Origin of the sequence: Bacteroides sp. DH3716P (assembly GCF_025914115.1) — a bacterium.
In the GTDB taxonomy this organism is placed as follows: domain Bacteria; phylum Bacteroidota; class Bacteroidia; order Bacteroidales; family Bacteroidaceae; genus Bacteroides; species Bacteroides ovatus.
The window spans coordinates 5965724-6008518 of sequence record NZ_CP083673.1; the positions used below are offsets into that span (position 1 = coordinate 5965724).

Annotated in this window: 28 protein-coding genes; 18 read left to right on the forward strand and 10 right to left on the reverse strand. The window is 39.1% G+C overall.

The genetic code is table 11. From position 1 onward, the window contains the following. From KQP79_RS22890 to KQP79_RS22975, 18 genes are all read left to right on the forward strand, one after another. Positions 1–138, forward strand: a 138-nt coding sequence (locus KQP79_RS22890) for an MFS transporter (RefSeq protein ID WP_264386647.1), incomplete at its 5' end; no start/stop codon positions are given. A 131-nt stretch (positions 139–269) separates the two neighbouring features. Next, a complete protein-coding gene (locus tag KQP79_RS22895; protein WP_138343921.1) occupies positions 270–1445 on the forward strand; it encodes an AGE family epimerase/isomerase in 1176 nt (391 codons plus the stop codon). Between the two features lie 31 nt (positions 1446–1476). After that, positions 1477–4599: a SusC/RagA family TonB-linked outer membrane protein gene (locus tag KQP79_RS22900; protein WP_138343919.1), complete on the forward strand. Its 3123-nt coding sequence runs from the start codon at positions 1477–1479 to the stop codon at positions 4597–4599. Positions 4600–4613: 14 nt separating this feature from the next. Continuing rightward, the gene (locus tag KQP79_RS22905; RefSeq protein ID WP_074559357.1) at positions 4614–6254 is read left to right on the forward strand and encodes a RagB/SusD family nutrient uptake outer membrane protein; all 1641 of its coding nucleotides are present in this window, start codon (positions 4614–4616) and stop codon (positions 6252–6254) included. 21 nt (positions 6255–6275) lie between these two features. Further along, the gene (locus KQP79_RS22910; protein WP_004308411.1) at positions 6276–6653 is read left to right on the forward strand and encodes a hypothetical protein; all 378 of its coding nucleotides are present in this window, start codon (positions 6276–6278) and stop codon (positions 6651–6653) included. A gap of 13 nt (positions 6654–6666) precedes the next feature. After that, positions 6667–7965, forward strand: coding sequence for a DUF5018 domain-containing protein (locus KQP79_RS22915; protein WP_004308410.1), 1299 nt, complete (start codon positions 6667–6669; stop codon positions 7963–7965). Positions 7966–7994: 29 nt separating this feature from the next. Continuing rightward, entirely contained in the window at positions 7995–9239 is a 1245-nt protein-coding gene (locus KQP79_RS22920) for an alpha amylase family protein (protein WP_004308409.1), read from the forward strand. 36 nt (positions 9240–9275) lie between these two features. Beyond that, the gene (locus KQP79_RS22925; RefSeq protein WP_171036041.1) at positions 9276–10259 is read left to right on the forward strand and encodes a phosphodiester glycosidase family protein; all 984 of its coding nucleotides are present in this window, start codon (positions 9276–9278) and stop codon (positions 10257–10259) included. Positions 10260–10378: 119 nt separating this feature from the next. After that, entirely contained in the window at positions 10379–11677 is a 1299-nt protein-coding gene (locus KQP79_RS22930; RefSeq protein WP_022199525.1) for a family 10 glycosylhydrolase, read from the forward strand. Between the two features lie 33 nt (positions 11678–11710). Then, on the forward strand, positions 11711–13684 hold the full coding sequence (locus KQP79_RS22935) for a glycoside hydrolase family 97 protein (protein WP_138343916.1): 1974 nt from the start codon (positions 11711–11713) through the stop codon (positions 13682–13684). A 12-nt stretch (positions 13685–13696) separates the two neighbouring features. Then, positions 13697–15085 (forward strand): SGNH/GDSL hydrolase family protein, encoded by a 1389-nt coding sequence (locus KQP79_RS22940; RefSeq protein ID WP_004307213.1) that lies wholly within the window; start codon positions 13697–13699, stop codon positions 15083–15085. Next, entirely contained in the window at positions 15082–16554 is a 1473-nt protein-coding gene (locus tag KQP79_RS22945; protein ID WP_004307214.1) for a calcineurin-like phosphoesterase C-terminal domain-containing protein, read from the forward strand. The genes KQP79_RS22940 and KQP79_RS22945 overlap by 4 nt, the downstream gene beginning before the upstream one ends. Before the next feature lie 26 nt (positions 16555–16580). After that, positions 16581–18584, forward strand: coding sequence for a glycoside hydrolase family 97 protein (locus KQP79_RS22950; RefSeq protein WP_004307215.1), 2004 nt, complete (start codon positions 16581–16583; stop codon positions 18582–18584). A 7-nt stretch (positions 18585–18591) separates the two neighbouring features. Continuing rightward, complete coding sequence (locus KQP79_RS22955; protein WP_004307216.1) at positions 18592–20775, forward strand: alpha-N-acetylglucosaminidase; 2184 nt, start codon at positions 18592–18594, stop codon at positions 20773–20775. Positions 20776–20796: 21 nt separating this feature from the next. Further along, on the forward strand, positions 20797–22248 hold the full coding sequence (locus tag KQP79_RS22960; RefSeq protein ID WP_004307217.1) for a calcineurin-like phosphoesterase C-terminal domain-containing protein: 1452 nt from the start codon (positions 20797–20799) through the stop codon (positions 22246–22248). Between the two features lie 5 nt (positions 22249–22253). Further along, positions 22254–23654: a DUF5009 domain-containing protein gene (locus KQP79_RS22965; protein WP_004307218.1), complete on the forward strand. Its 1401-nt coding sequence runs from the start codon at positions 22254–22256 to the stop codon at positions 23652–23654. Positions 23655–23672: 18 nt separating this feature from the next. Further along, complete coding sequence (locus KQP79_RS22970; RefSeq protein ID WP_004326838.1) at positions 23673–24743, forward strand: SGNH/GDSL hydrolase family protein; 1071 nt, start codon at positions 23673–23675, stop codon at positions 24741–24743. A 106-nt stretch (positions 24744–24849) separates the two neighbouring features. Continuing rightward, positions 24850–26034 carry a glycoside hydrolase family 27 protein gene (locus tag KQP79_RS22975; RefSeq protein ID WP_004307220.1) on the forward strand — a complete coding sequence of 395 codons (1185 nt, stop codon included), beginning with the start codon at positions 24850–24852 and terminating at the stop codon, positions 26032–26034. Positions 26035–26703: 669 nt separating this feature from the next. On the opposite strand, the gene KQP79_RS22980 is transcribed toward KQP79_RS22975, so the two are convergent. The 10 genes from KQP79_RS22980 to KQP79_RS23025 form a co-directional block, all read right to left on the reverse strand. After that, positions 26704–28116 carry a DUF5009 domain-containing protein gene (locus KQP79_RS22980; RefSeq protein WP_004307221.1) on the reverse strand — a complete coding sequence of 471 codons (1413 nt, stop codon included), beginning with the start codon at positions 28114–28116 and terminating at the stop codon, positions 26704–26706. Beyond that, entirely contained in the window at positions 28113–30767 is a 2655-nt protein-coding gene (locus KQP79_RS22985; protein ID WP_004308396.1) for an alpha amylase family protein, read from the reverse strand. Before KQP79_RS22985 ends, KQP79_RS22980 begins: the two co-directional genes overlap by 4 nt. Positions 30768–30774: 7 nt before the next feature. Beyond that, positions 30775–32208, reverse strand: coding sequence for a calcineurin-like phosphoesterase C-terminal domain-containing protein (locus tag KQP79_RS22990; RefSeq protein ID WP_138343914.1), 1434 nt, complete (start codon positions 32206–32208; stop codon positions 30775–30777). Positions 32209–32230: 22 nt separating this feature from the next. Then, positions 32231–33634 (reverse strand): alpha amylase family protein, encoded by a 1404-nt coding sequence (locus KQP79_RS22995; protein WP_004297568.1) that lies wholly within the window; start codon positions 33632–33634, stop codon positions 32231–32233. A 53-nt stretch (positions 33635–33687) separates the two neighbouring features. Beyond that, positions 33688–34686 (reverse strand): phosphodiester glycosidase family protein, encoded by a 999-nt coding sequence (locus tag KQP79_RS23000; RefSeq protein WP_004307225.1) that lies wholly within the window; start codon positions 34684–34686, stop codon positions 33688–33690. Positions 34687–34780: 94 nt separating this feature from the next. Further along, on the reverse strand, positions 34781–36478 hold the full coding sequence (locus tag KQP79_RS23005; protein WP_004308394.1) for a DUF5018 domain-containing protein: 1698 nt from the start codon (positions 36476–36478) through the stop codon (positions 34781–34783). A gap of 18 nt (positions 36479–36496) precedes the next feature. Continuing rightward, positions 36497–38158 (reverse strand): RagB/SusD family nutrient uptake outer membrane protein, encoded by a 1662-nt coding sequence (locus tag KQP79_RS23010; protein WP_004307227.1) that lies wholly within the window; start codon positions 38156–38158, stop codon positions 36497–36499. An 18-nt stretch (positions 38159–38176) separates the two neighbouring features. Next, positions 38177–41401 (reverse strand): SusC/RagA family TonB-linked outer membrane protein, encoded by a 3225-nt coding sequence (locus tag KQP79_RS23015; RefSeq protein WP_004326837.1) that lies wholly within the window; start codon positions 41399–41401, stop codon positions 38177–38179. Between the two features lie 52 nt (positions 41402–41453). Next, a complete protein-coding gene (locus tag KQP79_RS23020) occupies positions 41454–42617 on the reverse strand; it encodes an AGE family epimerase/isomerase (protein ID WP_004307229.1) in 1164 nt (387 codons plus the stop codon). A gap of 40 nt (positions 42618–42657) precedes the next feature. Next, positions 42658–42795, reverse strand: a 138-nt coding sequence (locus tag KQP79_RS23025) for an MFS transporter (RefSeq protein ID WP_264386647.1), incomplete at its 5' end; no start/stop codon positions are given.

Here is a 42795-nt window from a genome sequence, read left to right on the forward strand (position 1 = left end):
AACCTTACCCCCGCCGGAACATTCTTCCTGTTCGCCCTCATGTGCGTGCCGTATATGCTGATTGTCTGGAAACTCGTGCCGGAGACTACAGGGAAGTCGCTGGAAGAGATTGAAAGATATTGGACCCGTTCGGAATAAATATAAAACAGACCTTAATAACAATAAACTAACATCTTATAAATATGGATAGTAAGAACAACATTGGTCATTCAGCAGACATCTCTTTCACTGCTGAATTGCCCATACCAATCTATAATGGAAATAATAGTATGGATTTCGAGAAACTGGCAAGTCTGTACAAGGATGAACTTCTGGACAGTGTCCTCCCTTTCTGGCTTGAACACTCCCAAGACCACGAGTATGGTGGTTATTTCACCTGTCTGGACCGTGAAGGAAAAGTGTTCGATACGGATAAGTTCATCTGGCTGCAATGTCGTGAGGTGTGGATGTTCTCCATGCTTTACAATAAAGTGGAAAAACGCAAGGAATGGCTGGATTGTGCCGTTCAAGGTGGTGAATTTCTAAAAAAATACGGACATGATAGTTACTATAACTGGTATTTTTCCCTTGATCGTTCGGGTAGACCATTGGTAGAACCGTATAATATATTCTCGTATACATTCGCCACCATGGCTTTCGGACAGTTGAGCCTTGCAACCGGTAATCAGGAATATGCGGACATTGCCAAGAAAACTTTCGACATAATCCTTTCCAAAGTGGATAATCCGAAAGGGAGATGGAATAAGCTTCATCCGGGTACCCGTAATCTGAAGAACTTTGCCTTGCCAATGATCCTCTGTAACCTGGCACTGGAGATAGAGCATTTATTGGATGAAATGTATCTGCGGGAAACAATGGATACTTGTATCCATGAAGTGATGGAAGTTTTCTATCGTCCTGAACTCGGAGGTATCATTGTTGAAAACGTGGACATAGACGGTAATTTGGTCGATTGTTTTGAAGGCCGTCAGGTGACCCCGGGACATGCCATTGAAGCGATGTGGTTTATCATGGATCTAGGCAAGCGTCTGAATCGTCCGGAATTGATAGAGAAAGCCAAAGAGACTACTCTCACGATGCTTAATTATGGCTGGGACAAGCAATATGGAGGTATCTACTATTTTATGGATCGTAACGGTTGTCCTCCCCAACAATTGGAGTGGGACCAGAAACTCTGGTGGGTCCATATCGAAACGCTTATTTCCCTGCTGAAAGGCTATCAATTGACGGGAGACAAAAAATGCTTGGAATGGTTTGAAAAGGTACATGACTACACTTGGGAGCATTTCAAGGATAAAGAATATCCTGAATGGTATGGCTACTTGAACCGAAGAGGCGAAGTATTGCTACCACTCAAAGGAGGAAAATGGAAAGGATGCTTCCATGTGCCAAGAGGACTGTATCAGTGCTGGAAAACATTAGAAGATTTGATGAATTATAAATAACTATCTTGTTTTATTAACATTAATATTTAATATGGAGAAACAAATCACATGGAGTATAAGGTTTATAGCCTTATTCATCTGTTCGCTTTCTTTCTTAAACGTTCATGCTCAAAAAAACACGAACGTGAAAGGGACAGTGTATGACTCAAACAATGAGCCGCTTGTCGGTGCTACTGTTAGTGTAAAAGGGAATTCGTCCAACGGTACTATTACCAATATTGACGGACAGTTTAGCCTAAATGTACAGGATTTAAAATCGACTTTAGTAGTTTCCTTTGTCGGGTATCAGACTCAAGAGGTTGCTTTACATGGTCGTTCAGAAATTACTATTAGACTTCAAGAAGATGCACAAGCATTGGATGAAGTTGTAGTGGTGGGGTATGGAACTCAAAAAAAGAAATTCTTAATAGGTTCCGTTTCTCAAGTAGGCTCTAAAGAGTTGATGATGGCTCCTCAAGCTAATCTTTCTAATATGATGACAGGTAAGTTACCGGGGGTAACGAGTGTTCAACGTTCCGGTCTTCCCGGAAACGACCAGACATCTATCAACATCCGTGGTTTAGGTACTTTTTTAGATTCTAGTCCTCTGATATTAGTGGATGGCGTTGAACGTATGTTGAATACTGTGAATCCTAATGATGTAGAAAACATATCTATTTTGAAAGATGCAGCTACAGCATCCGTTTATGGTTTGGCAGCGGCAAATGGAGTAATCCTGGTAACGACCAAGAAAGGTACTGAAGGTAAAGTAACTCTTTCGTATGACGGTTCTGTTACTTTCCAGAAAAATACAGCCATGCCTGAAATGCTAAATGGTCCTGACTATATTTATTGGTATAATAAGGCAAGTGAACTTGATGGTAACGGGCCATATTATGGAGCTGATATTCAGACGAAAGTGGCTAACAACTATGATCCGGAAGGTAAATATGGAAATACAAACTGGACAAAAGAAGTTTTTAAGGATTATGGCTTCACACATCAACATAATATTTCAGCTTCCGGTGGTAACAAGAATATCCGTTTCTTCACCAGTATAGGCATGTTGGATCAATCCGGTATCATCGAAAATGTGAATTATGATCGTTACAATGTCCGTTCTAACGTAGAAGGTAATATTACCAAAGATTTAACGTTCGAACTTAATATTTCTGGCTTTTATGAAGAAAAGAACTGGCCCGGAATTAGCACAAGCGCACAGGCTGAACAAAATCCCATTCAGCAGACTGTTTATTCAGCCCCTATTATTCCTATTTATTATCAAGGAGAATATACAGCTTGGATTGGTCCTGGTAGTTCCACCACACAGAGTCCACTCGCTACTTTAAGGAATAGCGGATTTCAGAAAAACCAAAGACATGAGTTTGATGGTACAATGAAAATTAGTTATGCCTTTCCTTGGGTAAAAGGGTTGAAAGCTTCTCTCGGTTTAGTTTATGATACTAGTTATTCGGAAGATAACGGTTTCTTGGTAGGATACAATGTTAATGCTTATAGTGCAGATTCTAAATCATATAATTTAATGCGTGCCTCTTCTACAAGCGAGAAAGGTAATTACACTAAATCTGCATCTTCTTTCAGAAGATTTATGGTCCGCCCGAGTGTGGAGTATGCTAATACCTTTGGCAAGCATGCAGTTTCAGCCCTATTCTTATATGAACAGACACAACTGAAAGGCTCTACAATGACAGGAAAGATGGGCGGCTATAATTTTAATGATCCGGTTGATCTTTCATTAGGTACTGAATTTATATCCAATCCTACAGGTAGTCATAGCGATAAAGCTACTATTGGTTATGTAGGGCGTTTCAATTATATTTTCGATAAAAGATATCTTGTAGAATTTGCTTTTCGTGTAGATGGATCCTATAAATTCGCAAAAGATAAAAGATGGGGATTCTTCCCTTCTGTATCTTTAGGATGGGTAATCTCTGAAGAAAACTTCATAAAAAACAATTTCTCTTCTATCAACCTGTTAAAGTTGCGTGCTTCTGTCGGTGAATTGGGTAGTGATAATACAGATGCTTTTTTGCATAGAAGCATTTTTAAGGTAGAGAAGAATGCGTATATATTCGGAGGAGTTCCTTATGCAGGATTAGGTGCATCCAACTCTATTACTTCCAGCTTAACCTGGTCTACTACCCGCAGTTACAATATTGGTGCTGACCTGACAATGTGGAATGGATTATTGGGAGTAGAATTCGATTTATTTTATAAGCTGACAAAAGATATACAAGAAAGCCGGAGTGGCGGTTTTCCTCCTTCATTAGGAGGAAATTATGCTCAAAAAGGAAATACGGGTAAGATCGACAATCGCGGTTTTGAATTGGTATTGAAGCACCAAAACCACGTTAATGATTTTTATTATAGTATAACCGGTAGTGTAGCGTGGGCTAGAAATAAAGTTCTGTCGCGGATTGAAAGTGAAAGTACTCCTTGGTACCGGACAAACATAGGTGAACCTTTAGGACAAATTTATGGCTATAAAGCTATAGGCTTATATCAAACACAAGAGCAATTGGATAACCGTCCTTTTGTTGGTAATGGAGTTCAACGTTTAGGAGATATCATGTATGAGGATATCAATGGAGATGGTAAAATTACGCGGGATGGGGATAAAGTTAAAATCGGCCACAGCACTTTACCAGAGTTAAACTACTCTCTGTCTATGGACTTCAACTGGAAAGGGTTCAATTTGAGTGCATTATGGCAAGGAGCTGCTATTGTTAGTTATACGTTGAATGGTACTTATAATCATGGTTCAATGGACAATACGGTCTATACACGACCATTCTACTCGGGAGGAAATGCTCCTTATTATCTGGTAGAAGATTCATGGACACCGGAAAATACTAGCGCCCGTTATCCCAGATTAAGTGCCATTCATAACGGAAATAATGCATATACCTCTTCTTGGTGGTTGGTAAATGGTAATTTCCTGCGTTTGAAGAATTTACAGTTTGGTTACACAATTCCTAAAAAAATACTTGCGAAAGCCAATATTGGACTATCTAACGTTCGTGTATATGTAGCAGGCACCAATCTGTTTACTTTCACAGAATTTAAATATTGCGACCCTGAAATGGCTATTATAAATAATGGTTATTATCCCCAACAAAAGAATTATAGTGTTGGATTAAATATCACATTCTAATTAAATCAATAATTATGAAAATAAAAAGATTATATCTATTAGGGATAGGGCTGATGTTTACGTCACAGTTTCTAACCTCGTGCCATGATTTGTTGGAGAAAGATCCCACAGACTCATATTCAGAAACAGTAGCCTGGAGCTCGGAATCTTCTTTAGATATGTATGTGACTTACTTATATAAGCCTCTCAATGGCTTATCCAACTTTTCTTCTTTATCCTTAACCGATGGATATACAGATTTAGTTAAGTATGGAAATGGAGTTCCACAAACATGGAGTGCTCATAACAAGATTCTATTGCAGCAAAACACAATAACATCAGATAATAATCCGATGTCATCGTGGGGACTTTATACTGACATATTTAGAGAAAATGTATTTCTGCGTGATGCCGGTATCTATGGAAGTAAGTTTAGTGAAGATTTTCTCAATACTCGTATTGCTGAAATTCGTTTTATTCGCGCTGTGAATTATGCACGTATGATTAGAATTTTCGGAGGAGTTATTCTTCGTGACGAAACAAATGGAGTTGATTCAGAAGGGGAAAAAGCAAAAGCAAGAGCAACTGAAGCCGAATCATGGGATTTTGTTCTGAAGGATTTGGAATTCGCAGCCAAACACCTTCCGAAAGAATGGGACAGCAAATGGGATGGGCGTTTGACTAAAGGAGCAGCGTATGCCTATATGTGTCGTACAGCACTCTTTGCAAAACGTTGGGATATTGCTATTACCGCTGCTGATGAGATTAAAAAACTCAATAAGTATGACTTAATGGATGAATATAAAGATGTATTTAAAGTGGCAGGTAATAAAGAAATTATTTTCTCCATAGCATACAAAATTCCGGATATGCCCCATTATTTCGATCGCTATTTTGCTCCTGACGGTAAACAAGGAATAAGAAGAGCTGTCCCGACAAGTGAACTGGTTGATTCTTATGATATGGCTGACGGAACTCCTTTCTCGTGGAGCGGCTCCATGGCCAAAGATCCTTATGTAGGTCGTGAACCTCGTTTCTATGCATCCATTATATATAATGGGGCTACTTGGAAAGAAAAGACTATTTATACCTATGTAGACGCAGAAAACGGTTTTGCTGCTTACAGAGATAACATGAATCCGGGAGAAAAACAAACTGTTACCGGATATTTCATCAGAAAATATCTACAAGAAAACAATACCGAATTTGATGATAAGGGAAGCGATCAGTTTTGGATTGAAATGCGTTATGCGGAGGTTTTGTTAAATCTGGCTGAGGCTCTGGCAGAACAGGATTATGCTAAAAATCAGGATGATGCCCTGGAAGCTCTCAATGAAGTAAGAAGACGTGTTGACCTACCGGACCGTACAACACAGGAAGCACCGGATAAAGACTCATTTATGAAACTATTACGTAAGGAACGTATTTGTGAATTGGCCTTTGAAGGATTCCGTTATTGGGATTTACGCAGATGGCGTTTGGCTGGCGAAGTTATTGATGGAAAACAAGCACATGGAACAAAAATAACCAAAAAAGATGATAATTCTTATACTTATGAACAAGTGTCATGTGACGACAATATAAACCGCTTCTTTCCAGAACGCTATTACTTGCTACCTATTCCTGTAGATGAATTACAGAATAATCCGTTATGTGAGAATAATGCTCCTTGGTAATATTAAAAGATTATTATAGTTATGAAAAATTTTAAAGTAATTACATACATCATATTAATGATAGCATTTAGCTTTTCCTTTTCTTCTTGTGAAAAGCATGATGATATCCATTATCATTCTGATTGTGATATCATATCCATTATGGTTCGTGCTAATTCTCCGGAAGATGGTACTACTTATGATGGGGTCATATCAGAGAATGGAAATATAACTTTCGAACTTCCGGCAAAAGTGAAATTGAGCGAATTATATATAACAGCCAATTTGCCTGTAGCAGCATTTGCTTATCCTTCATTGACTGGTGCTAAAGATTTATCTACTCCATTTAAACTAACTATTGTAGCAGGTGATGGAACGCAAAAGGAGTATACTTTGATTGCTAAACACCCAAATAATTAAAAAAGTAGATGTTATGAAAATAAAATATCATAATTGGCTTCAAGTTGCTGTCATGGCAACAATGGTTGCATTTTCCGCATGCTCGGATAATCCAACATTATACTCTGACACTGATATAACCGGATTCAAAGTTAGATTGGGCGAGGGTAATTATAAACAGGGTACCGTTAAGGATGGTAACATTATTGAATTTAAGATTACTCCGGACTTAGATTTGAGCAAACTCAATGGAGTTACTTGTTCTTTCTTTATCTCTCCATATGCAACAGTTACACCTACCCCCGATGTACCTCAAGATTTTTCAAAAGATGTACATTACACAGTGAAGGCGCAAGATGGCACAACCACTGACTGGACCGTAAAATGGACTTATGGCGGAAAAGTAAATGATGGAGAAGGTTTTGAATATTTTTTCAAAAAATGGGAAATTAGTGTACCCACTCCATCTAATAAAAACAAAGATGGTTTCGGTGCAGTGTTTGGTAATTATATAATAGACACCCAATTTAATTTCTATGATAAATATACAGGGCAGAAAGTAGATAAGACTTTGAATGTGACAGGAATAGACGCTTCTTTGTGCCAGTTAGTCAATGATGACGCCGGTAATTTGATCGGTGTAGTAAAAAATGTAGGATTATACAGATGGACTACTGTTGAGGGAGCTCCACAAAAGGTTGCTAATGTAACTCCCGGAGCAAATAAAGTTTCTGCAATCGGTGATATTGACAAAGTGGGATATGTTTATGATTCTAAACCTGATGGTGTAGGTACACATGCAGTTTACAAATTTGAGAATGGTACATATACAGGCACTTCAACCTTGGTTACCGGTCGTCCCAGTAATGATAGTAACTGGCGACAGATTGTGGCTGTACTCGGCATGTCGGATAACCCACCATTTTACGTAATAGACGCAGTGAATGCCGGAGGTGTAATGGGACCGGAAATCGGTTATAAAGCAAATACGGCAGGGGCATTTAGCAGCATCACAGGTCCATATATAGACATGTGGAATAAGAAAGGATACGCTGGCTGGGGAAATCATGTACTTATTTCCGGTAGAGGTATTCCATTTAATGGCAGATGGTACGGAGCAACCATAACTTGTGGTTGGGGCTGGGTTGGACTGCACCTGCTAGACCCGTCTAGTAATCATTCATTACCTATCACAGAAACAATTGAGCCATGGACTACCAACTCTTGTATCTGGACTACTTGTTCACCAAGTGATGACGGAGAATCATTATATCTCTATTACGGTTATGGTGTAGGTATTCGTTGTTATGAACTTACAAAATACGAGAAATAGGCATACTCCTAATTATATAGAATTGAAATATGTTGAATAAAAGCATTATATCGTTTTTTCTATTGTTATTTGCTACCTGTTCCTTTGCCGGGAACAGGGGCAAAGAACAACCTAAATACCTTTGGTTTGATGCAGAAGCTAATTTTGAACGCTTTGCCTCTAAAGATTCTATTTCTTACTATTTGGAAAAAGCTAAATCAGTAGGATTCAATCAAGTGGTAGTAGACGTCAAACCTATATACGGGGAAGTACTGTATAAAAGTAAAATTCTACCTCCACTTACAACAGTGAATGGTAAAGTAATTCATCGTGACTGGGATTACCTGCAGTATTTTATCAATGAAGCTCGTCGGTTAGGATTAAAAGTCACTGTTTCCACTGCAATGTTTCCGTCCGGACATCCCGCTACCCGCGAAGGTCTGGTCTATGATGAGTCACGTTGGGATGGGAAAACATGCTTGGAATATACACCTGACGGAAAGATGCTTGACATCAGAGAGGATAAGAAAAAAGTAGGAGCTTTTTTAAATCCGGTTCGTAAAGATGTCCGCAAATTTGCTTTAAGTATTGTTCGTGAAATAGTGAGAAACTATGATGTTGATGCTTATGCATTAGATTATTGTCGATATCCGGGAGATGATAGTGACTTCTCTGCTGACAGTCGTAAAGCTTTTGAACATTACTTAGGAAAAAAAGTCCGGAACTTTCCAGACGATATTTTCACTTGGAATGCCGATGGAACGAAAAATCCTGGAATTTATTATAAAGAATGGTGGGCATTCCGGGCTAATGTTATCACTAGTTTTGTGAAAGAGGTACGTAAAGAAATTCATTCTATCAATAATAAAGTAAAGCTAGAGTATTGGGCCGCTTCCTGGATTCATGGTATTTATGGACAAGGGCAGAATTGGGCCAGTCCAAAATCTGATTTCTCATTAAATTATCCGTGGGGATCGGAAGCCTACAATGAATCAGGATTTGCACCTTATCTGGATACCTTCTTATGTGGAACGTATTTAGAGCGTATCTATGGCATGGATGATCCGGAATCTATAGAGTATGGTATTGCCCGTGCACAGAGATTGGTTGGTAATGATTGCAAAGTATTCGGAACGATATATGCTTTAAATCATAAAACCAATATAGCCGATGCAGTAAGTCTTTGTCTTGAGAAATCGGAAGGATTGATGATATTCGACATAGTACAGGTTATTGAAATGAATCTGTGGGATGATATCCAAAAAGGTATAGAACGTGCGGAAGCACAAAGATAACTAGAAATAAATATTTACGATCAAATCGATATGATAATGAAAAATATATCAAAATATTGGCTTCTTTTCATGATTGCCGCCATGTCTGCGACAAGTTGTTCAGATGATGATAATGAAAAGGTGGTAATGCCGGATCCTGATCCGACAACATTAGGCTGGGTTAAACAGACAACAGAGTTTGGCACATTACCTGAATACATAAGTGTATACAAATCTCCGTCAGAACTGGAAGGCATGAAAGCCATAGCTTTTATTGCTGTTGCGGATATGTCAAAAGCTAATTTTGCGACTATAGGAGACCTGATATATTCTAAGACTCCCAATCAAATCTGGCAAGCAGAACAACAAAAATATCCGATAATTATGAATGGTGGATATTTTGTAATGGGAGCAGGTAAGTCTGTCAGTTTGCTATGCCGTGAAGGAGAGGTCTTAGCTGTGAACTCGCAGGAGGAAATACGTTCTCAAAAGAGTTATTATCCTACACGAGGTATCTTTCAGCTGTCAAAGAATGGCTATTTCTCCACAGATTGGGCTTATACAACAACTGATGGTGTGACATATACCTATGAACAACCTTCTCCCAATAAGTCCGGTTATGAGCCTCAACCTGCACCTTCGGCTTATTTTCCGACGAGAGGCGTGAAATTAAATGCAGAAACGGCGATTGGAGGTGGACCGATCCTGTTGAAAGACGGAAGTGTGAGAAATACTTTTATTGAAGAACTTTTTGATGAAGAAAGTGGAGTTGCTCCCGAAAGTTATCATCCAAGAACCGCTATCGGAATAACAGCCAATAATAAGGTGATATTTTTCGTTTGTGAAGGCCGCAGTGTAACGGAAGGTGTAAAAGGTATGAATATGGCTATGATGGCTAATGTCCTGAAGAGCTTAGGTTGTGTAGATGCTATGAATCTTGATGGTGGTGGTTCAACTTGTATGTTGGTCAACGGTCAACCGGTGATAAAGCCAAGTGCTGGTGCCCAACGTGCTATAACTACGGCAGTAGCTTTAAAATAACGGTCGAAAGATCTTTAGGATAACAAATTTATTTTATTTAGCTTTCTTATTATTCTCGATTTCAGACTGTATTTTTTTCTAAATATCAGCCTGAAGTCGGGAAATAAAAACAATAAAGTATGAAATACATTCCAAGCATTTTATTATTCTTTTTTCTTCTATCATTTAGTAGTTGTTCTACAAAGACTGTAGAATCCGAGCTTCCCGAGCCAAATCCTCCCACTCCTGTCATTCCGGAAGAACCAACTCCTGAAAAAGAAAAAATGCTCTGGTTTGATGCAGAAGCAAATTTTGAACGTTTCTCAAAAAAAGAGAATATCACATATTATCTTGATCTCGCCAAATCAACAGGTTTTAATAAAATTGTAGTCGATGTGCGTCCTGTACAAGGCGATGCCCTGTTTAAAAGTTCCTATTTAACCCCATTGACCGATCTTGCCGATACACATATCGAAAGAGATTGGGATTATCTTCAATTTTTTATTGATGAGGCTCATAAACGTGAACTTAAAGTTACGGTCTCTGCTACTATATTTACGGCAGGCCTACCTTCTTCTAAAAATGGTATGGCGTACCGTGATGATACATGGGATGGAAAAACTTGTTTGGAATATACCAAAGATCAGGGTTTGATAGATATTAAGGACGATAAAACAAAAGTCTCCGCCTTTTTAAACCCAGTTTTACCGGAAGTACAAGACTTTTGTCTGAATTTTATAAAAGAGTTAGTTACAAATTACAATTTTGATGGTTTTGCCTTAGACTATTGCCGTTATCCGGGAGATGAAAGTGATTTTTCGGAGGCAACAAAAACGGCTTTCGAACAATACATCGGAAAGCAATTAGATCGGTTCCCGGATGATATTTTCATTTGGAATACAGATGGCACTAAACGGACAGGGACTTATTACAAGAAATGGTGGGAGTTCCGCTCTATGGTCATACGTAATTTTGTAGAACGGGTGCGCACAGAAATTAAAAACATTAAACCGGATATTCAATTAGAATATTGGGCTGCCTCATGGATTCATGCTATTTATGGGCAAGGACAAAATTGGGCATCCACCGAATACGATTTTTCCAAAGAATACAGTTGGGCTTCACCTGAATATAAAAATACAGGTTTTGCCGGATTGTTAGACACCTTTCTATGTGGAACTTATTTAACCAAAATATTTGGATTGAACGATCCCGAATCCATAGAATATGGAATAGCGCGTGCACAACGCATTGTTCATGGAGCATGTAAAGTCTATGGCACTTTGTATGCTTTAAATCATAAGGACAATATAGCAGATGCTGTTTATGTCTGTCTTTCCCAATCCGAAGGATTAATGGTGTTTGACATTGTGCAAGTAATAGAATTCAATCAATGGACACCCATTAAAGAAGGAATTCAACGAGCAGAGAGTCTTTAAATAGAGAATATTCAATAAAATATAATATATAAAATGAAACGAGTACTTATATTATTACACATTATTTTATGCACATGCATAGTAACTCAAGCCAAAAACTACACTGTAAGTTCACCGGATGGAAAAATCAAGGTGACGGTAACAGCCGGAAAACAATTGAGTTGGAGTATTAATTACAATGGTGAACGTATACTAAATCCCAGTCTGATGCAGATGGATATTGAAGGGCAGACTGAACAACCGGGAGTAAATCCGAAAGTAATAAAAGCTAAAACACTTAAAGTAAATTCGGAGCAAACAGCTGTCATTCCACTTAAACAAAGAATTATCAAAGATCAATATAACCAGTTAACTCTGACTTGTAAAGGTAACTACGCAATAGTCTTCAGAGTATATAACAATGGAGCCGCTTATCGTTTTGAGACTTCATTAAAGCAACCTAAAGTTATTATTAATACCGAAACTATTGAACAGAACTGGACTGAAGGGTGTAAGCTATATTGGCCAAGAGAAAAGAATCAAGAATACCTCACACACTGCGAAGCCATTTTTGATGAATTAAACATCTCCTCGCTCACTAAGGATATGAAAGGCTATCTACCCATTTACCTCTCTACTCCTAAAGGAACGAAAGTTGTTATTATGGAATCCGATCTTTTCGATTATCCCAATCTATTTTTAACGGGTGATCGTAATAACACGCTATCCGGTGAATTTCCTCCTGTAGTTTTAAAAAGTGCACTAAAAGAAGGTACTGACCGTGATGAAGTATTGCTGGAGAAGGCCTCTTACATCGCTGAGACTGAAGGAACAAGAGCCTTCCCTTGGCGTGTATTAATGATTAACGAGGATGATAAAGCAGTAATTGAAAACAACTTAGTATATCAATTGGCCTCTCCATCTGTCACTCAAGATACAGAATGGATTAAACCCGGAAAGATCTCTTGGGATTGGTGGAGTACACTCAATGTATATGGAGTAGATTTTAAGGCAGGTGTGAATACTGATACTTATAAATATTTCATTGATTTCGCTTCAAAATACGGAATTGAATATATTTTATTAGATGAAGGATGGTCAGCCGGGACTTGGAATATTAAAGAGGCAATCCCCGAACTTAATATCCCGGAACTTGTACGATATGGAAAGGAAAGAAACGTTGGTCTTGTATTATGGACTTTGTGGAACCCGCTGGATAAAGATTTGGAAGGAATTCTGGATATTTATGAAAAATGGGGAATCAAAGGTATAAAAGTCGATTTTATGCAACGTTCGGATCAATATATGGTTAATTTCTACGAGCGTGTAGGAAAAGCGGCTATGGACCGTAAATTACTCGTTGATTTTCATGGTTCTTTCAAACCTTCCGGCTTACAAAAGAGATACCCCAATGTGATGACTTTTGAAGGTGTACTGGGATTAGAACACGATAAAGATTCAAGAGATATTAATCCGGTACATGACCTGATACTTCCATTCACTAGAATGGTAGCCGGTCCGATGGATTATACGCCTGGTGCAGTAAACAATGCGACAGCAGAAGATTTTTACATCAATTTCGTGCATCCGATCAGTTTAGGTACGCGTGCCCATCAAGCAGCCTTATATGTAGTGTATGAAAGCTCGTTACAAATGTTAGCAGATTCTCCTTCAAACTATTATAAAGCTCCTGAATTTGCTTCCTTTATCTCCCGTATACCTACCACTTGGGACGATACCAAAGCGATAACAGCCAAAATCGGAGAACAATTGGTGATTGCTCGTAAAAATGGGAAGAATTGGTATTTGGCAGGCCTGACAGACTGGAATGCCCGCAGCATTGAAGTAAAACTGAATTTTCTTGAGGCAGACAAATATAAAATGGAAGTTTTCAAAGATGGTGTGAACGCAGATGTTTATGCATCGGATTTTAAAACAGAAGAGGTAATAGTTTCAAAAGGTGATTCGATCAATGTCACAATGGCCAAAGGCGGTGGTTGGGCAGCAATTCTGACTCCTATTGAATAAAAAGATTGAGCAATGAAAAAAATACTATTCATATTATATACCTGTTGCATTTTATTGTTTCCCGTAAGTGCACAGCAAATTCCATCATTTAAAGCCAATGACAGAATTGTCTTTCTCGGAAATAGTATAACGGAAGGAGGCCATTATCATTCTTATATATGGCTGTATTATATGACGCATTTCCCCGAATTGCCTCTTCGTATTTATAATGGAGGAATTGGTGGCGATTGTGCAAGCCACATGGTTTTTCGTTTCGATTCAGATATTAAAATTAAAAAGCCAACTTATCTGGTTTGTTCCTTCGGAATGAATGATTCCGGATATGACGGATATAATAAGCCCGGATATGATAAGTACGCGAATAAACAGGTAGAATACGCTAACACAGAGTTTGGAAAACTACAACAGCAGATTCTTGCAGACAAGAAAATAAAAAACGTAGTACTTTTGGGTTCTTCTCCTTATGATGAGAATGTGAAATTGGAAGGAGTGGAAACTTTACATGGAAAGAATGAGACGATCAAAAGAATTATTGAAATGCAAGCAGAAGTTGCCCAAAAGCGAGGATGGGGATTTGTTAATTTCAATACAGTGATGTGTGAGCTGAATAAGGAGATTCAGCAGTCTGATTCTACAGCTACTTTCTGTGGAGGTGACAGAATTCATCCGGATAAAGACGGCCACATGGTAATGGCGTATTTGTTCTTAAAAGCACAGGGGCTTGCAGGAAAAGAAGTCGCTTATTTTCATATCAATGCAACTAACAGGAAAGCAATGGAAGAGAGAAATTGTCGAATAACTCACATAAAGAACGAAAATGACACAATATCTTTCAGCTATTTATCCCGTTCTTTGCCCTTTCCTGTCGACACTATTCCTCGTTGGGGAACAAAAGGTACAGCCCGGGATGCTGTCAGACAAGTTCCCTTTATGCAGGAAATGAATCAGGAAATAATGAAAGTGACCGATTTGCATGGAAATTTCCGAGTGACTATTGATGGAACAGAAATAGGACGCTGGGACGGCAATGAATTGAGTAAAGGAATTAATCTGGCTGAAATAACATGCACGCCCCAATACCAACAGAGCCTGTCTATCATGTATCTGAATGAGGAAAGATGTGCTATAGAAAAACGTTTACGCCAGTATATGGCTATGCAGTATGTCTTTTTTAAGCATAGAGGATTACTTTTCGCAGATAATAAAGCTGCTCTTGATGCTGCCAAAGCGGAGCGAGAAAGTCACTATTTAGTGAAGTATTTATATACCAATTATACCCAAGCCATGTTTCCACAGATACGTGAAGCCTGGCAAGCTGAAATAGACCAGTTGATAACTCAAATATATAAAATAAACAAGCCTCTCACACGTTTGATTAAAATAGAAAGGATTAAAGAATGAAATTAAGACTATTATTGCTTTTAAGCTTGTTACAATGGAGTTTTTCCTGTTTCAGTGTGCAGGCAATCACTACTCCCGTGGTCTATTATGGGAAAGTACTGTCCGGAGGTAAGGGAATTGCTAATGTACCTGTTACAGATGGTACACAAATTGTCCTTACGGATGACAAGGGACGATATTCCATATCAAGTACCTCTAATGCAGAATACATTTACATCACCCTTCCTGATGGCTATAATATTCCGATGAAAGGTAAAGTTCCTGCGTTCTTTCAAAAAGTACCTGCTCAACCTTCAAAAAAAGTGCATATTGATTTTGAACTGACACCATCATCTACTGACAACAAAAAGCACGTTTTGGTGGTATGGGCTGACCCACAAGTCTATTTCGATGAAGAAATGCCACAAGTACAGCAGGCTTCAAAAGATGTAAAAGAACTGTTGGCAACTAATTATCAGGGGATTCCTGCCTATGGAATAGTCTGTGGAGACATTATCGGTGACATCAATAAAAAGCCCAGTTACTTTACACCGATGATAGATGCAATAGCTGAAACGGAAATTCCCTTTTTCTATGTAATTGGAAATCATGATTTAGATTTAAACGTACGTTCTAATGAACATGCCCGTATTACTTACAAATCTTATTATGGTCCCACTTATTATTCATTTAATAGAGGAGATATACATTATGTTGTTCTTGATGATATTTTCTTTATTGCAAAAAGCTATTTATATGTTGGTTATCTCACCGAGCAGCAACTTCAGTGGCTGGAACAGGATTTGAAACAAGTCACTCCGGGATCTACAGTAGTAGTTGCCATGCATATTCCTACATATTCAAGAGAAGCACGTCGGAAAGAATGGGGAAAAGAGTCTACTATGAAAGTCATGAACAACCGTTCTCATTTGTATGAGTTGCTAAAACCTTACAATGCCCATATCATGTCGGGACATGAGCACTATAATGAAAATTATGTTTTGGCAGACAATCTTTACGAACATGTACATGCTCCCTTATCAACACTGTTTTGGCAAGCTCCCTGGGCTTGTGACGGAACTCCAGGCGGATATGCCGTTTACGAGTTTGACGGAGGTAAAGTCAATTGGTATTACAAATGTGTAGGAAAAGACAAAGATTATCAATTCGAGCTTTATCCGGTAGGTGCCAGTCGTAATAAAAAGGAGGCAGTTGTAGCAAATGTTTGGAATTACGATTCAACCTGGAAAGTGAAATGGTATGAAAATGGTATTGACAAGGGGGAAATGACCCGTTTTTCCGGATACGATCCTGCTATTTATGAATACTGCGAGAAAAACAGTTCTACATTCAAACATAAGTATTTGGGAGCGGACATTACCGAACACTTGTTTTATGCGGTTCCTGAAACGAAGGATTCCGAAATAAGAGTAGAAGTTACAGATCATTGTGGTAATGTATATACCCGCAAAATGCAGCAATCTAAATAAGCAAAAACATAAAAAAAGGAAAGAAGATGAATCGATTAACTGTATTAAGGAGAGTATTTTATATTCTGGGAATCACCAGCCTCCTTTCAGCTTGTAACGAGACTGATAATCTGGTACTAAAATCTCCGGATGGTAAAATACAACTAACAGTCACAGAAAATGATAATACAATATCATACGCAGTAAACAAAGAAAACGCCGCTATGATACTCCCTTCTAAACTGGGATTTATTCTGGAACATGAGGATAGTTTAAACCACTTTGTGATTAAAGGTACCGAACGTTCCTCTTTAGACGAGACTTGGGAACAACCTTGGGGAGAGAGCCGGTATGTACGCAATCACTATAATGAATTGAAGGTACTACTCCAAGAAACAGACGGAAAGCGCAAACTTAATGTAATATTCCGTCTGTTTAATGATGGTATTGGGTATCGTTATGAATTCCCGCAACAGGAATCCATGGATTCATTAGTGATTATGAGTGAAGAAACAGAATTTAGAATGTCAGGTACACACAAAGCCTGGTGGATTCCTGCATCCGATCCGTATTATGAGTGTATAGCAACCTTCTCTCCCATTAACGAACTAGACACCGTACGTACTCCTCTTACAATGGAAACAGCGGAAGGAAAGTATCTTACCATTCACGAAGCCAATCTGACAGATTATCCTAAAATGAATCTGACAGTCAAGGATTCTGCCACCCTCTGTGCTTCGTTAGTACCTTGGTCTAATGGAGTAGCAGCATATATCAAAGCTCCATTTGTTACCCCTTGGAGAACGATCGTGATTGGTGATAAACCGGGCGATCTAGTTACCTCCTATTTAATGTTGAATCTCAACGAACCCTCCAAAATTAAAGATACTTCCTGGATAAAGCCAGGAAAATACATGGGTATATGGTGGGAAATGCATTTGGGCAAAGGAACATGGTATTATGGTCCTAAACATAGCGCAACTACTGCCAATACAAAGAAATATATAGATTTTGCATCAGAGAATGGTATCTCCGGTGTTTTAGTTGAAGGATGGAATGTCGGCTGGGAAGGAAACTGGATGAAGCATGGTGATTCTTTAGACTTTACCAAACCTTATCCAGACTTCGATATTAAAGCAATTACAGATTATGCCCGTGAAAAAGGTGTGGAACTGATCGGACATCATGAAACGGCAGCTGCTACACGCAACTATGAGAACCAACTGGACAAAGCTTTTGCTTTCTATCAACAATATGGAGTACATGTTGTAAAAACAGGATATGTAAATCGCCTAATGGATTTTAAAGAAGCTCATGACGGTCAGTATGGCGTACGTCACTACCGGAAAGTAATAGAAACAGCTGCCAAATATCAAATAGCAATTGACAACCACGAGCCTGTTATGCCTACCGGTATTGAACGTACCTGGCCCAACCTTATGACCCAAGAAGGTGTACGCGGACAGGAACACAATGCGTGGTCTCCCGATGGAGGAAATCCTCCGGAACATACAACTGTTATTCCTTTTACCAGAGGATTAGCCGGTCCTATGGATTTTACATTCGGAACTTTCAATTTTACTAACGAGGCATATCCGGGAACACGTGTCAATACTACGCTTTGCAAGCAATTAGCACTCTTTGTTGTTATCTACAGCCCTTTACAGATGGCTTCAGATTTACCAGAAAATTATAAAGAGATAAAAGCGTTTGATTTTATTAAGGATGTACCTACCGATTGGGATAAAACTTATGTCGTAGATGCGAAAATTGGTGATTATTCCGTATTTGCACGAAAAGATCGTAACTCCAGCGATTGGTATGTAGGTTGCATCACTGACGAAAATGCAAGAGAGTTGGACATTCCTTTAAGTTTTTTGGAGACGGAGGCAAAGTATATTGCTCAAATATATGCTGACGGTGATGATGCAGAATGGAAAACAAATCCGACTTCTTTTAAATATGAAGAAAAAACAGTAACGGCTTCTGATACGCTTCATGTCAAACTGGCAACAAGCGGTGGATGTGCTATTCGTTTTATCAAACAATAATATGATTATGAAGAAAATATTTAGTGTGCTCCTTTTTCTTGTTGTCATCTGCCAAATTCGCGCGGAAGATACAAATATCACTACCATGCGTAAAATGACACAACGGTTGTTTCCTCAACAGGCTTCATTTTTTGATTTTCGTCTGTTGAATGATACTTCTACAGATTCTTTTACCATCAAAAGTGAAGGGAATAAAATTATTATTTCCGGAAATAATGCTAACTCTATGGCTGTAGGTTTGAATCATTATTTGAAAAACTACTGCCTGACTACTATTTCATGGTATAAGGATGATCCGATAGAATTGCCAAAAACTCTTCCTAATATACCGGCGGAAGTCACTATTAAGGCAAATGTCCCAACGCGTTTCTTTCTGAACTATTGTACGTTCGGATACTCAATGACTTGGTGGAAATGGAGTGATTGGGAACATTTCATCGATTGGATGGCTCTAAACGGAATTAATATGCCTCTTGCTATTACCGGTCAGGAAGCCATCTGGTATAAGGTCTGGAGTAAATTAGGATTGACAGATGAAGAAATACGTGGCTATTTTACAGGACCTGCACATCTTCCGTGGCATCGAATGTGTAATTTGGACGGCTGGCAAAGCCCCTTACCCAAAGAGTGGCTGTCAAGTCAAGCAGAGCTACAGGAACAGATCGTTGCCCGTGAACGTGAGTTTAATATGCAACCTGTATTACCGGCTTTTGCCGGACATGTACCGGCAGCGTTGAAACGGGTCTATCCCAATATAAAAACATCCAGAGTAAGCGAATGGGGAGGATTCGCCGATCAATATCGTTGCACTTTCCTTAACCCTATGGATTCTTTGTATGCGATCATACAAAAAGAATATCTTACCGAACAAACTCGTTTGTATGGCACAAATCATATTTATGGTATAGATCCGTTTAACGAGATAGATCCTCCTTCATGGGATACCGATTCTTTAGGAATGATGGCTAAACATATCTACGAGTCTGTGGCTGCTGTAGATCCGAAAGCAATATGGCTACAAATGACATGGTTGTTTTATGCTGACATCAAGCATTGGACTACTCCACGTATAAAATCCTATCTTCGTTCTGTACCTCAAGACAAATTGATTCTATTAGACTACTTCTGCGAATATACAGAAATATGGAAACAGACTGATAGTTATTTCGGGCAACCCTATCTTTGGTGTTATTTAGGCAATTTCGGAGGAAATTCTTTCTTGTCAGGGCCAGTTAAATTGGTAAGTGAACGGTTGGCAGATGCTTTAAAAAATGGTGGCAGCAATCTTAAAGGAGTTGGTTCCACTCTTGAAGGCATAGACCTGAATCAGTTTATGTATGAATTTGTTCTTGATAAAGCATGGAATAGCGGTCAGACAGACAAAGAATGGTTCTTAAAACTGGCAGATAGACGGACTGGCAAGGTGTCTCCCGAAGCAAGAAAAGCATGGGAAATACTGGCAGACAAAGTGTATATCCAGCCGGCACAAGTAGGGCAAGGCACACTTACCAATGCACGTCCTTGTTTAAAGGGAAATGGACATTGGACTACTAAGCCGACAATAGAATATCAACCCAAAGATTTAGTTGAAGCGTGGAGATTACTATTGTTAGTAAAAGACTGTCAACGGGATAGCTATGAGTTTGATTTGGTTAATATTGGACGACAAGTTTTAGGAAATTATTTTAATGTAGTCCGTGATGAGTTTACTCTTGCATATGAAGCCGGAGATATAATGATGATGAAAAACCGAGGGGATAAAATGAGAGAAATTCTTGCTGATCTTGATAAGCTCGTTAGCTGTCATCCTACCTTTTCTCTGAATAAATGGATCACTGACGCCCGCGATATGGGACACGATGCCACTTCTAAAAACTATTATGAGATGAATGCCCGTTCTCTGATTACCATTTGGGGAGATAGCTATCACCTGACCGACTACGCCAATCGGTCATGGGCAGGACTAACCAATCAGTATTATTCTGTCCGGTGGGATCGTTTTATAAATGAAGTGATTAAAGCTGTCGAAAAGAAGAAGGCTTTTGATGAGGAAGTCTTCTTTAATGAATCACGGATGTATGAAAACGAATGGGTAAATCCGAGTAACAGAATCAACTATAACGAAGGTGGTGACGGAATAAAACTAGCCCGGCAAATCTATAAGAAATACGCAAAAGAAATCATTCGATAAATTTACAAAGTACACCTCAATATGAGAACGAATAAACTACACTTTTTTTTATTGCTTTTAATGTGCTTCTGCTTGAACTTTTCAGTTCAGGCAGAAGCCTCGATTCATATCATCAAAGGTAAAGTAACCTGCGAAGGTAAGGGGATACAGGGGATAATGGTTACCGATGGCCGTATATGTGTGCAAACCGATGCTTCTGGAAAGTATAATATACCGACTTTGGGAGATAGCCGTTTTGTGTATATTTGTACTCCTTCAGGTTATCTGACAGACCGGAAAGGGACTATTCCTTCTTTTTATTTACCAATCGATCATTCTAAAAAGCAAAACTATAATTTTAATTTGAAGAAGAATCCGAAAGGTGATGTCTCTCATGTCTTTGTTACTCAATCTGACATACAGGTTACTTCCAGAGATGAACTGGCTATTTATCAGTATGTAGTGGATGATTGCAAACAACTTCTCTCTTCTTATGCAACAACTGATGTTTTCGGTATCGATTGCGGAGACATTGTAGGCGACCATCAAGAATTATATCCCGATTACCTGAAAAGAGCCGATCAACTGGATATACCCATTTATCGTGTAGTTGGCAATCATGATATGAATTATGACGGTCGTACTCATGAAACTTCCTACAAGACTTTTGAAGATACTTTTGGTCCTTCCTACTATTCTTTTAATAAAGGGAATGCCCATTACATTGTAGTAGACAACAACTTCTTCATCGGACGTGATTATTTTTATATGGGTTATCTGGACGAAAAGACATTTGCATGGCTTGACCAGGATTTATCATACGTACCGAAAGGGTCACTCGTATTCTTTATTATGCATATCCCTTCCCGTCAAACGGAAAAGCAAGAAGCTTTTTTGTATAACTATGATATGATTGGCAATCAGATGGTTAATGCTGGTGCACTGCATCAGATCTTGAAACCCTATAAGGCACATCTTATCACAGGACACACTCACTACAATCTCAATGTAGTATTTAATGAGAATCTGATGGAACATAATACAGCTGCGGTTTGTGGTACGTGGTGGAAAGCGGATGTTTGTCTGGATGGCACTCCGCGTGGTTATGGCGTATACGAAGTGAATGGTAACGATGTGAAATGGTATTATAAAAGTTCCGGATATCCTAAAGAACATCAGTTTCGCTCATATCCGGCGGGAGCCTCCAAAGAACATCCGTCGGATATTATCGCTAATGTCTGGAACTGGGATAAACTGTGGAAAGTGGAATGGTTGGAAGACGGTCAATTGATGGGAAGCATGACACAATATACAGGTTTAGACCCATACGCATCAGTGGTATGTTCGGACCGGGAAAAGATGGTCTATACATGGATTACTCCAAGACCTACCCAACATATGTTCCGGGCAACTCCTAAAAATAAAGATGCTCGTATAGTGGTTAAAGTTACCGACCGTTTTGGCAAAGAATATATTCAAACGATCAATCCATAGATATTATGACTAAACGTGCTTATGCTTTAGATGCCCTACGAGGATACGCTATAATCACAATGGTGCTTTCGGCAACGGTTGCGTGGAATTCTTTACCCGGATGGATGTATCATGCGCAAACTCCTCCGCCGGACAGAGCTTTCGACGCCAGTTTATCAGGCATCACTTGGGTGGATCTGGTTTTTCCATTCTTCTTGTTTGCAATGGGAGCAGCTTTCCCTTTCTCAATCAAAAAAAGATTTGAGAAAGGGGACACTAAGTTGAGATTGGTATATGAAGCTATCAAACGAGGTGCACAATTGACTTTCTTTGCTATTTTCATCCAGCATTTTTATCCGCATGTATTGAGTAATCCACAAGACATGCGTGGCTGGTTATTGGCCATCCTTTGTTTTGTGATATTATTCCCCATGTTCATTCGTATTCCACTGAAAATGCCGGATTGGATGCGTATAGCTATTAAGGTGGTAGCATATGGGATAGCTATTGTTCTGTTACTGACAACTCAATACGCAAATGGAAGAGTTTTTGATGTATCATTCAGCAATATTATCATATTATTATTGGCAAATATGGCTGTTTTTGGTTCAGCCATATATATTTTCACAATGCAAAGCCTCTGGGCGCGAGTAGGTGTATTACTGATATTGATGGCTTTGTTGTTGAGCGGACAGGTCGAGAATTCCTGGGCACAAGCTATATACAACTACACACCTCTACCTTGGGCTTTTCATTTTGAGTATTTACAATATCTCTTTATCGTGATTCCGGGAAGCATTGCGGGAGAATATTTGATGGATTGGCTGAAGCAACACAATGATTCGTTTGTTGAATCTACCAATAAATGGAAAGCTATCGTAATGATTCTTTTGACATTAGCTATAATTATTGTAAATTTGGCAGGACTTTATACACATTGTACAGTCTTGAATCTGATAATAAATATTCCGTTATTGATAAGTGGAGTCTTTTTATTGAGAAAAGGCACAGGATTTATAAAGCTTTGGAGAGAACTTTTTACAGCCGGAGCTTTTCTAGTTATCTTGGGATTATGTTTTGAACCTTTTCAAGGAGGTATAAAAAAAGACCCCGCCACTTTTGGTTATTTATTCCTCACTTCAGGCCTGGCATTTATGGCTTTGTTGCTTTTAAATGTAATATGTGACTATTTTCGTTGCGTGAAGAGTATGCGTTTTCTCGTAATGCCCGGACAAAATCCTATGATGGCTTATGTAGTAGGAGATCTGTTGATTATGCCTTTGGTCAATTTATTAGGAATTGCATCATTGCTTGTATATTTCAACGAAAACGCATGGATGGGATTTTTACGAGGAGTGGTATTGACAACATTATCAGTACTGATAACTATGTTCTTCACCCGAATAAAATGTTTTTGGCGGACTTGAAACAATAATACTCAAAATATGAAAAGAAGAATCTGTATTTTTATAATGTTTTTTTCGGTGTGTCATACATATGCTCAATTAGTATATCATGATGCCTCAAAGTTCCCTTTATTAGGAAAAGCTACCGAAGCTACCGGAGCCCGATATGAAAGACTCCCGGATTCATTGAAGAATATCTCCCGTGCTCCGTTATGGAATTTAAGCCGTAACTCTGCCGGAATGGCGATACGTTTTCGTAGTAATTCTACCACAATAGCTGCTAAATGGGAAACACTCATCAATTTTCATATGAATCATATGACGGATACAGGCGCAAAAGGCTTAGACCTTTATTGTCTTCAGAAAAATGGAGAGTGGCGTTTTGTAAATAGTGGTCGTCCGGGTGGAAAAACAAATCAAGCAACAATCATTGCTAACATGCGACCGGAAGAGAGAGAATATATGCTTTATCTTCCTCTTTACGATGGTCTTGTTTCTTTGTCTATAGGAGTAGATTCGTTAGCCACCATCGATCAGCCTTTAATTGATTATCCGATCCGCAAAAAGCCGGTTGTATTTTATGGCACCAGTATTCTTCAAGGAGGTTGTGCTTCACGTCCCGGAATGGCACATACAAATATCATATCGAGAAGGCTGAACCGTGAATGTATCAACTTGGGATTTAGCGGAAATGCACTTTTAGACTTGGAAGTGGCCAAAGTGATAGCCGAAGTAGATGCCAGTGTTTTTGTTTTAGACTTTGTGCCTAATGCTTCTGTAGAACAGATGAAAGAACGAATGGAAACATTCTATCGTATCATTCGTAGTAAACATCCGGATACGCCAGTCATTTTTATAGAAGATCCGATTTTCACTCATACACTTTATGATGAAAGAATTGCTAAAGAAGTGCAAAGAAAGAATGACACGTTAAAGGAAATATTCAACCGGCTAAAGAAGGAAAATGAAAAGAATATCATTTTTATCTCTTCCAAAAACATGTTGGAAGAAGATGGAGAAGCTACTATAGACGGTATTCATTTCACAGATCTAGGCATGATGAGATATGCTGATTTAGTTTGTCCAATCATTAAGAAAGCAATCAAATAAAAATAGCAATATTTGTCCTATTTGTCTTAAATACTTTAACATGACCGATTTGACTAATGAACTTTGTGCTTAAAATTTAAAGTTATTTGAAATATCTGATTTAAATATGAAAAAGATTCTTTTATTTCTATTTATATTTCTATCCACTTTTGCAAATGCACAAAAGCATAAAAAAGTGTTATGTCCAACGCCACCCATGGGTTGGAATAGCTGGAACTGTTTTAACAAGAATATCAGTGAAGAACAAATACGCGAAATAGCGAATCTTATGGTCTCTACCGGACTTAAAGATGCTGGATATACATACCTCAATGTGGATGATTGTTGGCAGACGCATCGGGAGTCTTGCGTTATTCAATCTGATTCGGTAAAGTTTCCGTCTGGAATCAAAGCATTGGCTGATTACGTACATTCAAAAGGTTTGAAATTCGGTATATATTCTTGTGCAGGTTCGAAGACATGCGCTGGTAGACCCGGTAGCCGAGGCTATGAATATATCGATGCAGTCACATATGCAGAATGGGGAGTTGACTTTCTCAAATATGACTGGTGCCACAACAACGGAGCTAATGCCCGAGAAGCATACTTTACCATGTGTGATGCCTTAAAAAGTACTGGTCGTCCTATAGTTCTATCAATTTGTGAATGGGGGACGAATAGGCCATGGGAATGGGGGAAAGGTATCGGTGAGATGTGGAGGGTATCCGAAGATATTATTGCAACAACCGAAGGTACAGCATACTGGGGAGGAGCGAGCATTCTGAAAATTATAGATATTATGGCTCCTCTTTGGCCATACGCGGGACCAGGACACTGGAATGACGCGGATATGCTCCAGGTAGGCAATGGAGATCTAACATACGATGAAAACGTGATGCACTTCTCAATGTGGTGCATGCTCGCTTCACCTCTGATAGTAGGATGTGATCTTCGTAATATTGATAAGAAAATCCTTGATATACTTACCAATAAGGAAGCTATCGCCATAAACCAGGATAAGCTCGGAAAACAAGGCCGTATGTTCGAACGTAGTGGAAGATATCATGAGACATGGATCAAAGAATTGTCAGATGGCCGTATAGCCTTATGTTTCTTGAACAAGGATGAAAAAGAATGGTCTCTTGATTACCATTTTTGGGGATTTGACATAATTGGGATAGACCGAACTTACGATCATTACATAGTACGTGATGTTTGGAAACATCAAGATATTGGAGATACTGGAGATAGGTATAGTTTCAAAGTACCGGCTCACGGTGTAGTTCTCCTTTGTCTTGTTCCTAAACAGTAATAAAAGAACCGAATATTCCTATATTACACAAATAAAAGCAGATGGTCAACTATTCCAAATACTCTTGACTGTTGCTTTTTACGTTATATCAATAAAAATAAATCTTCAAATACCAAAATGATATTTTATCATTTTGGTATTTGAATGATGCTATAATTGAATTTATTCAGGCGAGCAGTCAGATACGGAAAAGAATCGCATAGATTAGCCATTAGTATTATTCAGAAATTCCTGAAATCCTTCCCTTAGAGAGCATAATCATTATTATTTGATATCATGCATTGCATAGTGAATGTATTTCTTAATCTATTTATGCACTTTGTTTAATAAAGTAAGTTCATAAAAGCACTTCTAATAAATCAATAAATCCTATTTTTATGAGCCCAAATAGCTTTCTTTAAAACGTACGTGCTGTTTCTTATAAACCAACCGTATGTTTCTTTAAAACGAACCGTACGTTTCATTACAATCAACCGTGTATTTTTCACAAACAATACGGTAATTTATATGCAAATGCCGGTTCTTTTATTCGTAATTATGCATATAAATACCGTATTTTATTGTTTACTCGCTCTACTTTCTTTCATTCATAAAAAGTGGAAAATAGTAGAATCAAAGAAAAAACGACAGTATGTCAACTAATTTAATATAAAATAATCACATTGATATTTATGTTCTCCAAAACCACTTGATTTTTGTGAAGAACATAGTTACTAAAACAGCTAAAGAAGTAAGGATTGCTCCCTGAAGAAATCCCAACCAGGCATTTTGTTGAAAATAAGATAATAATGAAGCAATTCCAAGTATATTAGCCAATGGCATAATCAACAAATCGCCGACCACATAAGCTATCATCGGATTCTGACCGGACATCACCAAAAAACGAGTACTTTTCACACACCGGAAATAATCACAAACGATACTTAGAAATAAAAGAGCTAGAAAAGCCAGTCCGGAAGTGACAAAGAAATAACTAAAAGTAGTTGGATCTTTTTTAATACCATCCTGGAAAGGCTCAAAGCACAAACCCAGAAGAAGTAAATATGCCCCTGCGTTAAACAACTTTCTCCATAATAAAGCTATTCCATCCACTTTACGTGGAAATATACACTTACCAGCTAATAACAATAAAACAGTAAACACAAGGTTGACAACCAAATTACGAGTGTATAGACCGTAAAGATTGCTAATGATGATAACAACGGATAATATCATCAACATAATACTCATTTTACGATAAGGAGATGTAGCATAATCATCCGTCTCTTTTTGATATGCTTTCATCCACTCCGCTAAATACTCCCCGGCTATACTGCCGGGAATAACGATAAATAAGTATTTCAAATAATCAAACCGATACATCCACGGCAGAGGAGTATAATTAAATACACTCTGTGTCCACGAACCGTCAACCGTACTCCCTACTATCATAGCCATCAGCAATATCAGAATTCCTAAACGCATCCAACGATTATGCATTGTGAAAATGTAAAGGATAGAACCGAAAATAGCCATATTAGCCAACAGCAAAATGATAATGTTGCTGGAGAATAAACTGAATGTTTTCCCATCCGCATAAGAAGTGGTAGCCAACATAATGGCAGCGACAATGTAAGCTCCCACTTTTATTGAAATATGTACCCAATCCGGCATTTTCAAAGGAATGCGCATGAACATGGGAAATAGAACAGCAAAACAGAGTATAGCCAGCAGCCATGCTCTGATATCCTGCGGAGAACTTAACATATACGGATAAAAATGCTGGATGAAAATAGCAAAGAAAGTCAACTGAATCCCCCGTTTGACAGCTTCATAAACAAGTTTTAATTTTGAATCACCTTTTTCAGCACGCTTCCTTATGGAAAAAGGAAACGCGGCTCCCATAGCGAACAGGAAAAAAGGAAACACAAGATCTACCCAAGTAATACCGGGCAACAGAGGATTAAACACATGATCTGGCGGAGGCGTTTGAGCATGACTCATCCAACCGGGAAGAACATGCGTTACGATGGTAGCCGAAAGCACCATCGTAATAATTGCATATCCCCGTAAGGCATCTAAAGCTAAAGCTCTGTTGTTCATAAAGCTCCCCCCTCGCGCATTCCTTTTTCTACTTCTTTCCAAAGATTCTTTTGGATGATGTGTACTATATCGAATACCATTAGTCCATCCGATCGACGAAGGTTCATCTCTATTGTTTCGGATAATTTCCCCGGATTATCATAGAACTGATCCACCAAGATGCCGCCCATAAACTTGTTGTCTTTAAGAATCTGACGCAAGTGCTGACAGGAACCTTCTACACAGTACCATGTACCGGCTTGAGCCTGCGAATCAGTCTCGTTCCAGATGTTGCGGTTCGTTTTCTTGTATTCCTCTATCGTTATGTCTGTATAGTAATTTCCGGTTGCATACAAATCGATCAGTTCCGCGTATCCGTAATTTTTATATTCGGGAGTGGCCCAACTGAAGTCTTTAGCCGGATCATACTTTTTGCTGGCGAAATTAACTCCCACTTCATAGTAAGACGGATACCAAGCTCCGGTATATGTGCCGAAAGAAACTTTTGGATTGGCGGCTTTCACTTCCTTACGTGCCAATGCCATAAAATCAGTAATGTTTTTCGTTCTCCATTCCATCCATTTCTGGAAATACTTTCCCGGTTGTGTGATAAACTTTCCATCCGTATTCTTCTTCCAAACAAAAATATCTTCGGGGAACTTCGCCACTTTCTTACCTATATATGCTTCAAACTTTTCACGTGACAGCGGTGAGAAGTCGGCTGTTATACCATCATAACGTACACGATCGAGCATCAAACCGTCCAAATCAGAGTATTTGGTCACCACTTCTTTCAGTACATTTAGAATATGCGTACGATATTCCTCGTTCAAAGGATTGATCATAGCACCATATTTATGTTTTTCTTCCGTAATCGGAATAATACCTTTCTCGGGAGTATACACCATGGATGCCCATTCCGGATGTCCGCTGTATACCATTCCACGATCGAAATAATTATGCCCGGCACAGAATACATTTAATGAAGCATGAACCTCAAGACCCAATTCGTGCCCTTTTTTAATGAAGTATTGCAAATAATCAAAATTCCCGGCCTTTGCGCCTTTCCACTCTTTCATTTGTGGGGCAAACTGACTTTGATAAAGTACTTCTCCCGTAATGGGCCGTATATCCACTATTGCATGAGTGAAACCTACTGATTTGATTTTCTCCAAATAATAGTCAATCGAGTCTTTATGGCTGAAACGTTCGAAGTTAGCTTCGGCATCGAACCACATTAACGCAGGTTTCTTTTTGATTACAATCCGGAAAGGAGAAGCAGGAATAGCCGCATTATTGCATAATTCTCCCAACATATAATTCCGGAAACAATAACGTACCTCTATGGGGTCATTGATCGAATCATTCCAGACCTTTACAGTAGAAGAACCACTGATAATTTCCGCTTTGGCCGGTCGGAATATACCATCCGTCCCCACTATTTCAAATCCTTTCACGTTTTGATTTTCCGGTGTCAATCCTTCTTCACCATGTTCAAAGTCTATTTCTACTACGTTCCCTTTTACCCGGTGGAATTTGTATATAGGACCGGAATATTGAATACCTTTACGATGATACGTTTTTGCCAATGCCCAATAAGCCAGTCGTTCACCGACCTTTATCTTATAGGGCGAATGAATAAAGTTTTCACTCCCGGCATCACCTGTGGTCACCATTCCAACATTTGGAACAGCTGACATCAACTCCAACTGACACTGGCGGAACCAAGCCCAATCCAGTTTATCATTGCCTTCCGATTTCCATGGTGCAATCTGTACGTAATAAAATGGCATTTGGGGATTGTTGAAGAATGTTCTCCATTGAGAAACCATTGCAGGAAATAATCTCTTATATAATCCGGGATCGGGTGTGTTTGCTTCACCTTGATACCAAATCACTCCTTTAACAGGAAATCCTTTCCATGGATTCACCATTGCATTCCACAATAATGTAGGAGTCCCTGCCGTCCACCCGAACTCTCTCTGTATTACATCAGGCAATGCTATTTCCGGAAAGCCCGATAAAGTCTCTTTATTCATCCAAGCCTCTATTTTTGACATGCTCCAGGAACAATGTATCAGACCGACAGGAACATCCAAAGATTGCTGTAACTGATTGCCAAAGAAATAGGCAGTTGCACTGAAATCAGCAACATCTTCCGGAGAGGCTTCTTTCCATTCTCCGTCCACCCCAGCTTCCTGTGGAATGGTACTCCAGGCATTTTTTACAGTATAGAGACGCAGTGGACGTTTGGGATTAGCAGATACAATGTATGGCTGGGAACCAAACACAGGCTGTCCACGGAATCCTTTCACTGGCATTTCCATATTCGACTGTCCGGAACAGAACCAGACTTCTCCTATTAAAATATTCTGCAATGTGAGGTCCTCTCCATCCGAGAACGTAATACTATACGGACCTCCAGCTACCGGTGTTTGGAGAGAAAGTTTCCATTCACCTTTTGCATCAACATTCGTTTGGATTTTTTTATTATTCCATGAAGCGGTAGCCTGCACACGTTTTCCCGAAGTCGCTGTTCCGGAAAAAGTAACTTCCGATTGTTGCTGTAACACCATATTATCCCCCCAAATGGAAGTAAGGGTTACTTTCGCTTCTGTTTTCAGGAGAAAGGAGAAGCATATCAATAATATAAAATATTTGGCTTTCAACATATGATTCTTATTTGTTTTCGACAGCTTCAGTATACACATTGCCGAAGCGATCTGTTACTTTCACTTCTATTTTAGCATTTTTATTACGGGGAGTAGCATGAAATAGATGTTCGGTAAGAACTGGGGAAATCCATTCATATTTCACCTTTTCTTTGTCAGAACAGATTGCTTTGGCTGCAGGATCATATCCTTTGTAGCGTTGCATTTCTCCCATTCGCTTTCCGTTTTCATACCATTCCACTTTCCACTGTTCATCCCAGTTCCATACGTTAGCAATAATATCGGAAGGGTACTCGTCAGATGATCCGGCCTGATATACATGTAATTGATGCTCTTTCGGGTAGCCTGCACTTTTATATAGCCATTTCACTTGGTTCCCGTCTACTTCATATACCCCATATCCCCTCGGAGTACCATCCACATTAATATCTGCACGCCACCAAGTACCGCATACGGCAGCTGTGTTATGTTCCATTAATGAGTCATTAAAACATACGTTTACATTAAAATGTGTATGTCCGGAAATGATGTGGGCATTATAACCTTCCAATAATTTATATAGTGCAGCTGTATTGACCGTTTCATCTTGATCTAGCGTGTTATATCTTAGCTTCTTCTGAAGACTGGAAGGAATATGCATCACTACAAAGACAAGTTTGTCTTTGGGCACATAAGAGAGGTCTTTCTCCAGCCATTGGAAAGTACGTTCATCAATGTAACCTATATATTGATAATCACGGTTGACATAAAAGCAATTGTCAAGCACGATATAATGAGCATTACCTTTATTTAATGAATAGTAGATAGGACCGAAATAACTTTCGAAAGTGCGATAAGAATATTCAAAAGTACGCCCTCCATACGTCATGTCGTGATTACCAATTGCCCGATAGATGGGAATCTCTAATGATGATACCGTATCTATATAGGAAGGATATAAAGAAGGAGTATCTCCTACGATATCCCCACAATCTATGCCGAATACTTCTTTTTTGCCCATATACGGACGAATATATTCTTTCATATCTTGCAGATATTTAGCATAAGCCTTTACGTCATCTTCGGAAGTAACCTGCGCATCTGCCTGCACCAAAAACAAATGATTGATCTCATTTTGCGGATTTCTTACCAATTCGAAGTCGTAAATATCTTGCTTGGCCGGATTCAGCTTCTGATAGAATAAAGGTATTGTTTGTTCTGTTTTCGGTAAATATCCGGAAGGAGTGGATAAATAAATGAAACGCACATTCCTATTAGGGGGGAGAGTATATTGGCCTTGTTGGTCAGTCAACACACAGCCTATTCCGTCGGTCACTACTACCCCCGGGACTCCTGTCCCATTACAGGTTACTTTCCCGCGAATAGGGTTAGAAGGAATCTGGGCTTGTAAATTCAAGCCCAGACCTATTAATAAAAAGAATTGTAATAAATATATTTTCATAATTAGTTGGTTAGTTCAAACCTCATTCTTCGATAGATTCCAGATATTTATCAAAGCCTGTTTTAAAAGCGTTCCAATAGTCGTATTTCTTAACGTGGCAAAGGTCGAAGGCAAAGAAGCCGTCACTATTACTGATACAAGCATCAATAGCATCCGGAATTTTTGCAGATTGTCCTCCGTCAGTCCATCCGGTACTGTTACCGATATCTGGTCCGCCTGCAAAAGGTACATCTCCTTGTAACAGTTCACGTCCATTCTTACAAAAACCTTCCATGGTCCATTCGCCACTTCCATATATATTGTTCACGGAAGCATAAGCACCCAAAAAGATATAGTCCAAATGGTCCGCATATCCATAATTCTTATAATCGGAAGTAGCCCATTTCGGATAATAAGCGGAGGTGTTGTATTTAGGGCTGGCCCAGTTCACGCCTGATGTATAGTATGTTGAATACCAGGCACCAACATAAACTCCAAACTTGATATTGTTATTGACAGATTTAACTTTCTCGCGTGCCTTTACTATGAAATCATGAATAACTTTCGCTCTGAATTCCAACCACTTCTTAAAATAAACAGGCTGGTCAGAAGGTATTTCATCCGTACCGGGTGCCATAATATCTGCCGGGAAGTTTGCTACAGTTTCACCGATGTATTCTTCGAACTTCTGTTTGGAAATATCTGAAAAATCGCTTTCTAAGCCATAGTCATCATAACGACAACGATCCAATATGATGCCATCCAAATCATATTTAGCCAAGTCGGCCAACAACTGTAAAACAAAGTTTTGTACATCATCATTAGCGGGATTGAAAAATTTCGCTCCATAATCGGTTTCATCGTCCAACAAATCCATCGTATTGGTTAGCCCGTCAGCTAGATTAGCTACACTAGCCCATCCTTTTTTTGATTCATCACGGAACAAGACTCCATCATGTCCTAAATTATACGGACATAAATAGCCTCCTACAAATGTATTGATAGAAGCATTCACTTTTAATCCTTGTATACGAGCCTCCTCAATAAATGCCTGTAAATAATCCCAAGTTTCCGTCCTTTCATAATAACTATATCCGGAATTACCCCATACATCCATACGTTTCACCTGATCTACAACATTAGTATTGAATAATACATCTCCTGTAGTGGGACGTACATCGACAATAATATCAGTGAATCCTGCCGCTTTTATCTTTTCCATATCTTTGGCTATGTTTTCCTTACTATTGGCATAGTCAGGAAAATTAGCAGCCGCATCAATCCAAATATATCGTGGCTTAGCTTCTGCAACATCCGGCTCGTCCGGCTTTTCTGTCGAATTATCGTTCCACGGCCATCCGGGAATTCCATCAGAATCATCACTACAGGAGGTTATTGTAACTGCTCCCAAGAAAGTCAGTATTAGTATTTTTAGAAATTTTCTCATATCATACTTGTTTTATTAGGTATATACTGCCTGATATATCCGCAGTACATTTTTTATTTAAGAGTGACTACTGATGCTACGGATCTTTCGTCTCCGCTGGAGTCACTTGTCTTGATAGTCTCTTGCCCATTGACTAACATGCAACTGGAACCACCGCCATCCAAATTGATAGCATCCGTACATCCCAGTGTTTTCATGATATTAGCTACATTTTCGGTGGTCATACCGGCAACTCCCGTTGTCATTCCATCTCCTTCACACACAAAAAGAATCATTTTCTTATCATTGGTGATACCAATAGCCGAACGAGGTCTGTTCACCGTGGCGCCAATATCTGATAAAATTTCTTCTTCGTATGTATTCTTTATGTTTCCATCCAACAGAAGTACGGGGCCACCGCCTATTCCTGTTTTAGCATTTAAGACAGTTCCTGTAGACGGAAAATTTTCATTAGGAGTTGTTTCTGATTTTACCGGTGAGGGCTCCGAATACCAATAAGTAACATTGGATAGTGTTGTGTAAGTCCACATTGATTTGAATGAGCCATCGTTCATTTCACAGAATGCAGCTAATACAGGATACCAGAATGGACCGTTAGTCCAATCTTCTGCTGTTACATCATTGTTCTTACACACCATTTCACCGTTACGCCATATTAGGCTTAATGACCCCTCATAGAAGAAACCTCCATTGATTACAATTGTGGAGTTGTTCTCTTCATAAAATTCTTTTGGCTTTTTCAATCCAGTCTTTTCTCCTAATACACCAAATGCTGCCTTACTCATATCACCTACCGCAATATAAGCTATCGCTTTTTTGCCTTCCAGTGTTTCTGGTGATTTATATACGTTGATATGTTCAGGCAAGGTTCCATAAGTGCTTTTCACATTGGCCCAGCCTAAATTTACAATATCAGGATTGGCTTCAACAGGTTCAGTTGGAGTCTCCGGCTCCGCCCATGGCCAATCCGGGATATCAGTGTTATCATCACCACATGCTATGAAAAAAGGCAGTAATGATAATAACCATAACATTTTTTTCTTTGTTGACATATAGCTACTCCTTTAAATGATTTACAGATTTCTTTATCCCATATATGATGAATGGGTATTTTCTCATCATATATGAGATAAAGAGATCAATTAATTATTTGTCGATACAATCAAACTCATATCCTCCGATAACCTTACAGTTGTTATCCACGTAGTAAGCACGGAGCTTATATCCATCTGTTGTCGGAGCAAGCAATACATCACCTGTTGCAGCTACACCATCGGATGAATTGTATGAGGAAAGTGAAGGATTGAATGACAGAGCATCTGAAGTAGATATTGTACCTGTGAATGATCCGTCTGACGTTACATCATACATATATAAGCATGGAGTTCCACCCCATTGCGGGAAATGAGCTGTACACACCAATACAAGATATTGTGCATTATTAAAGCTTCTTGTATCCAGACAGTTGTTATTCATTGCCCAAGAATTACCATTGTCGGAGTCTTCCAGAGATTTACTTGCATTATTATTTGTTCCATTCACCCAATAAAGAATGTTAGAATCATAGTATGACAAGAAATAATCACTTTGAGCAGTAGTTCCTTTAGTCACAACTTTAGTGTTTGATGCGGGAGCTCCCCAATTACCTACACCATTCACTGTTACTACTTGAGGACTTCCCAATACACCGTCTGTTATAATCCAACGAACAAACTTATTGGAACCTGAACTGGCTGTTCCGTCACAAGTAGCAATAATAGAGGCATTAGTATTAATATCTCCTTGAACAGACACTTTCGTACCCATATCTAACCCTGTATTATTAGTATAAGTAGTCAATAAAGTTGGAGCAGTCGTAACAGAAGAAGTCTTATAGATTGAGAAAGACTTGCCATTAGTAGCCTTCGTTGCTAATAATATATTTCCCCTACTATCACTTGTCATACATCCTAAAGATGCAACACTCACACTACCCAAAGTTACATTACCAATCTTATTTCCCGTAGATGCATTGTAATATGCAGGAGTTGTGGTACCATCACCCAAGCAAACTACCAGATTATTTCCGGAAACAGCTAAAGAAGGTGCATTTGCTCCAGTCCAAGGTAAGCCGATAACTCCCATATCCAATTTAAATAATTCTGTCTCACTACCTTTTCTATATCCGTAAGGAATCTTATCCGGTACTGCTTTTTGAATAGTATAAGTTTGCTTTGTCACTCCATCGTGAGCAATCACTGTAAGCTCAACAGGTGAATTAAAATTAAGAGGCTCTGTTTTAGGATCCGGTGACATGGTCGCATGAGCCGACAGTGAATAATCTGCCAAGCAAGAAGATAAATCTTCCGCAGAGATTAAAGATACAGTTTTGTGGTCTTCATCAATAATACCTGTAATGTCTTCAGACGGTATTGAGAAACTTAATAACTGACACTTAGTAGACTTAACTCTTTCGCCTGTGATGCAGATTTGTTTCTTATATCCTTGAGCGTCTGTATAAGTGAAATAATTCTCTTTAGTCAGATCGAGAATTGAAAGAACCGGTTCAATAGTACAGTTTGGTGCCAACTTTGCCTGAATCCTCATCGCTTTCATATATTCTGAAGTTTCATTATCACTATTTTCCGGATAATACCATGGCATAGGAATTACATACTTATCTACAGAAGCATCTGCAATAGTATATACCACAGCCTCTTTATCCACGTATGGCCCAGAAGTAAAGAGTGCAGTCAAGCTCGTGATTCCCTGTCTGTCCGCAGTAGGAAGCACATATTCCGGATCCTGGCAAGAACTCGTGAGAGCCAAAATCCCTAATAATAGATATAGTATATTCTTTTTCATAATGTTTTCATTTTAGATTTATTGCCATTCTGCATATTGAGTTACCGCACCGTTATTGTCCAACTCTGCCTGTGGCATTGGGAAACGATACATCTTAGTCGGGAAATTACGATCTTTATCATCACATTCTGTATAAATGTAAGTGAAAGACCCATTTGCATTTTTCTCTATTTTCATTCCATGAAGACGAATACCGGTAAATGCTGTCGCAGATAATTTCCAACGACGCATGTCCCAATAATAATGTCCTTCATAAGCAAGTTCTACTTTGCGTTCCTGACGGATGGCTTTCATTAAATCATCCCCACTTTTGTCTGTGTAAGACAATCCCACTCTGTTACGAATATCTTTTATGTCTTTATTTGCCTTATCCGTATAGCCATTCAGATGATAACATGCTTCTGCATGATTCAGTAATACCTCTGCGTAACGAATTTCGGTCCATGGCTGTGTACTGGCTTGTATGGAAGTAAAATTATGAGCTTCATCTACCAGTTTACGTAAATAATACCCGGTAGTAGAACGTCCTTCCGGTTTGGCATCTGTTTTCCATGCAGCCCAACCATCAGTACCGTTTACGAAAGATTCTATCGGTCTGCCTTTCCATGTTGCTCCATTATAGAGAATGGTAGCTTTAAAACGTGGTTCCAATTTGGCATAAGGAGGAGTCGTTGTAGTACCTTCAGCAGTATGCCATGCACTCCAATCGGGGAAGCCACTACCATCTGCATATTCATACGATTCAACCATTTCTTGTGTCGGGGTACCGAATCCTCCGGTCATGGAATTGCCGTCGAGCGCTTTATCACCTCCAGGAACCATATATCCATCAAAGTCATGAGTCACAGTGGAACTCTTATCATAACAATATTGTAAAATGGCTTCTTTGCTTCCTGCTTTAAAGGCATTTGAATAGTCTTCTTTTGCTTCTAATTCATAACCCATTCCCATCACCTTTTCAGCTGCGATACGAGCGTCATCCCATCTTTCCGCATACAACATAGCTCTCGATAACATTGCATAAGCAGCTCCGCTAGTTAAACGTCCGTTAGGAGTTTTATCAACAGGCAAATGTTCACCGGCATATTTTAGATCATTATATACAAAATTCCATCCGTCGGCTTCCGAACTAACTGGCATATCCTTTTTTATATTATCCAGATTCTCATCGTATATAATCACTTCTTTATAACGCTTTAATAAATCTGTATAGAGATACCCTCTGAAGAAACGCATTTCAGCTTCCAAGCGTTCTTCATCAGCCTGACCAAATGAAGCATATTTCTTTAATTTGTTGATACCTTCATTGACACGGCGCACATATTCGTACATCGTCCCCCAGTTGCCAAGGTAAGTACTAACATAATTCACTGTGAGAACAGAACCTCCATAAGCAATTTCACTAGGTATCTGACATTTAGCCATATAGTTGTAGGAACCATATTTAAGCTGATCTGTCAGAGCTTCTGTCATTCCTGCCAAACATTGTCCATCCCTGTAGGCTCCTAAATAATCTATATAGCGATAGAAATCGTTGACTGCCTGTTCTGCATAGTCGAGTTTACTCCATACAAGTTTATCTGATGCTCTGTCTGTTGGAGTCATGTCCAGATAATCACTACATGAGCCAAGCCCTAAAGAGGCTCCCAACAATATGATACTTAATACTTTTGTTTTCATAATAGAACTTTTAAAGGTTTAGAAAGTCAAAGTTATACCGCCCATAATGGTGCGTTGTTGAGGATAGTATCCGTTATTTACTCCCGGAGATTCAGGATCGATTCCATCAGGAAGACCGGAAATCGTGAATAAATTAGAACCTTCTACATAAATTCTAAGATTCTGAATACCGACAGGACTCATCCATCTCTTGGGGAATGTGTAACCCAATTGTGCGGATTTGAGACGAAGGTATCTACCGTTACGCAACCAGAAAGTGGAAGCTAATCCATTATCTCCTCCGTGTCCTTGATTACCCAGTGTAAGTCGTGGGAATGTTCCATTCGGATTTTCTACTGTATATGCATTCTGAACCAGATATAGTGGTGAGTTGGCTCCTTCTTTAAATGCCTGTGTCCAGACTGTATTATCGTCATATCCATTGTAATAAGTTCCTGTCAACGATACATCAAACAGTGCACCTCCAGTAAATTGTGCACTTAAATCGAATCCATTCCAAGCACAATTCAGGTTCAAACCGTAAGTTAATTCGGGACGATTGCCACGTCCAACACGTGTTCTGTCATCTTCGTCTATTTTACCATCACCATTTAAATCTCTGTATTTGATATCACCGACATTAGGACGAGTGCCATACCAGGCTGAATTGTCTATTTCTTCTTCTGAACGGAATAAGCCATCTGCAACCCACACAACAGAAGCATCGACACTACGTCCTGTGCGTTTTCTCCACTCTACTGTGTTCGGACTATCCGGATAACGGAGATAACGGTTTCTTGCAAATGTCAGATTGAAGCTTGCGCCATAGGAGAATGGCTTGCCTGCCAAGTTTAATTTATTACGATGGCTCACCGTTACTTCAACGCCTTTGCTATCGACCTTATTATAGTTGGCATAAGTATAATAATATCCTCCCATAGATGGGGGGTAATCGCCTCCCATTGCTGTCAAAATATCATAGGTATAATTATAGAATGCGTCAAACTCCATTCCCAACAGACCATTCCACATCGTAAAGTCAAATCCTGCATTGTAAGTTAAGGTGTTCTCCCAAGTTAGAGTAGGATTGGCAATTACAGAGGCGCGTAATGCTTGCATTACTTTTCCATTCAGAATTGTTTGGTATGCATTTTTGTTACCATCCATCAAATTGTAAGTACTAAGGAAAGCATACGGACTCACTGCATCGTTTCCTAATAAACCGACAGATGCACGTATCTTCATATCATCCAGAAATGTCAGACTAGACATAAAATCTTCTTTAGATATTCTCCACGCTACTGACGCTGACGGGAAGAATGCCCAACGTTTCCCACTAACATTGCCGGCAAATTTGTAAGAACCATCATATCGACCTGTAAACTCTGCCAAATACTTATTGTCATAGTCATATTTCAAACGAAAAACATAACCAATACTACGGTTTGCATCACTGTATCCCGAGATTGGAGAGTCTGCCGGTTGTCCAAAGCTCAATTCTGGTAGTTCAGAGAAACTCATGTTCTTATTATAGCCGGAGAAACTGTTTTCTTTATAATCCCGGATTTCTGCTAATACCATTCCTTCTACATTATGTTTTCCGAAGGAGCTTGCATAGTTTATGCTTCCTTGGCCTACCATTTGATGAGAACTATACTGTCCTTCACCTAAATTTATTCCATTTGCTGTGCCGCGAGGATCGTCTGCTTTAGACCAAGTCCAATCTGCTGTCGAAGTCGGCATTTTATGTATATATGTGGAGTAAGGTGTATTCAAATTCTTATTATGAGAAGTTGTATAGTCATAAGCTCCGGTTACTTTCACGCTCAAGCCTTTAACCCAAGGTACATTATATTGTAAAGAGATGTTAGTTTGTAAATCAAAGCTATTGGTATGTTTGTATCCTGATTCATAAATGGCAGCCAATGGACTGTTGGGCAGACTTGTGTTATTCTGTGTGGTAGCAGAATAAAGTCCGTCATATGTTTCCGGCAAATATGGATGCATCATTATAGTCTGATGAGCTACTGACAACCAACCTTGTTCACCCAATTCGGAATTAGAATCCGTACCGCCTGAAGCATATCCCGGAGTTTCACGTTTACCGACATTTCCTGCAATACCTAAACTTAACTGGAAGTTCTTAGCCAGTTGAGTCTCAAGATTAGTTCTTAAATTGTATCTCTTGTAAGAGAAATTGTCAATGTTACCTTTTTGACCTAAATAACCCACAGAAGCAAAGTAACGCATCTTATCACTACCTCCCTGTATTGTTACATTGTGTTTCTGATTAATACCGGTTCCGAATACTTTATCAATATAGTTAACATTATCCCATCCGTCAGTAGGATCACCATTCAACATAGCTTCCACATTCGCCTTTGTAAAAACGGGATTATATTGACTAATGTTTGAAATGCTTCCATTAGCCATTTTATCCATCATGTCAGCCATATTATAATAATATGCAAATTGAGGTCCATTCATAAACTGCGGAAAGTTTGCATTCATAGATGCTCCTATTGAACCATTATAAGTGATTTTGGATTTTCCTTCCTGACCTTTTTTTGTAGTTATAATAATAACACCACCGGCTCCTTTTAATCCATAAACAGCTGCAGAAGCTCCATCTTTCAAAACAGATACACTTTCGATATCATTAGGGTCAATATCATTAATAGAACGAGGCATTCCGTCTACTATATAAGTAACATTATAAATAGAGCCACGAACTCGTAATGTAGCCTGATCGTCTCCGGGTTCACCAGATACTTGAACAGATGAAATACCTGGCAAACGTCCACCTAAAAGACTCGACACATTGGTTGCCGGTGCTTTCAGCAGTTCGTCGCCTTTCACCGCAGATACGGCTCCGGTTAAAGATTGCTTCTTGGCAGTACCATATCCTACCACAATCACTTCATCCAAAGCTGCCACATCATCTTTCATAACCACATTAATGGTCGTCTGACCTGCTACCTTTATTTCCTGATCTGACATTCCAACATATGAGAATGATAAAATGTCTTTTGCGGTGGCCTGAATGCTATATTTTCCATTTACATCTGTAATAGTGCCATTAGTAGTTCCTTTTACGACAACACTTACTCCTGGTAGCGGTTCTCCTATACCATCAGTAACAGTTCCTTTCACTAAACTCTGTGCATGACTACTGATAGCACATGCAAATAGCGCGCAGATTGAAAACATAAATATTTTCAATATACGAGAGTTCTTCTTGATTTTTGAGTTAAACTCTGTCATAGAATTAATTTTTAGATTATTAATATAGATTGGTTAACATATCCATTATTGTTTATAGCTGTTCCAATACTTTCCAGCATTGGTATAACCCTCTTGGTACATGGAAACATCCTTTCCATTTTCCTCCTTTGAGTGGTAGTAGCACTTCACCTCTCCGATTTAAGTATCCATACCATTCGGGATGCTCTTTATCTTTAAAATGGGTCCATGTATAATCGTGTACTTTTTCAAACCATTCCAGACATTGGTTATCTCCGGTCAATTGATAACTCTTCAGAAGAGATATGAGTGTTTCAATATGCACCCACCAGAGTTTCTGGTCCCATTCCAGTTGTTGGGGAGGACAACCGTTACGATCCATAAAATAGTAGATACCTCCATATTCTTTATCCCAACCATATTCAAGCATTGTAAGAGTGATATTCTTAGCCTTCTCGATTAATTCCGGACGGTTTAGGCGTTTCCCTAAATCCATTATAAACCACATGGCTTCAATCGCATGGCCAGGGGTAATCTGCCGTCCTTCAAAGCAATCTATCAGATTACCATTCACATCTACATTCTCAACAATGATACCACCAAGTTCGGGACGATAGAAGACAGACATAACTTCATGAATACAAGTATCCATCGCTTGTTCCAAATAGTCCTTGCCTAAAATATGCTCAATTTCCATAGCAAGATTGCATAGTATCATCGGCAGGGCAAAATTTTTTAGATTACGAGTGCCCGGATGAAGTTTATTCCATTTACCTTTCGGATTATCTACTTTGGAAAGGATAATGTCGAAGGTTTTCTTGGCTATGTCAGCATATTCCTGATTACCGGTTGCAAGGCTTAATTGCCCGAAAGCCATGGCAGCGAATGTATACGAAAAGATATTGTATGGTTCTACCAATGGTCTACCCGAACGGTCAAGTGAAAAGTACCAGTTATAGTCTCCATCATGTCCGTATCTTTTTAAAAAATCACCACCTTGAACGGCACAATCAAGCCATTCCTTACGTTTTTCTACCTTGTTGTAAAGCATGGAAAACATCCACACCTCGCGACCTTGCAGCCAGATAAATTTATCTGTATCGAAAACTTTTCCTTCACGATCCAGACAGGTGAAGTAGCCACCATACTCATGGTCTTGTGAGTTCTCAAGCCAGAAAGGAAGAACATTATCCAAGAGTTCATCCTTGTATTGATTTGCCAGTTTCTTAAAATCCATACATCTTTTATTATTAAGTTATTAAGGTCTTTTTGTTTTACTATTCCGAACGGGTCCAATATCTTTCAATCTCTTCCAGCGACTTCCCAGTAGTCTCCGGCACGAGTTTCCAGACAATCAGCATATACGGCACGCACATGAGGGCGAACAGGAAGAATGTTCCGGCGGGGGTAAGGTT

Bases quoted from the DNA above. Each gene is read 5' to 3' on its own strand.
- KQP79_RS22960 (WP_004307217.1), top strand. From the start codon at position 20,797: ATGAGAACGAATAAACTACACTTTTTTTTATTGCTTTTAATGTGCTTC.
- KQP79_RS22955 (WP_004307216.1), top strand. From the start codon at position 18,592: ATGAAGAAAATATTTAGTGTGCTCCTTTTTCTTGTTGTCATCTGCCAA.
- KQP79_RS22895 (WP_138343921.1), top strand. From the start codon at position 270: ATGGATTTCGAGAAACTGGCAAGTCTGTACAAGGATGAACTTCTGGAC.
- KQP79_RS23020 (WP_004307229.1), bottom strand. From the start codon at position 42,617: ATGGATTTTAAGAAACTGGCAAATCAATACAAGGATGAACTCTTGGAT.
- KQP79_RS22975 (WP_004307220.1), top strand. From the start codon at position 24,850: ATGAAAAAGATTCTTTTATTTCTATTTATATTTCTATCCACTTTTGCA.
- KQP79_RS22950 (WP_004307215.1), top strand. From the start codon at position 16,581: ATGAATCGATTAACTGTATTAAGGAGAGTATTTTATATTCTGGGAATC.
- KQP79_RS22965 (WP_004307218.1), top strand. From the start codon at position 22,254: ATGACTAAACGTGCTTATGCTTTAGATGCCCTACGAGGATACGCTATA.
- KQP79_RS22920 (WP_004308409.1), top strand. From the start codon at position 7,995: ATGTTGAATAAAAGCATTATATCGTTTTTTCTATTGTTATTTGCTACC.
- KQP79_RS22995 (WP_004297568.1), bottom strand. From the start codon at position 33,634: ATGAGAAAATTTCTAAAAATACTAATACTGACTTTCTTGGGAGCAGTT.
- KQP79_RS22945 (WP_004307214.1), top strand. From the start codon at position 15,082: ATGAAATTAAGACTATTATTGCTTTTAAGCTTGTTACAATGGAGTTTT.
- KQP79_RS23010 (WP_004307227.1), bottom strand. From the start codon at position 38,158: ATGAAAACAAAAGTATTAAGTATCATATTGTTGGGAGCCTCTTTAGGG.
- KQP79_RS22925 (WP_171036041.1), top strand. From the start codon at position 9,276: ATGAAAAATATATCAAAATATTGGCTTCTTTTCATGATTGCCGCCATG.
- KQP79_RS22940 (WP_004307213.1), top strand. From the start codon at position 13,697: ATGAAAAAAATACTATTCATATTATATACCTGTTGCATTTTATTGTTT.
- KQP79_RS22930 (WP_022199525.1), top strand. From the start codon at position 10,379: ATGAAATACATTCCAAGCATTTTATTATTCTTTTTTCTTCTATCATTT.
- KQP79_RS22910 (WP_004308411.1), top strand. From the start codon at position 6,276: ATGAAAAATTTTAAAGTAATTACATACATCATATTAATGATAGCATTT.
- KQP79_RS23000 (WP_004307225.1), bottom strand. From the start codon at position 34,686: ATGTCAACAAAGAAAAAAATGTTATGGTTATTATCATTACTGCCTTTT.
- KQP79_RS22905 (WP_074559357.1), top strand. From the start codon at position 4,614: ATGAAAATAAAAAGATTATATCTATTAGGGATAGGGCTGATGTTTACG.
- KQP79_RS22990 (WP_138343914.1), bottom strand. From the start codon at position 32,208: ATGAAAATATATTTATTACAATTCTTTTTATTAATAGGTCTGGGCTTG.
- KQP79_RS22935 (WP_138343916.1), top strand. From the start codon at position 11,711: ATGAAACGAGTACTTATATTATTACACATTATTTTATGCACATGCATA.
- KQP79_RS22980 (WP_004307221.1), bottom strand. From the start codon at position 28,116: ATGAACAACAGAGCTTTAGCTTTAGATGCCTTACGGGGATATGCAATT.
- KQP79_RS22985 (WP_004308396.1), bottom strand. From the start codon at position 30,767: ATGTTGAAAGCCAAATATTTTATATTATTGATATGCTTCTCCTTTCTC.
- KQP79_RS22900 (WP_138343919.1), top strand. From the start codon at position 1,477: ATGGAGAAACAAATCACATGGAGTATAAGGTTTATAGCCTTATTCATC.
- KQP79_RS22970 (WP_004326838.1), top strand. From the start codon at position 23,673: ATGAAAAGAAGAATCTGTATTTTTATAATGTTTTTTTCGGTGTGTCAT.
- KQP79_RS23005 (WP_004308394.1), bottom strand. From the start codon at position 36,478: ATGAAAAAGAATATACTATATCTATTATTAGGGATTTTGGCTCTCACG.
- KQP79_RS22915 (WP_004308410.1), top strand. From the start codon at position 6,667: ATGAAAATAAAATATCATAATTGGCTTCAAGTTGCTGTCATGGCAACA.
- KQP79_RS23015 (WP_004326837.1), bottom strand. From the start codon at position 41,401: ATGACAGAGTTTAACTCAAAAATCAAGAAGAACTCTCGTATATTGAAA.